This is a genomic window from Nitrospira defluvii (assembly GCF_905220995.1).
GTDB lineage: Bacteria > Nitrospirota > Nitrospiria > Nitrospirales > Nitrospiraceae > Nitrospira_A > Nitrospira_A defluvii_C.
In genome coordinates this window covers 339,674-397,344 of sequence record NZ_CAJNBJ010000001.1, presented here as the reverse complement: position 1 = coordinate 397,344, position 57,671 = coordinate 339,674, and the positions used below count along the sequence as shown (strand labels likewise).

Genomic DNA, 57,671 nt, shown 5'->3' with positions numbered 1-57,671 from the left:
GCTGGTGCGTATCTTCAACCAGGGACTCGTGACCCCGGTGGTTCCGACTTTGGCGACGCTGGCGGAGAGCGGGAGGTGGCTTGAGTTTGCCCGGCTGTGCCGCGTGCGGTTGCTGTGGATGGGAGGGGCCGGCGCGATGGCCACCGTCCTGTTGATAGGCATGGCGACGCTGGGCCGCAGCCTCGGTGAGGGTCTGTCCTCCCTGGGGGTGACCGCGGAGATGTGGGGGACCATCCAGATGATTCTGCTGGCCGGTGCTGGTCTGTTGTTGTTCGGGGGGCTGACTCATGTGCTGGTCAATGCGTTTTATGCCCAAGGTGACACCAGCGTTCCGGCCAAGGTGGAAATCGGGACGAGTCTCGCCGGTCTCGCGTTGAAGGGGATCGGCTTCCTGATGGGCGGGTTGCTCGGCATTGCGGTCGCCACCACGGTGCAGTATGCGCTCTCCAGCCTGTTGCTCGGACTACTGTTCTCCCGTCGCATGGCGGCGCGTCTGCGTGAGACCGCACCCGGCTCCGTGCCGACCCTCATGGCCGTCGGGACACCGGAGCATTCGTCATAGAGAGATCGCCAACTCGGCGCCCATGTGTGTGATGCGTGACCGGCTATATGGAGCATCGCGACTTCCAGAACGGCGAAGCCTTATGTGTCCCGGACAGGCAAGCACGTTCCCGGCGGAACATCTGGCTGGGAGCAGTCGTGGTGTTGCTGGCGTGTTGCCTGGTCGCGCTTGTGCTGGAGGGCGTCTTCCGCCTGTTGCCGGTCAACGAGGGGTTGCGTGGGCTCTCGGTGGACGAACAGAATCCTGTGTTTCGATTTACACCCCACCGCGAGTCGGTGTATTCGCGCGGCTGGAACTTTTCGATCGTCAACCGTGTTCGCACCAACAATTATGGGTTCATCAACGATCATGACTATGACCCGGCGCTCACCACGCCGTTGCTGGCCGTCATCGGGGATAGTTTCGTGGAAGCCGTGATGGTGCCCTTCGCACAGACGGGCGTCGCGCGACTCGCTCACGCGGTCGGGGCCGCGGGCCGGGTGTACGGGTTTGGTACGTCCGGGTCGTCGCTCAGCCAGTATCTGGCCTATGCCCGTTACGTGCGGGACACTTTTCACCCCGCTGGATTGACGGTGGTGATCGTCGGGAATGATTTCGATGAAAGCCTGCGCAAATATAAAAATGAGCCGGGGTTGCATTACTTCGCGGAGTCGCCGGCGGGGGATCTCACCCTGACCCGCCTCGACCGCCCTGTGCCTTGGTGGCGTGACTGGGTCGGCGGCTCGTCCCTGGCGATGTACCTCTACGTGAACCTGGAAATTCGAGACGTGTGGAAACGGTTTGCCTATCGGCCCGGGCAGTCGGCCATCAGCCGCCCACGGTTTGTCGGCAATACCGCGGCGGAGGCGACGTCGGAACGTGTGGCGGATTCGGACCGGGTGATCGAGGCGTTCCTCCGGCAGCTGCCCGAGATGGCGGGATTGCCGGCTTCTCGTATCGCGCTGGTGGTGGACGCGCCCAGGCCTGAACTCTACGACGCCTCTGCGCTGAAGGCCGTGTCAGGCTCCTACTTTTCCATCATGCGCGCGCACCTCATGGACCGGGCGCGCGTGGGGGGGTTCGAGGTGCTTGATATGCAACCGGCGTTTATCGCGGACTACGCGCAGCGTCGCCTTCGTTTCGAGTATCCGGACGACAACCACTGGAACGGCACCGGGCACGAGGTGTTCGCCGGGCTGCTCCAACGGTCGAAGGTGTATCGCGACACCTTCGGGTTCGTTCAACCGTGAGGGGGAGAAGCCAGCCATGATGGTCGAGGTCATGCGCAGGGTTGAGCCCGGTTCGGATCCGGCGAGCGCTGTCACGAACGGCAGTCTCCGGGTGTTGTATGTCTTTCCTGGACCGGCCGAAGGCTCAGCGATGATTTTTGCGCGCAAGCAGGTGGAGGCTATGCGCGGGCTGGGGGTGGTTCCTGAGACCTTCGCGTTGGAGTCACGCACGGACCTGGCCTGTGTGAGCCGCGAGTCGAAGCGATTGCGCCGGTGCATCGCCTCGTTTTGTCCGGACCTGATCCATGCGCAATACGGGACCGTGACCGCCTGTCTCGCCGGTTTGATGACGATGGTCCCGCTGGTCATTACCTTTCGCGGCAGTGATCTGAATCCCGCGCCCAGCGACCCGTGGCTGCGTTCCGCCGTCCGGCGCGGGCTCTCCCAGTATGCGGCGCGCAAAGCGGCACGGATGATTTGTGTGAGTCAGGAGTTGAAACGGCGTCTGTGGTGGCGGCGTGATCGCGCGCTGGTGCTGCCATCCGGAGTCGATACCGACGTGTTTGTCCCTCGCCCCCAACCGCAAGCGAGGGCCGAACTTGGCTGGGGCGCAACTGAACGGATTGTGCTCTTCAATGCGGGACTGTCACCGGCGGTGAAACGCCTCGACCTGGCCCAGGCGGCGGTGAGAAAGGCCGAACAGTTGTGCGGGCCGATTCGTCTGCAGTTGCTGGATGGGCTGGTGCCCCAGGCGATGGTGGCGACTATGATGAATGGGGCCGATTGTTTGCTGCTGACCAGCGACTGGGAAGGGTCGCCGACCATCGTGCAGGAAGCAATGGCCTGTAATCTGCCGGTGCTGTCGGTGGAGGTCGGAGATGTGCGGGAACGGCTGGCCGCGGTGACGCCCTCCGGGATCGTGGGCCGGGACCCGACACAGATCGCGCGGGCCTTGGCGGAATTGCTCGCGAGGCCGGCGAGGTCCAACGGTCGAGACTCCATCGCGGTTGTGGCTCAGGACCACATCGCCCGGCAGACTCTCGCGGTCTACCATGAGGCGCTCGGGAGGCGCGACGGATGCTGATACTTGGCATCAACGAGGGCTTCGAGGCGTCGGTTGTTCTCTGCCGGGACGGCAAGATCCTGTTTGCCGTGCAGGAGGAACGCCTGACCCGTGAGAAGGGCGCCATCGGCTTTCCATCCCAAGCGGTCCTCCACTGCGTCAAACACTTCGGCTTGAACGCCCGGAACCTGAACCATGTTTGTCTGAGCAATCTGCGGAGCCCGAAGGCTGAGACTCGCGACGAATTGTTGCGTGAATATGCCCGGCGCGGCCGGTCGGGACGAGAGTTGCTGCGGGAGGCGGACCTGTCCGGATCGCTCGCTCGATTGGCAGGCATGTTTCCGGGTTCGGTGGAGAATCGGATACGGGAGTGGCAAGCGGCGCGGCGTGGCGAGGTGAACAACCGGACGGTGGCGGAGCAGTTGGCGCGTTGTGGCCTCGACGGGGTTCCTGTCAGCCGCTTTCATCACCATTCGAACCATGCCGCGTCCGCCTACTACGGCCTGCGTCAGAATGGGCATGAACCGCATTTGGTGTTTACGTTGGACGGCGGGGGCGACGATGCCTGTGCCCATGTGTATCTCGCCGAGAACGGGGCGCTTCGGCTGTTGGCCGCCACGCCGACCGGCCATTCGCTGGGGAATATCTATGCGGCTGTGACGCATATGCTGGGCATGCGGCCGCACGAGCATGAATACAAGGTGATGGGGTTGGCGCCCTATGCGGACCCGGAGCAGGCGGACCTGCAGGCGAAGGTGTTTGCACGGTACCTCGATCTCGATCCGGCTGATCCATTGCGGTTTCGTCGAGCCATCCCAGAGCGCACGAGCGCGATGTTGCCCAGACTCTTGCGGGATTTTCGCGTGGTTCGGTTCGATCTGGTGGCCGCAGGATTGCAGCGGTTCACGGAAGAACTGGTCTTGCGCTGGATTGCCGGCGCCGTGGAGAACACCGGTGTGCGGAAGGTGCTTGCGGCGGGAGGAGTCTTCATGAACGTGAAGGCCAATCAACGCATCGCCTCGTTGCCTGGCCTCGAATACTTCGACGTGTTTCCTTCCTGCGGCGACGAGACGCTGCCGTTCGGGGCGGTCTGGCAATGTCACGTTCGCCAGGGTGGCGCGCTCACCGATATTCGGTTCGACGGTCTGTATCTTGGGCCGGAGGCGGGGACGGACCTGTCCGAAGCTCGCGCTCGCTACGGCGAGGTCGTGGAATTTCATGAACTTGATGATCCGGAACTCCGCACGGCGGAGCTGCTCGCGCAGGGTCACATTGTGGCTCGTTGCTCAGGGCGCATGGAGTTCGGGGCGAGGGCGTTGGGGAACCGGTCTATCCTGGCGGACCCCAGCAACCAGTCCGTGGTCCAGACGATCAATCGGCTGATCAAGCAGCGCGATTTCTGGATGCCGTTCGCGCCGGCGGTCCTGGGTGAACGGGCCTGCGAGTATGTCCATGTGCCTGCTTCGTTGCCGCAGCCGCGGATCAGCCCGCACATGATGCATGCGTTTCACACCACCGAACGACGGGCTGAGTTGGCCGCCGCCGTTCATCCTGCCGACCAGACGGCGCGGGTGCAGATGGTGTGGAAGGAGCTCAACCCCTCCTTCCATCGGCTCATCGAAGCCTTTGGACGGCTGACCGGCCGATGGGTGCTGCTCAATACCTCCTTCAATTTGCACGGGTCTCCCATCGTGGGCGGGGCTTGTGATGCGATCGAGGTGTTGCTCAAGTCTGGATTGGACGATCTGGTTGTCGATCGATGGTTGATCCGGAAGCGCGGGAGCCGGGAAACCGGCGTCCACGCGTCAGCGCCATCTAGTGGCGGGCTGCAGGATCAGCGTCAGGACTGACAGGGAATCGACAGATGGATTTTTACCTCCTACTGGCTCTCACCACTGCCTGTATCGCCGGGCTCGCCGCCCTGCTGTACCAGCGCTCGGGTAGCCTGTCGTTTCCGTTGGGCGTCTTGTTTTTGTATTTCTGGTCGATGCATGGCGGGTGGTCGATCGTGGCCGATGGATTGGGTGCGGATAGTCAGATGCAGCACCACTATCTCTATCGCAAAGTGTTTCCGGTGGAACTCAATGGCGCCTATCAGGAGACCCTGTTCTACTATGCCTTGTTCGTGATCGTGATCGAACTCACGGCGCTTGCCGGGCTCGTCGAAGCCCGTTCCCGTCCCGACCCACTCCGTCCGGCCTTGTGGATCTCCCATGTCAGCCTGCTCGTGATGTCCGTCTTGGCCGGGGTGGCGAGTTTCTTGATCGTGAAGGACCAGCTTGCAACCGCCATGTTGTTGGGCAAGTCCGGTTATGCCGCGACGCGAGGGGGACTGGGCGAAATGGTGCCGCTCTTCACGTTGCATCAGGTCCTCAATCGAGTCGCGCTGTTTTCCCTCGCCCTCGGGGGTGCGGTCTGGTTCACCGGCCGGCATGGCCGCTGGCTGGCGGGCGAGCCCACCATCGCCGTCGGGATTGGGTATGGGCTGGTGCTGGCGGCAGTATTCGGCTATGTCACGGTGCTGGGGAACAAGAATGAACTGTTCTCAGGGCTGATTCTCGGGGGGCTGTTTTACCTGGCCAATGCGCGCAGCGTGCGGTGGGGGCTTGTGGCAGCCGGGGCCGGGGGCATGTTCCTGTGCATCGCGCTCGTGGACTTCTTGCGGGCCTTTCCTCTACCGGATCTTTGGGAAGGCATCGATTGGTGGGAAGCGGCCCAGTGGGTTCCGGAAATCCGGGCGAGCAACGAAGCGTTCGGCGCCCATCTGTCCTTGTACGGGGTCTTGTATTTCCATTCGCCGTTGACCTACGGTTCCAGCCTGACCTCGCTGCTGGCCTCGGTGGTGCCGCGCATCCTCTGGCCGGAGCGGCCGGGCGACATCTATTCGCACTATGCGGCTTCGGTCGGCATCATCGAAGGGGTCGGCGAGCAGGGATTCAGTATCCATCACGCAACCGGCTGGTATCTCAACTTCGGCTTACTTGGTTTGGTGCTGGGAGCGATGGTCTGGGGATGGATCTGGAGTCGTTGTTACAACGCCTACCTGTCTGCCGACGCGAACCGGGATCGCTGGTCTCGGTGGCAGTATGTGTTGGCGGTCCTGGCGCCCTGTGGGTTCGTGGCCTACATTCCGCCGCTCGTTCGAGCAGGCTTGGAGGGATATAAAGGATTGGTGATCGACGCGTTGCTGGTCCCGACCATCGTGATCACGCTGGCGTCCTATGCCGCCGGTTTGTGGACTCGCCTGGCGATGCGGGCATCCCGACCGGTCGAGGGTCTACCGGCCCGTACGGAGTAACGCGAGATGCAGGCACAGCAGCCGTTACCGTTTATTACCGTGCTCGTCCCCTGTCGCAATGAGCGGGCGTTCATTGCACGATGTCTGGACTCGATTGTGCACAACGGCTATCCGTCCGATCGGCTCTTCGTGCTGGTCGTGGATGGCATGAGTGGCGACGGCACGCGCGCGGTGCTTGAGGTCTATGCACGCGACCATGAGTCTGTCCGCGTGATCGACAACCAGGGCCGGACGACCCCGAAGGCGCTCAATTTGGGGTTACGGGAAGCGCGGGGGCCAATCGTGTTCAGAGTGGACGCCCATGCCTGTCTGGCGCCTGGGTATCTCCGGCGTTGTGTGGATGCGCTACAGGAGTACGGGGCCGATGTGGTCTGCGGGGTGATGCACACCGTCCCGGCGACGGAGGGCCCGATGGGAAGGGCCATTGCTGCCGCGCTCGGCCATCCATTCGGAGTCGGGAATTCGTACTTTCGCATCCATGTCTCGCGCCCGACCTGGGTGGATACCGTGTTCTGCGGTTGTTACCGGCGCGAGGCGTTTGATCGTGTACCGGCATCGGACGAGCCGGCCGTTCATGAGACCGCAGGCGGAGGTGATGTACCCTTGGATACTAGGGGTCCGTTTAATGCGGCGCTTGTTCGCGGACAGGATATGGATTTCAGTGTCAGGCTGCGCAAGGCCGGAGGCCGCATGCTCCTGCTGCCCGATATCAGCACCAACTACTATGCCCGTTCGACCATCCGATCCTTCTGGAGCCAGAACTGGAGCAACGGGGAGTGGGCGATCCTGCCTTTTGCCTATAGTTCGGGCACGTCGATTTCGTTGCGCCATTTAATCCCCTTGGGTTTCGTGCTGTCGGTGGTGGTGACGGCGGCGGCAGGTCTCGTGATGCCGTCGTTCTTGTGGGGGAGTGTCGGAATCGCCGGCCTCTACGGCGTGGTGAACCTGCTTGCGTCACTGCATGCCGCGTGGCGCGAACGGTCGGCGGCGATCGGGTTCCTGCTGCCATTGGTCTTTGTTACGCTGCATGTGGGGTATGGGCTTGGGTCCCTGTGGGGCCTGGTGCGACTGGTCGGCTTGCCGCAATTCTGGCGCAGGGTGGGATGGACCGGAAGCCGTCGCGCGGCTGCCGTGGTCTCCGGAGAGCGGGTGTAAGTGATGAAACGTCTGTGTGATGTGCTGGTGGCTTCGGTGTTGCTGCTGCTGTTGAGTCCCCTCCTGCTCGTGATTGCGCTGGTGATTACGTGGAGCGACGGCGGCCCGGTGTTTTATCGAGCCCCTCGGGTGGGGTTGAGGGGACAGTCGTTTCGCATGTTGAAGTTCCGCACCATGGTGCAGCACGCGGACCGGCTCGGCGGACCGTCGACGCCGGACGGAGATCCGAGGGTGACCCCGATCGGTCGCTGGTTGAGAAAACACAAGCTGGATGAATTGCCGCAGTTGTTCAACGTGTGCGGCGGGACGATGAGTCTGGTCGGGCCGAGGCCGGAGGTGCAGCATTATGTCGACTTGTATTCGGAGGAGGAGCGCGTCATTCTGACGGTTCGCCCAGGGTTGACGGACTGGGCTAGCTTATGGAATATCGATGAGGGGGCGTTACTCAAGGGAAGCCCCGATCCCGAGAAAGTCTATTTAGAAACCATCCGGCCGGTGAAGCTCCGGCTCCAACTGGCCTATGTGCGGCAGAGGAGCTTCGGCACCGATCTCCGCATTCTCCTCCATACCGCGATCGCGCTGGCACGAGGCAAGGGGGCCCGTCCGCTTCCGCTGATTGTTGAAAAGGGCGTGTGACGTGCAAGGAACGGGAGCGTCAAACGAGGTGATGACTATCGAGCAGTCGCTCTGGCGGATGATGGTATTGATCCGCGCCGTCGAGAATCGCATCGGCGAGTTGGTCTTGGCGGGAGAGATCAAGACCCCCTGCCACCTCTCGATCGGACAGGAGGCCATTCCGGCCGGTGTGTGCGCCGCGTTGCAGCCGGACGATAGTCTGTGGGGCGGACACCGCTCGCATGGGCACTATCTCGCAAAGGGGGGAGATCTGCGCGCCATGATGGCGGAGATTTTCGGCAAGGCCACGGGTTGTGCGCGCGGGCGCGGGGGCTCCATGCATCTGGTCGATACGGCGCAGGGCATTTTCGGCACGGTCCCCTTGGTGGCGGCGACCATTCCGTTGGCCGTAGGCGCCGCCCTCTCCGCGAAACTCCGGGGCACGGGGCAGATCGCCGTGGCGTTTTTTGGCGACGGGGCCACCGACGAGGGGCACTTTCATGAGTCGCTCACCCTGGCGGCCTTGTACCGACTTCCCGTCTTGTTCGTGTGTGAAAACAATCTGTACTCTACGCACTTGACGCTGAAAGAGCGACGGGTCAAGGACAATATCGTGGAGAGCGCGGATTTGCACGGGCTGTCGGGTGAACGGGTGGACGGGAACGATGTCATGGCCGTACAGAGCTCGGCGCAACAGGCTGTGCAACGTGCACGGGCGGGCAATGGGCCGACACTCTTGGAATGCCGGACCTATCGATGGCGGGGCCACGTCGGACCGGCAGCCGATCTTGAGGTCGGCGAGGACCGGCGGCGTGAACTGGATGAATGGCGGCAGCGGGATCCGATCGCACGATGCCGGGAACGGCTCCGCGCACAGGGGCTGTCCTCGGAGCGGTTCGAGTCGCTTGAGGCCGCTGTGCGGGACGAGGTTGAGGAGGCCGTGACTTTTGCTCGCCAGTCCCCTGCCCCGGATGACAGCGAATTACTCCACCATGTCTACGTGTCCCGGCGAGGAGTCTAAGAAGATGCGCAGGTTGAGCTACGCCAGGGCGATTCGGGAGGCCCATGCCCAATTGCTTGCCCAGGATCCGCGCGTCTTCCTGATCGGACAGGGCGTTCGAAATCCCTGGTATGCGGGCACGAGCCTGCAGGATCTCGATAAGGAATTCGGCCGTGAGCGGGTGATCGACTCTCCGGTTTCCGAGAACGCGACGACCGGCGCGGCCATCGGCGCGGCGATCACGGGCATGCGCCCCATTGTGTTTCATCCGCGCATGGACTTCATGCTGCTGGCGGCGGACCCGATCATGAATCAGGCGGCAAACTGGTCCTATTTGTTTGCGGGGCAGGTGTCCGTGCCGGTGGTGATTCGGGCGGTGATCAACCGGGGAGGAGAACAGGGCGCGCAACATTCTCAAGCCGTGCAGGCGCTCTTTGCGCATGTGCCGGGACTGAAGGTCGTCATGCCCGCTACTCCCTATGACGCGAAAGGGCTCCTCGTCGCGGCCGTCCGGGACGGAAATCCCGTGCTCTACATCGACGACCGTTGGTTATATGAGTCGGAGGGTGAGGTGCCGGAGGCATTGTACGAAGTCCCGATCGGGTCGGCCGCGGTCCGTCGGAGCGGGAAGGATGTCACCCTGGCAGCCACGTCCTATATGGCGGCCCAGGCCGGTCGGGCAGCCGAGCGGCTGGCGCAGCGAGGGATCGATGTGGAAGTGATCGACCTGCGTTCGATCAAACCCTGGGATCGCAACCTGGTGTATTCGTCCGTCGGCAAAACCGGCCGCCTGGTCATTGCCGATGCCGCCTGGGTGAGCGGCGGGATTGCTGCTGAAATCGCCGCCTCGGTGGCGGGAGACATCTTTCACGCCTTGAAAGCTCCGATTGCTCGAGTCTGTCTGCCGGATGCGCCGGCGCCCACCTCCGCGGTGCTGGAGCAGGCCTATTACGTCGGCGCAGACGAGATGGTCTCCGCAGTGGAAAAGGTCTTGCTGTAAAGGTCTTGCCGCGCATGTCGTATCAGGTTCCCTTCATCGACCCCCGCAGTCACTACGCCAAGCTCAAGCCGGAGATCGATCGGGCGATCATTGATTGCCTGACCAACGGTGATCTGGTCAACCGGCACCAGTTGAAGGATTTCGAACAGCATCTGGCCGAGTTCGTCGGCGTGAAATATGCTGTCGGCGTCAACAGCGGCTACCATGCGCTCCTGTTCGCACTGCTCGGCGCCGGAGTCGGGCCGGGCCATGAAGTGATCACGGTGGCCCACACGTTCGTCGCGACGGTGTCGGCCATCGTCCATTGCGGCGCACAGCCGGTGCTGATCGACGTGGCCCCGGACTTCAACATGGATGTCGACCTGATTGAGCGCGCCATCACGCCGAAGACAAAAGCGCTGCTTCCTGTGCACCTGAACGGACGGGTCTGTGAGATGGACCGTATCCTGGCGCTGGCCGACAAGCACGGGCTGGCGGTGATCGAGGATGCGGCCCAGGCGTTGGGGGCCACGTTCGACGGCAAGTGCGCCGGGAGCCAGGGGCGGGCCGGCTGTTTCAGTTTCTATCCCTTCAAGGTGCTCGGCGGATTCGGGGACGGGGGAGCCATTACGACGAACGATGCGGCGCTGGCCCGCATGGCGACACTCCTTCGCTATAACGGCGAGGACCGTGCCACCGGCGAATATCACTACCATGGGCAGACCGCGTTGTTGGACAACGTCCAGGCGGCGGTGTTGGACGTGAAGCTCCGCCACTTGCCCGATTGGATCGCCCACCGGCGTCGCATCGCTGCTGCCTACCATCGGGGCCTGTCCGGAATCACACAGCTGCGCATTCCTCAATTCGACGAGACCCGGCGCAAGGACATCTTTCAGAACTACGTCATCCGCACCAGGGTGCGTGAGCAATTGCGCGCCTATCTGAAGGAGCAGGGGATCGAGACCTTGGTTCACTGGCAGAAGCCCATGTGGGAGCATAAAGGTCTGGGGCTGGCGGCCCCGGACGTTCCGGAAACCCTCTCCATCTGCCGGGAAGTGGTGTCGTTGCCGATGAGCGCCGAAACCACCGAGGCGCAGGTCGATCTCGTCGTGGCCGCGCTCCGGACGTTTTTCTCCATGCAGCCGTGACTTTTCCCGATTACAGTCCCGTGACCGAAACGTGCGGCGAGTGGGTAACGCCTGAGGCGTTGTCCATGGTCTATACGCGGTACCGGTTTGCGTTGGACTTCTGTCGCGGTCGGCGAGTGTTCGAAGTCGCTTGCGGCCCCGGCGTCGGACTCGGGTATCTGGGGCGGCAAGCCGAGGCGATTGTCGGGGGGGATCTGACCGAACCTTTGCTGCGCCAGGCGCACCGCGCTGTGCAGGGCGCGACGCCGTTGGTGCGACTCCAAGCCGAAGCCTTGCCGTTGTGCGCAGCATCCCGTGACGTGATCGTCTGTTACGAGGCACTCTATTTTTTTGCAGACGTCGAAACGTTTTTGAGGGAGTGCCGGCGGGTGCTGGCTCCGCAGGGGCGGCTGGTCCTCTGCACGGTCAACCCTGAGTGGCCGGAGTTCAATCCCAATTCCTATGCCTGCCGATATTACTCCGCCCGGCAGCTGTCGGCCCTGTTGCAACAGTCCGGCTTTGCGTGCGAATTGTTCGGCGCGTTTCCGACTGAGCCTGCCTCCTGGCGTGCCGCCTTGGTGGGCCGGCTCAAACGAGTGGCGGCGGCGTGGCGTCTGATTCCTTCAACCATGACCGGGAAGCGCTGGCTCAAGCGGCTGTTCTTTGGAACCCTCGTTCCGTTTCCCGCGGCGGTGGTTGACGGCATGGCGGTCTATGCGCAGCCTGTCCCGATCGAATCGGACCAGCCGGTCTGTGACTACAAAGTATTGTTTGCAGTTGGCCGATCAGCCTGACGTTCGCAGAGCCGTCTGCCCTGCTCGCAGTCCCTCTCTGAATTGGCCCTGAGGCATCTCCTAGGGCTGGATTCGGCGATTAGAGACGGAGTATGTTCTTGACTGGTCCCATCGGGGGTTTCGAGTCACTCTCTGTCCCGAGACTGTCATGTCGACTCTGGTTTCCACAACCATGACGGCCGTCCATCGGCGTGTCCTCCTCTTCCTCGCCTATCTGGGGCTGGCGGCCTTATCTAATGTCGCGGCCTTTCTGCTTCGTTTCGATCAAGTGGTTCCGGCCGCTCAGTGGGAGTTGTGCCTCACCCTGCTCCCGTTGTTGTTGGCGATCCGGGCGTTGGCCTTCTATCCCTTCCGGCTCTATGACGGCCTCTGGCGCTACACGAGTTTGTGGGATGTCCGTGATCTGGCGCTGAGCATCGCGCTCAGTACCCTGGTATTTGTGGGAGTGGTCAGGCTGGGGTTGGGGATACGGGCCTATCCATCTTCGATTTTTGTCATTGATGCGCTGCTGCTGTTCTGTTTCCAAACCGGGGTGCGCGCGATTCCCCGGCTTCTGCGGGAGCGTGGCTGGATGGGGACGGGCCGCAAGCGGGTGTTGATCGTCGGGGCGGGTGATGCCGGAGCGATGATTGTGCGGGAGATGCGGAACAATCCCTCGTCCGGCTACCGGCCCATCGGGTTCGTGGACGACGATCCCGCAAAAGTCGGACACCGCATTCACGGAGTAAAGGTCTTGGGAAGCCGAGTCCGCCTGCCGGAGATCATCGCCGAGGACGCGCCAGACGTGGTGTTGGTGGCCATGCCGAGTGCGGCACCCGCCACGATTCGGGAAGTGGTCACGGCGCTCGAACCGTTCCATCTGCCGATTCAAACCCTCCCGAACTTGCGAGACCTGTTGCAGTGTCGCGTGGAGGTCGGCCAGATCCGCAACCTCTCCGTTGAAGACCTGCTCGACCGGGTTCCGGTCGATTTGGACCCCGAGCCTCTGCGCGCGCTGGTGCAAGGGGCGCGCGTGTTGGTGACCGGCGCCGGAGGGTCGATCGGCTCGGAGTTATGCCGGCAGGTCGCGCGACTGGCGCCGACGATGTTGGTGATGCTGGATCGATATGAGAACGGCTTGTTCGCCGTCGCGAATGAGCTCATGGCCGCCGGGCATTCGTCGATCGCTCCGGTGATCGGAGACGTCACTGAGGTCGGCCAGATGAACCGGCTGTTTGCCGAATATCGTCCGACGCTGGTATTTCATGCCGCCGCGCATAAACACGTGCCGCTCATGGAGGGCAACCCTTGTGAAGCGGTGTTGAACAATGTCGGCGGCACTCGCATTGTGGCCGAGGCCGCGCATCGCCATGAAGTGGAGCGCTTCATTCTCATTTCGACCGACAAGGCCGTGAATCCCGTCAGTGTGATGGGCGCGAGCAAAGGGGTTGCGGAACTGCTGCTACAACAACTCGGGCGCTCGTCGCGCACCAGGTTTGCGACCGTGCGGTTCGGCAACGTCCTGGGTAGCAACGGCAGTGTCGTGCCGTTGTTTCTTGAGCAGATCAAGGCAGGAGGGCCGGTCACGATCACCGACCCGCAGATGCGCCGCTATTTTATGCTGGTGGCCGAAGCGGTTCATCTGGTGCTCCATGCCGCACGTCTGGCCAAGGGGGGAGAGCTCTTTGTCCTCGAGATGGGTGAGCAAATCAGTGTGGTGGAGATGGCGCGCAACCTCATCCGCCTGGCCGGGTTTGTCCCGGACAAAGACATTGTCCTCGCCTATGTGGGATGCAGACCGGGGGAAAAACTGGTGGAAGAGTTGGTCGCTGCCCATGAACGGGTCGAGAAGACGGCGGTGTCCAAGGTGCTCGCCGTCGTGTCGGACTCGGGACGTGATCTCACTCGCCTGTCCACCCTCGTGGCGCAACTGGAGGAGTCGGCCGCTGAAGGCAATGTCGCCACGGTGCTCGGGCTCCTTCGCACGATTCTTCCGAACTATCATCCGGTTCCGATTCCCGCGACGTTGGACGGTTCTCCAGATGTCGACAGCGGGGTGACGGAGGAGCTGCCTGCCTCCTCAGCCGATATCGTGACAGCGTCGCCCACGGGCTCCCACAGGCGGGCATGATGTGTGTCGGTTGCACCCCCACGATAGCTGGCGACATTGTCTCCCACTCGGGTCCTGTCCATCCCGCTGATATGGTTCGGCCTGCCCTGTGAGTGTTCCGCGCCTTTTATGCTCGCTGACGCTGGGCCTCCTCCTGTGGCTGATCTCGGGGGGCATCGCCCTGGCGTCCAGCAATCTTCCACTACACCATTGGGGATATGATGCCATCGAACGGTTGATCGCCCTGGAGGTGATCGACCGGGCCTTGGTCGGCGCGAAACCCTTCACCCGCATGCAGGCGGCGCAGTGTGTGGCGCGAGCCATTGAACGGGTGCGGGCCGATGAGGTGGCACTCGACGGCCGTGAGGTGATCGCGGAGCCTCTGTTGGAGCGACTGCTCGCGGAATTTCGTCCGGAGTTGATCCGTCTCGGCACCATCAGGGCCCGCCCGCAGGACAAATCCGGTTCGGTGCGGTTCGGCGCGCGTGTGACCTCTGAGGTGGACGCGTCGTCCGTCGGCGGCGGGCAAACCATCCGGTTCCGCGAGAATCGGGGCGGAGAATATTTCGTCAACGGCGTGCAGAACCAAACCGATGTGCGCGCCTGGGCGGAGCTCAACGAATGGGCCGCGGTGATGGTCCAGCCGAAATTCATCAGCAATCGCCATTTGCTGGGGCTGGGGGCCACCAACAACAGCGACAATTTTTACTTGCGCGAGTTCAGCCTCAAACTGAGCTACGCCAATATCGCGCTGGAGGCCGGGCGGGGGACGCAGTGGTGGGGTCCCGGGTATCACGGGTCGTTGTTGCTGACGGACCATGCCTTCCCCATGGATATGATCAAGCTGGGCACGGAGCGGCCCTTTCAATTGCCGGGATCGCTCAGCGGGCTCGGGGACTGGAAGGTCAATGCGTTTCTCGCGCAGTTGGAACGGAATCGTGATGTGTCGCGCGCCCGAGTGTTCGGATTGCGCATCAGCTACCTTCCGGCCTCCTGGCTGGAGTTCGGATTGACGCGCTTGACCCAATTCGGGGGGCGCGGACGGGATCAATCCTTCCCGGAGACGATCGTGGACACCTACATCCATCCGGCCAATCAGGGCGCCGACAAGGACGTCAACGAACAGGGTATGGCCGATTTCCGGCTCAGGCTGCCCTCGGTTCCGTACCTGATTCCCTTTCCTGCCGGCCTGCAGCTGTACGGAGAGATCGGGACAGAAGATAAATGGTCTCAACTTCCCATTCCCAGCCGGGCCGCGTTCCTGGGGGGGATCTACATTCCGCAGGTGTTTGCGGGCGATACCCTGGACCTCCGCATCGAATACGCCGACACGGATTATGGGCGGCGACGCCATCCGGAGTTGGGACAGGTCTGGTACAACAACGGCACCTATACCAGCGGCATGCGTTACCGGGGTTTACCGCTCGGGCATCACATGGGCACCGACGCCGTTGATTTCTTCATCCGCACGACCCGGTATCTGACGGACACCCTGCAGCTCGGCGCGAATTTTAACATCCAGGAGCGGGACCGGGGGCAGCCGGTCCACGAAAAAAAACGCGAGGCGGCGATCGACCTGACCTGGTGGTATGCCAAGGACGTGCAGGTCATGGCCGGGTATACCTTTCAGCGATTGAAGAATCCCGGCCAGGTCACGGCGATTACGCCATTTGACGAAACGTTCGCCGGCGGCATTCAGGCCCAGAACCATTTGTTCTGGACTTCTCTAGCCGTGCAGTTTTAGGCTACCTGGTTGATTCCTGAGCCAGACCGGTTCAGGCGACGGTGCTGCGCCCGTTCGGGCGAGGCTTCCATCGTTTCCGGTTCGGACCCTATGCAGGAGGTGCGAGCAATCATGGGTGTGAGTCGATACTCTTCTCATCGTGCCCCGGGCTCCCTGCGGTCGAATCTCTGTGCTCGCACCCTGATCTGGATGTTGGTGGCGTCCTTCGTGCTGCCGCCCTCTCTGCTCGCCCAGAATCTTCAGTCACAACCGGCGGTGCCGGGCGGCCTGCAGCAACAACCGGGGCCCGGTGTGCCCGGTGGATTATTTAATCCCGGCGGGTTTGCCGTTCCCGGGACAGGCGGGCAACTGGGCCAGGCGATCGTCACCAATCCCACGGCGTTGCAGCCGATCGTGCCCAATCAGGTGCCCTGTCCGATCCCTCTTTCCTCCGACCTTACGTCCAAGGGAACCGTGCCCAATCTGAACGACTATTGGCCTGTCGAGCCGAGCAGTTTGCTGCCCAGTTCGATTGAGCAACGGATGAAGCAGGAACAGGAAGAACGGGATCGCCGACAGGAGAAGTTACAGGCGGAGAAGGAAAAGTCGAGTATCGAGTATCAGGTGCAGGTGGAGCGCGAGAAAAAAGGTGTTGCCCAGTTGCCCTTTGGCCAGGGAGCGGTTCCGGGGCTCCAACCGTCGCTCGGCCAGCAGTCTCCACAGCCGGGGACTCAGCCCGCCGGGCAACCGGGAGCGGGGCGGCCGTTACCGGAAAAGAAGGCCTTCACGGCGGAATTGCTGCGGCAACAGGACTTCAACGTTGAAGAGGCCTTCGCCGAATTTTCCGTGTTGCACGGCGTGAAGAGCCGCGTACGGCAGTTCGGCTACGAGTTCTTCGAGGCCCAGGCCAGCACCTTTTCCCCGGTGCAGGATGTGCCGGTGGGACCGGACTATGTCGTCGGCCCGCAGGATTCCCTCGCGGTGCACATTTGGAATGTGCCGGACCCCAGTTTCAACCGCAGTTTTATCGTGCCGGTCGAACGGGATGGCATGATCGTGATTCCGCAAGTGGGGGCGATTTCCGTCGGCGGCCAGCCGTTTTCCCAGGTGGAACAGACGGTGCGGGCGAGGCTGGGCAGTCTCCTGAAACGGTTCGAACTGCATGTGTCCATGGCGCGAATCCGTACGATCAAGGTGTTCGTCGTGGGCGAGGTCATCCGTCCCGGCGCATATGAGATCAGCGCGCTGGCCACCGCTTCGAACGCGCTCTACGCCGCCTGCGGGCCGGCCCGTTCCGGCTCGTTACGTCAGGTGAAGGTGATGCGCGAGGGGAAAACGGTTGCCGATCTCGATCTCTACGACTTCCTGTTGCGCGGCGACCGGCGGTTCGATCAGCGCCTCCAGTCCGGCGATGTGGTCCTTGTCCCGCCGCTTGGTCCGGTGGTGGCGATCAGCGGGTCGATCAAGCGGCCGGCCATTTACGAAGTCAAACCCGGTGTGCGGTTGACGGAGCTGTTGACGCTTGCAGGGGGGCTCACGCCATTGTCGGACCGGCAACGCTGCCATCTCTTCCGATTGGATCCGGAGCGTGGGCGGATCATGATCGATGTGGATCTGGTCGGCGCCCTTGCTTCTCAGGGACATGAGAAGAGCCGTCCCGGTGTCGCAGGTGGGGATCCGCTGCTGCTGGACGGGGACTACGTGCGGATCGGCATCCTCCCCACGCAGATCACCAATGTGGTGAGTCTCGTCGGGGCGGTGAAAAGCCCCGGGCCCTACGAATATCGCCCGGGTATGAAGGTCAAGGATCTGCTGGTTCACGATCAGTTGACGATGGATGCCTACGCGGATCGCGCGGAGATCGTCAGGACCGATCCGGTCACCTATCAAACCAGGGTCATTCAATTCAGTCCTCGGGCGCTGCTCGACGGCAATGACGCCGAGAATCATGTGCTTCAACGGCTGGATCAGGTGGTGGTGGCCAGTCAACATCGTCCGCCCAAACTGGTGTTGGTCGAGGGAGAGCTGCAGCGGCCGGGATATTTCACAATTGAAACGGGCGAACGGTTGAGCTCGGTGTTGAAGCGGGCGGGCGGGGTCACGGCAAATGCCTTTCCTGCCGGCCTGGTGTTGACGCGCGAATCCGTCAAGCTCCGGCAACAGGCTGAGCTGGAGCGGTTCGTCGCCTCGGAGCGGCAACGATTGACGGCACAGGCGGCGGGGGGAGCGGCCGGGGCAACCGGACTCAGCACCACCGCCGTATTGTCCGCAGGAGGGGGGCTGGCCGAGCAACAGGTGTTGTCCCTGCGGCTCCAGCAATTGGAGGCCATCACGTCACGATTGGAATTGGGACGGGTGGTGATCCGGATGGAGTCGATTGAGCATCTGGAAGGCACAGAGGACGATATCATCCTGGAGGCGCGCGACCGGATTTTGATGCCGACGCCGTCGCAGACGGTCAGCATCATCGGCTCGGTGAAGAACCCCAGCACGGTGGTGTATCGGCCGGGCTTTGGCTTGGACGATTATCTGCGTCAGGCCGGGGGCGTGACCGAGGATGCCAACAAGAAAGAAATGTATGTGATGCGGGCGAATGGGACCACCGACTCCGCCTATCTCGCCGTGAAGGACCTACGTTCCGGGGACACCATCGTGGTGCCTCAGAAGATCGAGGCCAGGACACCGCAGCTGGCCTTGTGGCAGACGGTGGCCAGTATCATCGGCAGCGTGGCCCTCACGGCGGCGGGGATAGCGGTGGTCGGTCGGTAAGGCGGGACGTGATGGAATCATGAGTCGAGTACTGGAGGCACATCAGGCCGTCATGACGCCGTCGCGAGGGAATGGTTCCGGTGTGCCTGCACAGGCCCAGATCGGCTCGCTGGATTTCTGGGCCGTGCTGTCGCGCCGTCGAGGCCTGGTGTCAGCGATCGTCCTCGTCTCCCTCCTCGGAACGTATGCGGTCAGCATGCTTCTCCTTCCTAAAAGTTATGAGTCGACGGCGACCCTGTTGCCGCAATTGGACTCCAAAGAAGGCGGGGGATTGGCCGCCCTGCTCACGGCCACAGGGGCCGGGGGGATGGCGCAGAATCTGGGCGCAACCCTGCCGAACATGCCGACGACTCCCACCGATGTGTTTGTGGCGATCTTAAAATCACGGGTCATGGCGGATGAGGTGATCGCCAAGTTCGGCCTGATGGCCCTATATGGTGAGCGGACGATGCATGACACCCGCGCGGAGTTGGCGGAGCGGGTGCGTATCGCCGTGTCGAAGGAGAAAGTCATCAAGGTGACGGTGGAGGATACCAACCCTCAGCGGGCCGCCGACATCGCGGCCCATTTTGTGGCCGGTCTCGACCGGTTGAATCGCACCTTGAATGTGAGTAAAGCCGGACAGAATCGTGCCTTCTTGGAACGCCGTCTCAATGAGACGATGGACACAATGGCAAAGGCGGAGGAGGCGCTTCGTGATTTTCAGGCGAAGAATAAGGCGGTGGCCGTGGAGGCGCAGTCCAAGGCCATGATCGAAGCCGCCGCGCTGATACAGGGTCAAATCACGGCGCAAGAAGTGCAGTTGCAGGTGATGGAAGGCTATCTCTCGCCCGACAATCCCGATCTCTCCCGTATTCGTTCCAGCATCGAGGAGTTGCGAAAGCAGTTGGGATTGATGGAATCCGGCAAGGGGGGCAAGGGCGCACCGGCGGGAGGTCGACTCCATCCCGCCATGGTGACGGTGCCGGACCTGGCCTTGCAGTATGGGCGACTGCTCCGGGAGTTGAAGGTGCAGGAAACGCTGTACGCGCTGCTCACCTCACAGTATGAGCAGGCGAAGATCACCGAAGCCCGTGATACGCCTACCGTGCAGGTGTTGGACCCCCCGGTTCCGGCAGATAAACAGATCAAGCCCCGCCCGGTGTTCTATGCGGCCGTAGCCGGCGTGACAGGCCTCTGTCTCGCGATCGTCCTTGCCTATGTGTTGGAGTTGCGTGCCCGGAAGACCGGCGGCCTGCCGCACTGATCTTGTCAAATTGACGATTTTTCAATCGCAATGGTAGAATCCGCGCGATTTCTCTGCTAGAAGGCCGGAAGTCTCAGTCGGTATTCACATTCACATTTACCAGAATAGGAGAACGGGATGGCTGTTCCAGTCTCCCAGATGTATACAGTGACCAAGTACGTGTTGACCCAGAAACTCCGGGGGGTCAAACGGTATCCGCTCGTGCTCATGCTCGAGCCCCTGTTTCGCTGCAATCTCGCCTGCGCGGGGTGCGGCAAGATTCAATATCCGGATCATGTGCTGGATAAGCGGTTGACCCCGGCGCAATGCTGGGCTGCAGCCGATGAGTGCGACGCTCCGATCATCAGTATCCCGGGCGGCGAACCCCTGATCCATCCGGAAATGCCTGAGATCGTGCGCGGCCTCGTGGAGCGCAAGAAGTACGTGTATCTCTGCACGAACGCGATCTTGATGGAGCGGAAACTCGACGACTATCCGCCGTCGAAGTTTCTCACCTTCAGCGTCCATATGGACGGCTTGCGCGACGAGCATGATTTGGCGGTCTGCCGCGACGGGGTCTACGATGTGGCGGTCAAGGCGATCAAGGCGGCGCTCAAGCGCGGTCATCGGGTTACGACCAATACGACGCTGTTCGACGACGCCAACCCGGAACGCGTCCGGAAGTTCTTCGACGAAATGATGGGGCTCGGCGTCGAAGGTATGATGATCTCGCCGGGCTACAGTTATCAAAAGGCCCCGGATCAACAGCATTTTCTGAAGCGCAGCCGAACGACCGAACTGTTCTCGAAGATCCTGAGCAATCGGAAGCGCGACTGGCAGTTTAATCAGTCCCCGCTGTTCCTGGAGTTCCTCATGGGGCGGCGCCAATACCAATGCACCCCCTGGGGTAACCCCACCTATAACGTCTTCGGGTGGCAACGGCCTTGTTATTTGCTCCAAGAAGGGTACGCCTCAAGCTTTCGAGAGCTGATGGAGAAGACCGATTGGGATGCCTATGGCACCGGACGGAATGAAAAGTGCGCAGACTGCATGGTGCACTGCGGGTATGAGGCGTCAGCGGTGGAGGATACCTTCGGTTCCTTATCCGGATTTGCGAAAACCGTCAAGATCACCTTGTTGCCCAACGCGCGATAGCCGGGCGGTTGATCCCGAGTACTCCACGGTGATGTGGTTCGGCCGCTTGGCCGGCCGAACGCATCACCCATCATCACATGCCATAGGACGAGCGGAACAGACCATGACTGACGCGAAATACCATGCGCCGGAAGGCGGAAGTTTGGAAGGGCGGATCTTTCGGCCTGCGACCCCGGCCGAGTTGAGCGAGGCGATTGAGCTGGCCTTCGACTACCGTGGGGATATCACCGTTGAGTTGAAGTCGGGCGATCGGGTTCTCGGTTATCTCTTCAATCGCACGGCGACGGGTGACCAGCCGACGATTGAACTGTTTCCTGCAACCAGCAGCGGGACGATGACTATTCCGTATTCAGAGATCGCGGCGATCGCCTTTACCGGGGAAGACACGGCGACCGGAAAATCCTGGGAGGCGTGGATCGCCAAGAAAGATTCGGAGCGACGTCAAGAAGTGGACCGCGCCGCTGCCGAGGCCAAGGCGCGAGGGCATTTGTAGTCGCCGACTCTGGGTGTGTGCAGGGGTAGGTCTGGTCACGAGTCACAGGGTGATTCCTGCTCCAATGGCTTCCCGTTTTGTCCGTCCTGCGTGATCAGTTTTGCTCGCTTCTTCCATCGTTTCTCCATCCGTTTGACTCCATCCATTTGTTGACAAAGAGGGGGGGCTGTGCTAGAAGAGTCGGCCTCAAAATTGGCCGCGAGTCCGTGTCGAAGAGGCCTCTCGGAGCATAGCGTTTCTTGTGATGTGGGTGAGGCCAAGAACGAGTCCGACACGGATTTTTCAGATGCAAGAACGGAAGAGAATCGGAAGTCACTCCGTTCGGCATGCCTGTTGGGGATTGATCGGCGCGCTGCTCGTTCCTTCGGTGTTGTTTGCGAGCCATGCAGCCGACCACCGGTTTACGGTCGAGGGGTTTGTCTGCGGCAAAGATGGCCGCCCCAGTACCAAGGTCGAGGTGCTGGTTAAGGACACCCGAATCACGGTGGGTCAGACCGTGGAGACCGATGGTGACGGGTACTATAAAGTCACCCTGCATCTTCATAATGACAATGTCGGCGACCCGCTGCTCGTTGAGGCAGGCGGGGAGCAGAAAAATCTGAAGATCGAGTTCGATCCGAACGATCTGGAGACCGAACGGAAGCTTCGGGTTGATTTCGGTAGTGGGTGTGAGCGCGATCTCGGTCCTCCGCAGTGGTTGTTGTACGGGCTGGGGGTTGCGGCTGTTGCTATTGTGGGATGGATTGGGCTAAAGATCTCCCGCAAGCGGATGCGTGAAGAGCAACGGCGAAGGAAGGGGCAGGGCAAGCGGCAGAAATAGGGCACGGTCCGTGGGGCATTGTTCCTCGCCGGATCGAATAGCAGGAAGTAGGCGGGGAAGTCCAAACGTGACCTCGTTGTATTGTGAGTCTTGACGCTTTTGCTGAGGCTGCTATGTGCGCCTCAGGGAAGCGTCTTTTTTTTCTGTCGATGGTAATGGGTGTCCGCGCTTGAAGGGGTGGGGACATGAAGAAAGGAGCGGGGGTTCTTTTATGAAACAAGCAGGCATGAAGAGGTTGGCTCTGATGGTCGGCATTCTCGGGTTCGGTTTTGGCGTGGTCGGATGCGGCGGTGGGGGTGAGGGTGGTGGTGAAGGTCCGATCGTTCCGCCGCCTCCTGCTCCCGCGGAATATGCCGATAAGCACATGCCTGCCGGCTGGTGGACGGATCCGAAGATCCTCGAGGAAGGCAAGGAATTGTACATCGGCGGCAAGAATCCCGATGTGAATTGCGCGAGCTGCCATGGCAAGGATGGTAAGCCGGTGAAGGCTGGCGCGCGAGACTTCCGTGTCGGCGACCGTATGAAGATGTATTCGGACTCTGTCTGGTTCTGGCGTATTTCCGAAGGCGTGCCCAACACGAAGATGAAGCCGTGGAAGAGCAAGTTGTCCGAGGAAGATCGGTGGAAGATCCTGGCGTTCGAACGGTCCTTCGGCTTGGCCGGCAAGGGTTGGGATGTCAATAAGAAGGAGTGGGTGCCTGCGGATCAGGTGAAGTAACTCGCGCCTGGCGTGCGGTTCGAGTCAGGGGTCAATCGGTTGGAATGAGGAGGAGCGGCGAGACATCATGAAAATCTGGCAGCGCTGTTTGTTGGTTATGTTCGCGCTAGTGGCGGTATTGGGAGGGGTGGCATACGCCCAGGCTCCCAGTGCGCCCCCTGTGGAATTCCCGTATACGGGGAATCGCACGGCGGTATGGATCGTCGCTCAACTCCACATTCTCTTTGCGGGATTCATCCTGGGTGCCCCGATTTTCGTGGTCATCTCGGAATGGCTGGGGTACCGCAAGCAGGATCCTCGCTACGACCGGCTGGCGAAGGAAGTCACGAAGGTGACGGTCATCCTGTACAGCATGACCGCGTTGACCGGAGGCCTCTTCATTTTCGTGTTGCTCGCGACCTACCCGCAGTTCACGACGTGGCTCATCAATCACTTCTTCTTGATCTTCGCGGTCGTGTACCCGCTGTTGTTCATCGGCGAAACGATCGTGCTGTACATGTATTTCTACACCTGGGATGCGTGGAAAGGTGAAAAGAAGGCGCGCCACATTGCTCTCGGCGTGCTGCTCAACCTCATCGGGTCGATCACCCTGTTTGTGATCGACGCTCCCACCTCCTTTATGAATACCCCGGTGCGGGCCGAGGGTATCTCCCCGGCCGAATTTCTGGCGACCGCCTCTCTGTGGGATAAGGTCTTCAATTACAGCTGGATGCCGCTGAACCTGCACCGCCTTGTCGGCAACGTGACGTTCGGAGGTTTCGTGGCCGGGCTCATCGCTGCCTATATGTTCATGGGCGCGAAGAAGGAAGAGGATCGGGCCTACTACGACTGGATGGGGTTTGTCGGCAATATGATCGGGGTCGGGGCGTTGTTGTTCTTGCCGTTCATGGGCTACTTGCTCGCTTACGAATTGTGCGACTATGACGCGTCCATCTGTCCCTACATGATGGCCGACCAGTTGTCGATGTTCTTCGAGATGCAGGGGGCGATGATCGGTCTGATCTTTCTGGCCAGTAACTATTATATCTGGCTCAGTATGAAACGTATCGAAGGTGTGGAACGCGTTCGTATGACCGTGGTCGCTCCGATGGTGATGGTTCTCCTGCCCATCGTTATGACTAAAGTCTTGACCGATTATCCGGTGCCGGATCCCACATCGCTGGCGTTCCTGTTGCCGCTCTTGCTTGCGCCGGCGGTCCTTGGGCGCTTCATCCCGCTGACGGTCTCCTCAAGCACGGTCATCAAGATCGGCTTCTTGATGGTGGTCGTGGGTAATGCGATCTGGATGACGCCACATGGTTTCGTGCCGACGGGCGCGAAGTTGGTTGCTGAATTGGAGCTGCCGTCAGATTGGAACTTCCTCGCGCTGATGCCGGCGAAGAATTCTGCCGCGTTCACACTGGTCTTCGTCACGGTGGTGAACTACGTCATTTATAACCGAGCTGTGTCGCAAGGGACGATCGTGTGGGGCAAGATCGATTTTGCCTCTCAATTCGTGCTGGTCTTCCTGGCGTTTAGCGCAATCTGGACGATGGGTCTGATGGGCGCCGTGCGGTCACTCTTGCGGAAGTACTTCCATACGTACAACCTGTTGCCGGATTTCACGGCGGAATCCTTCACGCCGACTCTTTCGTATTCGGCCTGGTGGATCACCGGCATTACCATCGTCTTTTATGCAGTGGTTAGCTTCGCGATCATCGTGACCTTGCGCCCATCCGATTCAAAGGGCCATGCGCATGAGGGGAGCCCGGTTCCGGCAGGGGCCAAGTAGGGCGGTCACCATACTGGAAGGGCGCTAAACGAGGGCATTCATGGGAAACATCATTAAAAAGCTGGTAGTGGGAGTCGTCGTCGGCGGAATCCTGTTCGGCGCCACCAATGCGCTGGGCTTTCCGTTCGTCTTTCAGGCGCTGTTTTTTGGTTATGCCATGCTCGGCGCCGTAGTCTTTATGATTCTCGATTTCCCGACGCTGAAACCATTTGGCGGCGTGAAGGCGGTCGGGGCGTTACTTGTATTTTACGCCATTCTCTCTGTGGTCTATATCGCCGGTGCTTCCATGTGGCCGCAATATGATCCCGAGGACGAGAAGGGCAAGATCGAAAAAATCCTCAAGCCAAAGCGAGAGCATTATGAGGCCGGCAAGGTCGAAGTGCTGATGCAGCGCGCCAAGGCGCTCGATGAAAAGGCGAAAGAGCTGACTGCTCGGCTGCAAGCCTTGGGTGCCGCGACGGCTCCGGCCGATCAGAAGGCGGGAGGAGAGAGTGCGCCAACTGCGACCACCGCAGCGGCGAGCGGGGACGTTGCAAAGCTCGGCGAGGAGCAGTGGCAGCTGCAGGAGTGTTACAACTGCCACAAGTTGAATGGTGAAGGCGGAAAGAAGCGGGGTCCTGAGCTCGATAACATCGGTAACCTGTTGTCCGCTGCGGAAATTGCTCGGAAGATTCTCGATCCAAAGAGTTACAAGGCGGAAGGCTTTGAGCAGGAGTACGAGAAGGGCAAAATGCCTGACAAGTACAAGGATCTTATGGAGCCGAAAGACGTTGATGCCTTGGCGACGTGGTTGGCTGGATATAAGAATGCTTCGGTCAACACTCCGAAGCCGATCAAGATGAAGTGAGTATGATGCAGCCGAAACTCAAATCAAAAGTTCGATGTACGGACGGTGAAGTCGGGGAAGTCCGCCGGGTCATCATGGACCCGCTGTCCCACGACATCAGCCATATCGTCGTTGGTGGCGGTCCCGGGGATGTTCCGGAGCGGCAAGTGCCTATGGGGCAGGTCCAGGCGGTGACGGAAGATGCCGTATCGCTTCGTCTTGGCATGGGAGAGTACGCGACGCTCCCGGCTTTTAAGCGCGACGAATATGTGACGACCCACGAGGTAGAAATCGCTCACCTTGAGGAGCGCATTCATGTCACGCCAGGAGAGGTGCTGGTTCCCTTCCCTGAGCTGGAGAAAAGCGTCAAGCGCCGAACCTTCTTTGCGAACTTCACTCATGCGATCGGCTTTTTGATTGGTTTCCCTCTTGCCTTCCCCGTGCTGCGCTACCTGATGAAGCCCATGTATTCCCCGTTCGACAACGAATGGCTCAAGATCGGGAACTCAGGGAAGATTAAGCAGGACGACGTCGGCGTGCAGTTCAAGTATAAGCGCAAGATCAAAGAAGCGTATATGCCGGAGCAGGAGATCGACAAGAACGTGTGGGTCCTGAAGGCGACTCCGAAGGTCCTTGAGGCGATCTACCAAGGCAAGGACATGGAGTTTCGGGATTCTTTCGGCAAGCACATCTGGACCAACAAGAAAGACGTGCCCTATATCGCGTTTTCAGGCAAATGCCCACACTTGGGCTGCGGATTTAAGTGGCGAACGCACAAAACCCTTGGCCAGGTCTTCCTCTGTCCTTGTCACCTGAGCATTTATGATGCGGCAGGGAAAGTCCTCGATGGCCCGGCGCCGCGGCCACTCGACCCGCTTCCGATTAAGGTTACGGCAACCGGTGACATCACCATTATCGATATGGAATTCAAGGCGGGCACCAAGGCCCAGGTTCGGATTGTCTAATGGATACGACTACGCAGCCGACGACCACGCAGCCCTCAGCCATTGAAAAAGTCTTTGCCTTTGTCGACGAGCGCGTCGGGCTAAAGACGTTACAAGCCAAAATGCTCAACGAGCCCGTCCCTGGCGGGTCACGATGGGCCTATGTCTTTGGCTCTGTTTTGCTCTTCATCTTCATTATGCAGGCGGTGACCGGCATTTTGTTGATGTTTTATTACGTTCCGACCGCTGATCACGCCTACGCCAGCACGCAGTACATCATCCACACTGTGGATTATGGCTGGTTCCTCCTGAGTTACCACTTCTGGGGCTCAACGGCGATGGTGGTATGCGTGTTTGCGCATATGTCCCAAGTCTTCCTCTGGGGTGCGTACAAAAAGCCTCGCGAACTCATCTGGTTGGTTGGTCTGGCCCTTTTCGGCATCGTCATGGGCTTCGGGTTCACTGGATATCTGCTTCCCTGGGACCAGCGGGCCTATTGGGCCACGACCGTCGGCGTCGAAATCATGGACAAGACGCCGCTCCTTGGCGATTTCATGGCTCGTTTCCTGAAGGGCGGAGCCACACCGGGGCAGATGACCTTGAGCCGCTTCTTTGTCATCCACGTCATGGTGTTGCCGGCCGCACTGATGGGATTGGCCGGTCTGCACCTCTTCTTGTTCCGCAAAGCTGGTCCCGCGGGCCCGTTCCGCGGAAGCGTGGAAGAAATCAAGGCCAAAACCGATTACTTCTTTCCGCGGCAGATTTGGAAAGACATTGTCGGCATGGTCGCGGTCTTCTTGTGCATCTGCAGCCTGGCATTCTGGGAACCCATTGTGCTGTTGGAAGAAGCCACGCCGGATCCAGGGGATTATCATCCAGAGCCGGAATGGTACTTCCTGTTTCTTTTCCAGTTGCTGCGGCTGAAGGTGTTCGCAGGCGAGTTTGGTCAATTCCTTGGCGCAATTGCGTTGCCCGGTGTCTTTATGGCACTCCTGGCGGCCTTGCCGTTCATTGACCGCGACCCTGAACGAAACATTTTCAAGCGGCCGATCGCCTTGATCAGCTGGATCGTGGTCATGGCAAGCATTCTGATTTTTACCGTGGCGGCAATCATCAACCGCGAATTTTTGGAATAGGCGGAGGGTCTTGGGCACATGACTGGTCGAGAGACGATGTCGTCATTTAAATTGGGGCTGAGTATTCTCTGGCCAGCCTGCTGGACCGCGTTGCCGATCAAGATGGCATTCGCCATGTTATTCATGGCGATGGGTACGATCCATCTGGAAACTAAGCTTGGGATCACCTTCCTGATGCTTCTGATGAGTCCGGTGAGCGTCTTCGCGTTCTTTCTGATTACGCTTTTCACGGGATTTCATTTCGGCGAAGGCACCGGCCTCCCCCTCTTGTTCCTCGTTTCCATTCCGATTGACATGTGGGCACTTGGCCTGGTGGCGCGCACCGTGTTCCTTGAACGCCTGAGACTGGAACCACCCGATTCTCTCGGAGTCGGTTTGTGGGTGCGTTTTGCCTTCGCCGGGGCGCTCTATCTGCCGCTTCTGTGGGTGATCGAGGGAGGGGCAACAGATGTGGCTCGGTCCATCACCAAATCGATCCTCGACATGGATATGCTCAAGGGCATGCCCGTCGCGGAGCGAATCGGGCTGGAGTTTACCGCGTGGGGCAGCGTGTCCCTGCTGGTCTTGCTCGCGCTCACGTATGTTGGTCTCACCATTCTGGGTAAACTCGTTGAGGGCCGGACGGCCAGCGCGCAACCGGCATCCGACACCTACCAAGAACTGATCTGGCGTTGGGACATGTTTCGAGTTCCCACCGACCAAAGTCTCATGCTGACGGCATTCACGGGGGCCGGCGCCGTCATGAGCGTGCTGTTCTGGATGGTGTTGCCCGTGTCCACGCCCCATCCGCATGAATGTTGTAAACCTCCCGCCGTAACCGTGGCGCCCCCGTTTGATCCTCAGAAATCCCTGGCCAAAGGTGAAAAAACCTTCAAGGACGCAGAAGTCAAGATCGCCGCGCTGGAGCAGAAGACTGCTGAAGACGAGAAGGAAAAGCAGAAGGGCGGAAAAGAAAAAGCCGGTGTCAAAGATGGAGCGACGAAAAACGAGGCGAAAGCTCCGCAACCAGCAGCCGGAAAACCGGCGGGAAGCAAGTGACATCATGGCGAACGACGAGGTGATAACAATGATGAACCAAGGGCGGACTATCGAAAATCAAGTGCGCCACATCGGGGGGCGTGTTGCGTTGCTGGCCGGATGCGCTGCAGTGCTCAGCTGGCTGGGGTTGCCGGACCTGGCTCTGGCCCAAGATGCGGCTGCTCAAGCGCCCACCGCCTATCGGGACATCCCCTACGTCGGAAGTCGCAATCTGGTGTGGATTATTGCGCAGTTGCATCTTCTGCTCGCCGGATTCGTGCTGGGTGTCCCGATCTTCGCGTGGTTGTGCGAAGTGGTCGGCTGGAAATCCGGCGATAAACGCTACGATAAGTTGGCCAAAGAGTTTACGAAGCTACTCACGTCGTCCTACGCCACCACCGCCTTGTTCGGTGGGATCCTCCTGTTCCTCTTGATCGGCTTCTATCCGAAGTTGATGGCGTATTTAACGGACATCTTCTTCCCGTCGTTCCTCGTCTATTGCGGCCTGTTTCTCGTGGAAACCGCGACCCTGTACCTCTACTGGTACGGTTGGGATGCCATGTCCGAAGGCAACGGAAAGAAATTCCATATCTTCTTGGGCTTTCTCCTCAATGTGTTCGCATTCTTCATCATGATCGTTCCTAATTCCTGGGCGACATTCCAGGCGAGCCCGGTCGTCATCGCCGAAGGCACGGACTTCGAACGCGCCTGGGCCGCGACCTGGAATCCCACCTGGTGGCCGGTGAACATTCACCGGATCATCGCGAACGTGGTGCTGGGCGGTTATATCTGCGGCGCCTACGCAGGTATTCGGTACCTATCGGCCAAGAGTACGGAAGAACGCAACCACTATGATTGGATGGGCTACGTCGGTAACTTCATTGGGGTCTTCGGTTTGTTGCCGCTGCCCTTCGCCGGTTATTGGCTGATGCGGGAAATCTACCAGTACAACCAACAGATGGGCATCACGCTCATGGGTGGATTTCTCTCCTGGTTGTTCATCCTGCAAGCGATGTTGATCGGTGTCCTCTTCCTTGGTTCTAACTACTATTTCTGGATGGGTATTACCCATCGAATACCAGGGTCTGAGGGCCAGTATCGCAAGCCGATTATGGCCATGTTGATCATCCTTCTGATGTGCCTCGCCGTGTGGATGACGCCGCATTCCCTGGTCGCCAGTTTGGAAGAGGCTCAAAAGATGGGCGGTACACACCATCCGCTCCTGGGTGTGTTCGGGGTTATGTCGGCCAAGATGACGGTATCGAACCTGATGGTGCTCGTGACATTCATGAGCTTCATCATGTACTGGCGTGCCGGAAAAGAGGACACCGCGGGATGGGCGAAAGTGGCGAAGTCCGTGATGGGCGCCGTACTGGTCCTTGCCGGACTTGCCGTCATCGTGCTTGGTGTCTGGGGCTACTTCGTTCCCGCGATTATTCGCATCAACTACTTCTCGACATCCCAGGTGGGCATCGTGATTTTCGTTATGTTGACCATCACTCCGTTAACGGCATTATTGCTGAAGAGCGCCAAGACGACGACGGAGATGGTCTGGGGACGCATGCCTCCTCGCGCCGGCTATTCACTGGTCTTGAATGCGGTTATGGTCATCCTGCTGATGACCCTGATGGGTTATGCCCGTTCATCGTCCCGCGTCCACTGGCATGTGTATGGCGTGATGCGTGACTCTTCTCAGTATGCGTTCTCACCCGCGCTGGGATACGCCGCTGCCTTGATGGCCCTCTGTACGTTCCTGTTCTGTATGTTGGTGGCTTTCATTTTCTGGGTCGCCACCATGGGTGACAAGGCCAAGGCTGCTGCGAGTGCCAAGAGTTCGGCCGAACCGGGAGGGATCCCGGCGATGGCGGGCGGGTCGCCCTCATTGGATGGCCCTGGCACCGAGACATCTGAGGCATCGCGACAGGTTTGAGCGCATCGACGATCTTCTTCTGAGACACAGAAGAAGCCGTGATCATTATCCTTTGTTGAGGACTTATGAGCGAAGTAGTCAAACTGCAGCTAATCGGTCTCTGCGTGGTCGGGCTCGGAACCGTCATCCTCTTGTTTATCAAGGGACAATTTCTCCGAGTCATCGGGTTTGTCGCGATCGTGTTGGGACTATTTGCCTTGGTGGCGTTGGCGGTGCCGCAGATGGCATCGTTGCCCCCGGCGGAAGAGAGCATCAACATCGCCGACATTAAAACTCCGACGGACATGGCCACTATCGGACAGAAGATTTTTTTCAGTAAGGGGCAATGCGCGCTCTGCCACTCCATCGGTCCGAGCGAATCCGCCCGCTGTCCAGACCTTAAGGGCATTGGCGCCAAACTCTCCCGGGAGTTCATCTTCGAGAGCCTGACAGAACCGCAAGCCTATCTCTATTTGGACTATCGCCATGAGGGCGTTCCCAAGGAGTATCCTGCCAGGATGCCGTACATCAATAAGAACCCGATTGGCTTGTCAAAGAACGAAATTCTCTCGGTCATTGCGTTCCTGCAGCAAATGAGCGGTGAGCCGATCAGCGTGAGTCCTTCGGAACTAGACATTCCTCGTGCTACCCCGGCACCGGTGAAGGCTGCGGATGCCGGCACCGTGGCGGTGGCCCAGGCACGATAAGTTATTGTCGGTGAAGTAGAGGAGGAAGGTATGGGAGGCGTACTTATCAGACCCATCATTCTGACGGTCTGTATCTATCTGTTCTTGAAATTTATCGTTCCGATTTTGCCGCATAGCGCGCCGCTGCCTTCTAGCTTGATTTTTCTCTACCTGATGCTGGTGATGTCAGGTTCGGTGCTCTTTGCCACCTTGAGCGGCGAATCGAAAGATGCCTTTTTTCAGCCCATCTTGCGCTTCTTGACCGGAGAAAGCGGCGGCGCACTCAGTAGCGCGCGCTATCTCGTGCTGGCCCTGTTTCCCATTCTCGTCGGATGGCAGACTTACGGGAGTACGGCTTCCAGCGACGCGCCTCCCGGTGAAAATCGCACGATTCACCCTGCTCCTCCTGGCGAGTACACCGGGCTCTCGAACCCGGTACCGAAGACGCCAGAGAATATTATGTATGGCAAAGGCTTGTATGCCTCGCGTTGCGCGCCCTGCCACGGCAACTTTGATGGCAAGGGGTTCGCGGCTGCGGGCTTTACGCCACCGCCCGCCAACTTTAAGGACCCGACGACCATTGCCATGCTGCAGGAAAGCTATCTCTTCTGGCGCATCAAGAAGGGAGGCGTCGGCCTTCCTGTGGAAGGGATGCCATGGAAAACGGCGATGCCGCGATGGGAACTGGAAATGTCCGATGAGGACATCTGGAAAGTCATTATGGGCGAATATGACGGAGCCGGACAGAAACCGAGAACCTGGGATGAGTCCGAGTAATTTCTCCGATCAGAGATTGCCGAGCAATTTTAAGGGGAACGTATGGCACGAGTGAGGAGCGTAGGAAAGAGATGGTGGGTTGGAGCCGTCGGCCTTCTAGGGCTGTGCGTGGCGGCTGAAGTGCAGCCCGCCTATAGTCAGCAAAGCGTCGCGGTGCGCGCGGGACTTGTGAAGGGACCCCTCCCGGCCGACGATCCCACGGCCGCGGCATGGGCGACTGCCTCCGTGTCTGAATTCCCCATGTCTCCCCAAGTCCACTGGCCGGTTCGGATCACGGAGGTGACCGCGAAAAGTGTCAAGGTCCGTGGCCTCCACGATGGCACCACCGTCGCCATTATGCTGGAATATTCGGATCCCTCTGAAGATCCCGATGATGCGGCCGCCTTGGAGTTTATGGTCGGTGATACCAAGGCGCACTTCGCTCACGGTCAGCCCATGGCGCAGGTCGAGGGCGGCCCGGTCAATATCTGGTACTGGAAAAATAAAGACGGTAAAGGCTCGGACCTGGGCGCGAAAGGCTTCGGCACGCTCAAGCCTCACAGTCATCAGGACGTCAAGGCCAAGGGGGTCTATCAGGCCGGCGTGTGGAAGGTCGTGTTTTCGCGGCCCTTGAGCACGGAGCATGTTGCTGAAGACACCCAATTCAAGCCCGGGGAATTTGGCAGCATCGCCTTCGCTGTCTGGGACGGCAAAAAGATGGAGAGCGGCCAGCCGAAAGAAAAGGGCTCTGAAAAAGCGATTTCCTCCTGGTGGTATTTCCGTGCCGATGCACCACCGGACTATTCGGCGTACATGTACGCATTACTCGCGGTGGGTCTCGCGCTGGGATTCGAGATGGCTCTCGTGAGACGTTTAAAGAAAGGGTCGTGAGCATGAGGGCGTGGCGAAGAATACGCGTCTTTGGAGCGGTCGTCGGGGTAGTGGGACTCTCGGGCCTCATCGGTGCCGGTTGTTCGATGATGCAGAGTGAACAGGCCGCCAAGGGCAAGAAGCTCTATGCGCACTACTGCATGCACTGTCACGGCGAAACCGGGAAGCAGAACGAGGGCTTTAATTGGTCCTCCATGTCCGACCCGAAGCCGAAAGACCTCTCCAATAAGTCGGAAATGGGTACGTTCAAAGATGAGGATATCTTTAATACGATCTCTCGCGACATGAAGGATACAAGCCCGAACGGCGACAAGATCGGCGACGATGAGTTTGCCGTGCCGACCATGCCGACCTTCAAGTACACCCTGTCTGAGGAAGAGATTTGGGGTATCGTCGGGTACGTGCGCTCCTTGCATGGCAAAAAGTTGGAATTCAACGTCGAAGGCCGTAAGAAAGAACTCCAAGAAGCCAAGCAGTCCGCCGAGCAAAAATATAAAGAGGCGGAACGTGTGGAGCAGGAAGCCGAAAAGAAAGCCAACGACGAGGCCGAAAAGAAGGGCGTGGAAGTCGACGACAACGCCTATGCCAAGGAAGTTCAGGCTATGGGCCAGGCCAAGAAGGAACTCGATCAGGCAACCGCTGCCCTCGCGAACTTCACCACGAGACCAGGTAAGGGCGTCAACATCGCGCGTCCTGATCTCAACATGAAGCCGGATGCGGCCGCGAAAATGACGGAGATCGGGAAGCAGCTCTACGTGACCAAGTACGGTTGCAATGGGTGCCATAAGATCGGCGAAGAGGGTGGAAGGGTTGGCCCCGCGCTGGATCGGGCGGGTTATCGACTGAATCCGACCTGGGTGTATCGGTGGCTGCGAAATCCGCAGGCGATGAAGCCCGACACCCGTATGCCCGCGCTGGGGCTCAATGATGCCGATGCAAAGGCGGTGGCCCTGTACTTGAAGACGCTTCGTGCGCCGAAGCCGGATAAGCCGTTGGGCAAGGTCAGCGAAGAATAGTCACGGTGTTGTGCCGGGCGTGCCGATCCATAGCGCGATGAGGATAGCCGCTCCGACATACACGTGCTGATAGAACATTCCGAAGGCTGCGTGCGGCGCGATGGGGAACCGTAAGCGCCGCACCTGCCCGAGGAAGATCCCTCCGAGTAGCGCGAGCATCAGATAGTATCCCATTCCAAGGCCGGACAGATATCCGGCCGCCAGCAGACATCCCATCATTCCAGTCAAGAAGAGCCCGACGGCCAGTGGAACTCTTGGGCCAAAGAGCAGTGCGGACGATTTTACGCCGATGCGTTGGTCATCCTCACGGTCTTGCAGCGCATAAATCGTGTCGTAGGCAATCGCCCAGCAGGTTGTTGCGCCCAGAAGCCACCAGGCTTGCGGATCAATGGTGGCGCGCGAGGCTGCCCAGGCCATGATCGCGCCCCAACCGAACGCGACGCCCAAGACTGCCTGAGGCATGTGGATCCAGCGTTTGCAAAACGGATAGATCGATGCCAGAAACAGGGCGATCGGACTGAGGCAGATGGTCAACCAGTTGAGTGTGGAGACCAGACCTGCCGCGATCAGCGCCAGCCCGAGCGCGACCACCAAGGCATGCCCGAGGGTCAACCTGCCGGCCGCCAGCGGCCGGTGACTCGTGCGCGCCACATGTTTGTCGAAATCGCGATCGGCCACGTCATTGATCACCACGCCGAGACTGCGCATCACGAACGAGCCGAGGGCGAAGACGCACACCAACCAGAGAGGCGGGCGACCCTGATTGGCCAGGATCAGCGCCCACAGGCTCGGCCACATCAACAGCCAGGTGCCTGATTGGTTGCGCAGGCGGATCAGGTCGGCCACAGCGGTCCAAGACCATGAGGGCGGCGAACAGCTGGTCGATGCGTTGCTCGGAACCACGCGCTGGACCATAGCGGAGCAGGGTGTGCCTGTCAACGCGATCGGTCGTGATTGGTCGTGGGCGTAGCCCACTGCGGCCCCGGTTGTTATGTCTTCAAGAGATTGGGTATAACCAACCTATTGTGCAGCGATTTATGCGTGCTTGGCTTGGACTTCGTTTTCCGTGGTGTTCCCGGTGTCCTCTCATGGCGCTCGTGGCCGCGCTTCTCTTCTCATCTGGATGCCAATACTTCAGCCCGCGGAGCAACGTTCCCACCCACTACAATCTTCCCTTAACGGTCTACGTGCGCCTTGACCCCAGCATCCGAGCCGGAGCCGTCGATTACCGTGATGCCTGCGGACAAACTGTGTCGCTGCCCATTCACGACACGTTGGAGGCAGAACTCAAGCGGCGTATGGCACAGGTGTTCGAGCGAGTGACGATCGAGCCTGGTCCCGCTGCTGACGCTAGTGACGGAGTGATCGATGTGGCGCTGGGATTGCGTCAAGTTGAGCTCTTTATACCCCGGAAAGGCAACAAGACCTATCCTGCCTCCGTCACCCTTGGACTCGACTTTGCCTACACGGATCGGCAAGGGGCGGTGCTCCATGCCAAGAAACTGCAGAGCGTGATCACCGGCGAAGTCGAGGTGCGTGCGGAGACCTGCAACATCAGTGGATTGGAACAGGTGGCTCAGCAAACGATTGCCCGAGTGGTCGAAGGCATGGCCGAACAGCTCGGAACCGCGACAAAAATTCGCGAACAGGCTCAATGGCGAAACAGTCGTCCTGCTGGACCCATCCCTACCGCCGGGCAGCCGGCTCTGCCGGTCTCCCCGTTGCAGAACCCAGCTCCCATGCCACCCACGGCAACCGCCGTAACCGAAGCTACTCAACCGGCTGCTGCTGTTGCTCCGTCGAAACCAACCCACCTCTCGTTTCGGACGATTTTGCGCGATCATAATCAGAATCAGGTCCTGGAACAGAACGAAACGTTCAGCGTGGAGTTTGAAGTCAAGAACGAGGGAGAGGCGGCGGCCGAAGGGGTTGCCGTGGATCTGAAAGGCCATGCCGCGATCGTCAGTGGTGTCACGACTCCGGTCCCATTGGGCCTGCTCCAGCCAGGCGAAATCCGGCGGGTGACGGTGGACGGCAAGGTCGGAACCGTATCCGATGCGGAGCAGGCTGAATTGATTTGCGCCTTACAGGCTGCTCCCAACGTCTCACTCCCCGCGCCCAAGAAATTCTTTGTCGCCATCAGGCCGGATGCCGGAGGGAACGTCGAAGTTCTCTCAGTGGATGTCGACCAGCTGCCGAGCAAGAACGGCAAAGCCGTGCAGCCACAGGCCGTAGGGATTGCCATTGGGGTCGGGACGTTTCGTGATCGGGCGGTGCCGCCCATGATGTTGGCCGCGCATGACGCCGAGGTCATGGGCGGATACTTTAAGTCGGTGTTGGGACTGCCGCCGCAGAAGGTGAAGGTGGCGTTGGATGCGAAGGGATTGAAGGATGACTGGATCGAGATCTTCGAACAGTGGCTTCCGAAGCATGCCGGGCCGAGCACCACGGCCTACGTGTATGTGGCCGGTCGGGCCGTCGTGGACTCTGAAACCGGAGCCGTCGCGATGTTGCCCTATGATGCGACGGTATCCGGCCAAACTCGCACGTTCTCACTCGCCAGGTTGCAGCGGGCGCTCGCGAACGCGCCGGTCAAGCAAGCGGTCGTGATGCTGGAGCTCTCCCTGGAGCCGTCCGCCGGTTCCGATCCCGGTCGAATTGTGCCGCCGCGCTGGCTCCCTCACGACGCGGGAGGTGAGCAGGATCGAGTCATGTTGATGGTCGGGAATGCCGCCGTGCAGGAAGCGCAAGCCTATCAGCCTGGGCAACACGGACTCTTCACCTATTTCCTGCTGAAAGGGATGCGAGGGGCAGCCGATTTGGACAAGAACGGCACGGTGCTGACCGGAGAATTGTGCGCCTATGTGCATGGACAAGTCGGGGCCATTGCACACACGCAATCCGGCGCGATCCAGGAGACGCTCTGTCTCCCGGCGGCAGGGGACCGTTCGCCGTTGCGGGGCATCGTGGTGTCACGTCCACAGTGACCGAGTGGTGTGGACTCCGGGGACGGGCGGGTTTGTTCACGCCCTACTCAACTGCTTGTCGCGGCGGAGGCTCCCTCCCGATCGAAGGAGAATTCTGCAAAGATCGCATCTCTGCATTGACAGGTGTTTCACGTCCTGAGTAAGATCGCGTTTCTGATTTGCGAAGTCTGCCACTCCCCGTAAGCCGGCGTAGCTCAGTTGGCAGAGCAGCGGTTTCGTAAACCGCAGGTCGGTGGTTCGATTCCACTCGCCGGCTCCATTTATCAAGCACTTACATTGCCACCGTTGGCGCAAATGGTCGCTGTGCTAAATTTGTGCTAAACGTCTTTCCCCGGTCCAAAATCTCCACCCCATCCCGCAGACTTTCCGGATAGTGATGCGCATACCGTTGGGTCATGCTCGGAGATTTGTGCCCGAGCAGCCGTTGAACTTTGTACAAGTCCACCCCGGCTTGGACCAGTCGCGTAGCAAAGGTGTGGCGCAGATCGTGGAAATGAAGATCCTCAATCTGTGCCGCCTTCAAGGCCGCCGTAAAACCTCGTCGAAGGTTACTGCCATCCAACTCGGTACTGGCTTTGCTGCAGAACACAACCCGAGTCTCAATTCCCCGTTGCCCACGGCCCTGCTCATATTTGTGAGAGAGCAGTTCCAACACGGTTTGGTTGACCGGAATCGTCCGCCGTTCCCCGTTCTTGGATTTAAAGACCGTCACGGTTCGTCGGGTGAAGTCCACGCCTGCCCATGTGAGGGCAAGAATTTCTCCCCGTCGCATGCCGGTATTGATGGCGAAGGTGACGACTTCTCGAATCCATGCAGGCGCAGCCATGAGCAGCCGCGCTTCCTCCTGTTCGGTAAGCCAGCGGTCCCGGGAGTTTTGCTCTTTCTCCATCGAGACACGGCAGACCGGATTGTCCTTTGCCCATTCCCATTCGCGGCAGGCAAGATTGAAGGCCTTTTTCAGCATGGCCAGTTCTCGGTTAATGGTGGCCGGCATGACTCCATCGGCATAGCGCTTGGCTTTGAAGGCCACGATGGTCTTCGGCGTAATCTGGGATAGTTTTGGATTGCCGAAGAAGGCTTTCACATTCGTGACCATGTTCACATAGCGCCGGTAGTGGGCCCGCCGGCTGGCATGCTCTTTCAGATACCGGTCCATTAACTGGGAAAAGGTGTAGGGATCTTCTTTCGGTTTTTCGAAATATTTCCCCTCGACAATCTGCACTCGGATTTTGCTCAGGATGGCTTCCGCCAGCTTTTTGTCTGAGGTTTCGGTCGATCGCCGCACTTGCCGCCCTTCATACGTAAATGACATCCACCAAATATTGTTTCGTTTAACGAGCCCCATGCTGCTCCTCCTTCGTGCGTGGGCTCGGTGTGATGGTTTCCCCGTGGCGAGTATAGACTTCGGATTTGGCCGCTTCAATGAGCTGGTTCAGGTCGCGGGTAGCGTCATGAGTCGGCAGTGGGAAGGGCTTGCTGGGATTGGCTTCAAAGCCCTTCAGCCACGCTTGGATGGCCTCAGGTTCAAAGCGGACGAGGCCGTGTATGCGACGGCAAGGAATCTTATTTCGGGAGACCCAGAGGTAGAGTGTGGACGGCTTAATATTGAGCCAAGCCGAAAGCTCTTTGACGGTAAGCATGTGCAGATACACCGGGGGAGTCTCCCGACACCCCCAGTCCCCCTAACATGGGCTGCCCGCGTGACCGCCGGCAGACCGGTGAAACCGATTGGGTGGTTGTTTGAGCAAATTGCGGTGTCGGTCTTTCCACCGAGCAATGCCCCTGACAATTTCGTTCAGTAGCCATTCTTCCCCTCCAGGGGTGGCACAAATGACCGCCAACATCGGCGTCAGGGTGTCACTCACCCATCGTTTTACGTTCTGCAGGGTCTGCACCTGCTGCTCCTGGGCTAATCGCCCCTTCTGAAATCCCTCCGTCAAGAGGGCGTACCACTCCAACACGGGAGCCCGGTATCGTTCTTCATCCTCGGCATCCTTCGAGATATGCCGGAAATCCACATACGAGCGAAGCAAGCCGATGACCAACTCCTTCCAATCGGCTTCGTCTAACGTTGCCAATGCTCGGGCACATTGTTCGGCCCGATCTTTCTTGAGTTCTAGCTCCCACCGAGTTCCGTAGTCCTGATAGTTCTCCTGGCCCTTGCTCAGGAGTTCGAGTCGTTTGTCATAAATGCGCAGCAAGGTCTGACTCTGCGGACTGCCGAAATACATGGTCTCCCCGGTCGTCGCTCCGGTCCCATGCGTCAAGTTGGAGACGATATGCCGGACCTGAGCAGCCCTTGTGACGCATTGGCCTGCAGAGACCGCTTCTCGGATGGTCGAGACAGGCACCGTTCCCGCTCGATCATCCAATGCACAGTCGATGCGCGTCACATGTCCTTGCTGCTTATGCACCCATTTGAGCAGGGTGCGGATTTGATCCAGTGTCAGGGCGGACGCCAGGCCGCCCGACAGATCCACATGGATTTCATTCGGGCGCCGAGGCGCATTGGTGCCCAGTTTGCCAACCCCGCGCAGGCCATCGGCCCGCAACCAGGACAAGGGATAGCCTCGGAAACCCCCTTTAGCCTTACTCCAGTTTCCACCCAATACCCGCATGGTCTCTTGAGGATTGCTGGCCAGGACCGTAAACGCCAGCCAATCAATCGTGAGGGTGAAGCCAGAATCCATGGACCCTATCGAACTCCTGTAATGAGCGCTGTGGGTAGCGCCCCCGTGTTACCAAGACGGGGGCCATTCCGCTCCGCCCCGCAGCCTGCCGGCATGCGGCGCGGACCGGCTTTGCCACCGATCCACGAACAAACGTGTTGCTTCCAACAGGGCTCCAATCGTGGTCCCCTAGCTTTTTTATGAACATGCTCGCCACGTTTCTGACAATATGCGAACGTCATAACTAAGTAAAGTACCCACAAGAGGCCAGTAGTGGCCAGGAGGGGACAGCAGCGGAAAAATTATCGGTGTCTCTCGCCAGGAAGGGAAGTAGGCAATTATGTGCTTATGTGCGCTTTAGTGCGCTACAGGAGACATACCTTTTGCCCACAGACTTTTATGGCAAAATCTCAGAAAATGCCTGGGCCCCACAGGCGCATTGAGTTGCATTTTTAGTTTCCGGCGCCTTGGTCAGACAAGAGTGGCATTCGGTTGACGAGGCAGGAGCTGCGACGGCGGCTTCAGTTGGGGCAAACCTATGAGATGCTGAAGCGGTTCAGCGTGCCGTGAGATGTGGGCGGACCACGCTGATAATTTCAATCACCGTCCGCGCATCAACGATGATTTGTGGATGAAATTGCATTGCATCACTATCAGTATGGGAATGCATGAAAAACGGACAGATGATGCCGATTGTTTCTTGTTCCTCTACTAACGTCACTGCACGCTCAAAGCTGCCTTCTACCTCCATTGCCACCTTGATGCGCGTTTCGAATTCTTTGTACTGGAATTGGTGTTCTGCCGTGTAGAGCAACGGTGGAATGTAAGGTGGTATGCGATGTGCCAAGGCATCGCGATAGTTTTTGGCATATTCCTTGTGCCAGCTGGATATATTATTCGAGTCAAGATAAGTACGAACTTTTTCGGGTAAATGCGGTTTTATCTCTTTGCGAAACATTCCTGCCCGATGTCGTGGAATCTGTAGATTGTTCTCCTCCACGTAAGCCAATGCAAGATTATCTGGTATGCCATGGGAATTTATAAGGAAGGCATGAAGATTTATTTCCAAATCGCTACGCTCTTCTTCACTAAACAGGCGGGTTCTATTAGCTGGGAACAAAGTGAAGATGTTTTCCATGCATCTCCGAATGGTGGTTAACCGCCTACAAACTCCTTCGTTGACATACTCACGACCCTTTTCGGTTTTCAACAGTGGGGATAACTCTCGAGCGAGACTGATCCATAATACTTGTAGTTCTCCAAGTACTTTACTGTATTCACGTTCAATTTCGGTTACCGCTTTGGATGAGTATTTCATTGCCAGCCATAGTATTTAGCAATTGAATTAGCCAGGAGAGTTCCCGCAGCTTGAATTGCAATATCCCAACCCCCATTCGCCGCTTTTTGGACCATTTTCCCAATCCAAGCTGACACTCGTGGCCCGAACTTATCCTTCTCTTTTGGCTCGGAGTCTGATGTGATCGCTGCTTGAAGCTCCTTAACGTCTTCCTCTCTGATTCCATTCTCCCGTAAAACTTTTTCTAAAGATGTGAAGTCTTTCGTTGTTACGTTGAGAGTTATGGTGGAATCTTGAGCCGTACCTACGACATTGGCTGAACCATATATAGTCATGTGAAAAATTTGGCTTACCTTTGTGGAATCAATTACTCCGGGCGAAAGTTTAGGATTGTCCCCTGCATCAGGAGCTAGCTTCCAGACCTTTAGGGTGAAATCAAGGATGCGGTTGCGCACAGCATTTAGTAACTCAATAAGTCGCCCCGTGCTTACCTCTCCCCAACTCTGCACACAATGTTGATCTTGGTACACTTTATCTCCAAGGAAAAAAGCGAGGTCTCCTGTGCTTACCTGAACCACACCACCAGTGTTCTTGCTTAGGGTTTCCTCAATACCGGCTACGCTCTGTCTACATCTGAAGTTTTGGTAGGAATCTCTGACTGTTTCTGGAATCAGAGATATTGGTATTGGGGCATTTTGTATCCCGGAACCGAAAGGTCCAAAAAAATGCCCTTTGAGCTGAACGGGCCAAATTCGGTAGTCGGGAACCACCACTTCGTCTGGATACCCATTTGACTCCCACAGAAGCCAATCTTCCAGTGGCTGACTGCCTAGGCGGGCTGCCAATAGCTTACACATTCGAAGCAACGTGCCAAGATCACTTTTCGAGTCAACCGCGGCTGCCTGGATATCCTCAAGAAGGGACATAATAACTCCCTGTTTGGTTGAAGGAGAGGCAAGAAACGCAGTGTATCTGATGCCTGCTGGCTTGAAAAGATACATTTGGAGTGAGGGCAGATGACTAAAAGTTCTGATTATAGTTTGGAAGTGTCCATTGGGCGAAGGTCTTTAGGGCAAGTCTACGTCTGTATTCGTTCCCAAGGTCCTGTCGGCCTTATTTTGACTCAGGAGATAGATGCAGCATGCGAGACTGTCGCCAATTAGCATTGAGGTGTCGAAGTCCACATGCCAGTTTGTCTGCGTGAAATATGTTAGGCAGATCGAGCGTGCAGTTGAGTCAAAGGTAATTGCTCCCGTTTCTGCATCTCCAGTCTTTGCCGCTGTCGCGGCTTTGACACTGTTGGATCTAATCAAAGATGGTGATCCTCGCCTCAGATCGACTGCCCTAGTGTTGTTGATAACGTATTCGTGTCTGAGCCCGGAAAAGCATTCGACCGTCGCGTATGATTTAAATCATACGTTTAGGTGAAATCATGGCGGCACAGTTGCAGGGGCGGAGCATTTTTCTGGAATACAGTGGCAGGGAATACTTCAGCCCGAATCTTAAAGGTATCAAGTGGGTTCACCGACCATGTCATGTATTAGCCTAGGATTAAATACTTTCATTCAATCCCGCCATCTTGCAATTTTAAAATGCGTAGTTCACAATTTCCCAATGGTTTTGCTTCCTGCCATATCTTCCGATCACTTATCATTTAAAGGCGGCCATATGCCAAAATTTGGCATGGTTCTATCACTGCTATTGCTTTTTACTTTCGCGAATGATCCTAACAATGCCTCAGGCGATGATTTTGGCGTAGATCAGGTGATAAAGGCATTGAAGGAAGATATACGCACTGCTCAGGCTACTGAAACTGGGAAGCCAAGATTGCAAATAGACCGCGTCGATCTTGAATTAAGTATAGCAACTGAATCTGGCGGAGAAGCTGGACTTAAAGTATCCGTTCTGGGTGGACTAGGTGTAAATATGGGGGCGGGGGCCGCTCAGGTCAACGGTCAGACCATAAAACTCACATTGACGCCCATTGGAGATTTGGAGATAGGTGCAAAGAAAGATCATGGCCTTGCCGCTGCAATTGGAAGTGTCAAGAACGCTCTACGGAATGCCATAAACGATCCGCCGCCGTTGAAGCTGGATGGATTTGTATATGAAACAGAATTCGGGATCGAGAAAACTGCACAGGGCGGGATCAGTTTTTTTATCATTGATATCGCAGGGGGTAAGTACAAGCAATCTACGATTCATCGTTTGAAGATTCATCTCTCACTCGCCGGTTAACTATATTTGTATAGTAGGTAGTATGGCAAAGATGGTCCACCGTCACTGCTTCCTTATTCTGACGCTCTGCCTCCTCTCTGAGCTGTTATCAATTTCATTTGCCATTTCAGGTGCCGACGACGAGCTTAAGAATAAGGTTGTAGAAATATTGAGCAACGGGGAGCCAGTTGGCGCCGGCCTATTGATTACGGATAAGGGACATATTCTCACGGCTAGACACAACATTAAGAACGCTCCATATACTGTGCAGATAAAGCGCTATAACAAATCTCTACCAGAGACGGCCTCGGTATTAAGCATGAGCGAGCATTTTGATCTCGCACTGATTGCGATCCTTCCTGAGAGCCTTCTTGTTCCGATGAAAATCGGAGATTCGAGTAAGGTTTCTGCAGGCGAAGCCCTTAAGCTGATCGGGAGCCCTGCCAAGAATGGAGTCACACGTTCATTTAATGTTGATGTTTTGCCGGTAAAGGCTGTGGACAATAATGGTTTGATATGGCTAAACGGTGATCTTTATCCTGGGAATAGCGGAGGGCCAGCCGTGAACTCTTTGGGAGAAGTCATCGGGATTGTGTTGAGGCGGTCAGAGGTAGTATCCGAGAGTTTCGTATTGCCAATTTCATACGCTCAGCATTTTTTACTTTCTTGTGGGATTTGGGTCGAGCAGGGAAGAGTCGCATTGTACGGTTCTGAGCTATCTCAAATTAAGAAACAGTTGTTGACGTATCAGGCAATGTACGCCTTCATGACCACGGACCTAAAGTGGGACGCCAGCATATTCTTACAGCCGACTATTCTGCCAACAGCGCAGCCAAAGGGAGAATCGGGTGGGGGAAAAAGGGAAATCAAAATATCGTATGAGAAACGATTTGAAGGCCAGCAAGTTCCTGACAAGGCCATGATTAAGATCTTCCCTTTACTTGCTGACAGTTTTGATAGAGACAAAGCAGAACAGCAGGGTTTGTTTATGGGTAGGGTAGTGGAGTTTGATAGTTCAGGGGTAGCAGTAATTTCAGAAGTCGAAAGTTCGCTTGATGCAACGCTCAGGGAATATAATCGCAAAACCCAGAGCAAGCTACAACACGCTGAAATATTGAGCCTCCAGATTGAGATTGTTCCTGAGCGTAATGATCAGCAATACTCTAAAACTGTCCTAAATCGAAAATATTGTCCTAGCGTCAAATGTTAGGACAATATTTTGTCTAAATTGGGGAATTAGGAATCCAAGCATGCGAATATGCGCCGCACTGGTGATGTTAGCAATGATGGGCGGCTGTCACTCACCGAATTTTAGGACAACTAGTACGGGCACCACAATTATATCTGGCGACCCTCTCGAGCTCGAAAGCCTGTTTGGGAAAGCCCAAGTGGTGAATGTGGCCGATGACCTTGATTCTTTTAGGTTCAATTCTTCAGGCGAAAGGATCTACTACACCTCGATAAAAAGTCAGAATTTCGGTGTGATACATACCAAGGGGCACGAGGTCGAAGCGATTCATCTCGGCTGCAGCCCCAGCAACTTTGTCGTTGATAACAAGGACCAAGAAGCATACGTGATGTGTTCCAGTCGGGATAGCGATGGACTACTATTGAAGATATCATTGCCAATGAAGAAAGTTACGGGAACTCTTACCCTTAACAAGGGATTCATTTCTTTTTCTCTTGTGTTAACTTCTGATGCAAAGAGGCTCTACGTTACTGATGCTAATAGTTTGTTTTTGTATATGCTGGATGCGAAGGATCTGAAGATCTATCAAAAAATTGCGCTACAAGAGCCAGCCGGATGGCGAAGCGTGCTTTCACCAGACGAAACGAGATTATACGTATTGCATCCTTTTGCACGAACTATTAGCGTTATGAGCACCAGGGATAACTCTCGGCTAGACCTCATCAGAAATATAGGGACTTTTCCAACTGCCTTAGTCGCATCCAAAGACGGGAACAAACTATACGTCGGTGACAACGAAGCCGCGATAGTGACGATATTTGACACCACTACCTTTCAAACATCCTCCTTCAAGGTCGAGGATAAGACGGGCTGGTTCTCGCAACATCTAAAGCCTCCTGATGATATGGTGGTTGTGCCGGATCTGGCGATGACCACCGATCAGAAGCTGTTTATGTGGCATCCCAACAACACTTCACATTTGGCCATGGTTGATCTCCGGGGGATGTCAGTAATTCACTTGCATCTGCCAAGTAATATGCGAATAGCCGGAATGGCCTTGGACAACTCTGGTCGCCACATGGCCCTTAGCGCAATGGATAAAAGGTTACTGCTTTTTACAAAGCATAGTGGCGCGTCCATGCTTGAGAATTAGGTGTTGAAAGAAGGTGGCATTCGAGATACGGCGATAGTGTTCGGCGTGGATGTGCTAAATTTGTGCTAAAAATTTTCAAAACCCACCTATACCCCTCGAATCCATCGAATCAGTGGAAAGCGTCCAAGTACCTGTTTTCGCAGTTAAAACGGGGAAACCATTTGATACACCGAGCGTTTCAAAAACTGTCCTGGCCTGTTTCGTAAACCGCAGGTCGGTGGTTCGATTCCACTCGCCGGCTCCACGTCTCCTCTATTCTGGACTGAAAGTAAGCCGGCGCGAGCGGGCTCATATGGTGTTCCTGCGCAAACCCCAGGCCCTCTCTTGTTAGGCCTGGCTGTCCTCGATTCTTGGCCTGCAGCAGTTCTTCTCCCAGTATGCCATTGAGTGCTTTCTTGACAGCCTAGGCGTATCAGCATAGCTTTTGATGTAGTTGACTGGCCGGCGAGGAAAGCGTGGTGGATAATCGTATCGTTGTCGATTCCAAAATCTGCGGCGGAAGGCCCACCATTCGAGGCACCCGCATTATGGTGAAAAACATTCTCGGCATGGTGGCCGGTGGCTATACCATGGCTGGCATCATTGAGGCGTACCCCGAATTGACCAACAACGATGTCACTGCCGCGCTTGAGTATGCCAGCCAGGTGATTGACGAAGCGAAAGTCATTCCGCGTGCCTGACCGCCTGACCATCCTTCTCGACCAAAATGTTCCCCAAGCCGTCGTTTCTTGGCTGAAGCTGTTGAAGCCGACGTGGACTGTCTTCCACACCGGTGATGTGGGATTGTCCGGGAAGGCTGGTGAAGAGGTCTTCGCCTGAGCGCAGCAGCAGACCGCTGTCGTTGTGACCTTCGATGAAGACTTTGCCGATGGCCGTTCCTTTCCGGTGCAGCGCCACCATAGCATTGTGCGTCTTCGGGTTTGGCCGACCACGATCGAAGAAACCAAACAGGCTTTGGGACGATTGCTCAGTGAGGTTGCCGAAGCTGAACTCACCGCGTCTCTCATCATCGTAGACCGCTCTCGAATCCGCGTCAGGACTCGCCCCAAATAAGTTGCACGCCCCGCAACAAGCGAGGCGTGCAGTGTAACCAAACAGGTGTGGGGAACGACCATGCTTGGGTAACGCTTCATAGTGCCCCGGACATGAAGATGACTTCGTTGGATTATGGGAAAAATTACAGCAACATTGAAGCCATTCGCGGGATCCTGCGAAGCCTCGGCGCAGAAATTCGTGATAGCCCCAGAATACCGCCCTCTTCCGCCACTGACTAGCGACCCAATTCGCGACATCTTTTCACTCAACGCTTGCTGAGATGAGACGGGCATGGAAAGATCGAGCACAAGCGCCTAGGTGTTCGTGCGGTAAAAGATGCGGTTCACGCGGAGGGACGCAATGGCCATAACCATGAAATCGTTCGGCTGGGTGCTTGCGCTCAGTGTGGTTGTCCTCTGCTCAGCCTCCTTTGCTGCCCCAAGTGGGACGGGCGCAGTTCCATCCGCAGACAAGAGGACGCCACGGGCACTGGCCCGTGAGGCCTATTATCAAATCGAAGCCAACGTGTTCAGTCGAGCACAGCTGCAGGATGCCTATACCAAGATTAACCTGGCGGCAGATCAGAACCGCAATGAGGCGTTTATTTATGTCGCGGTCTCGCTGGGAACCCTGGTCGGTGGATATACCATTGGCGACTGGTATGATCTCACCACGTTTGGTGGAACAGTGGTGCAGGACGCATTAGGCCATGCGCGGCAGGCAGTGAGCTTGGATCCGGATCTTGGCGCAGCGCATGCGCAGCTGGCACGGGTCTTAATAGTCAAAAAAGAGTTTCTCGAGGCCGCCGAACACATTGCGAAAGCCAAAGCGCTTGACCAAGATAGCTTCTACCCGTGGTATTTCGAGGGCATCTGGCATGAGAAGCAAGGTCACGTGCCCGAGGCGACTCACGCCTTTGATCGCGCGCAACAGGCGGCAACACTTCCACACCATTCGATGTTGGTTCTAGTGCATCGGGCAAGTGTGGCGAAAATCGGAGGCGACGCTGCGTTGCAGGAACAGCTGCTGAAAAAGGGCATCGCCTTGAATCCGGACAGCGCCTACGCGTATGGCGACTATGCTGCGTTTCTGATGTGCAAAGGCCGCTATCGAGAAGCCATCGTACAGTGGGAAAAGGCCATTCACATTGCTCCCTTCCCACGCGCGGTGTCGCAACTTGAGAAGGCCAAACAATACCTTGCAGAAGAGCGAACGAAAACAGCTCAGGCGAAACCGAAGACGGGCTGTGCCTGAGGATGGATGCAACCAAGTTGATCAATCTTTTGCTTGGTACGCTCCTGCTCCTGAGTGAGTTTAGTGACAGATGTGTTGCTCAGCCGTTGCTCTGATGATGCAGAAGAAGGCACGGACGTGATCAACGGATCGCCGGTCTTGACCAGCTTGCTGGCGAGAGACATTCGCACCGGCAGCGGGGACTACGGCATCAGTCCGTTCAGCAACCACCTCGGTGAAATCACGCTGGCTGAGCGGGCATGGGTCGTGGCGGATTTGCAGGGCTACGCAGGTGCAAGACAACCGGTCGCGACCTATGTGTAGGATGTCGTCTTCTGATGGACGGCGACGAACGAGAAGGGTGGACTACTGAGCCGCAACGGTGAGGTTGCGAGTAGAGTCACCAGCAGCAACAACACCGCCAGAAGCACAAGGCCCGCTCCCAGTGCCCGGGCGTCAGAAATTTCTTCGTCGCGTGTGCCCACCGCCAGAAGAAAGACCCGCGCAAGACTTCCTAGTGAGTCCCCAATCATCACAGCCACCTCACGAACAAATGATCCAACCTTCGTGAGCCAAAGTCACTGTTTCTAACGCCTCGAATCGACCCTAGCTCGTTGGAGTGTTCCCCTATTCCCGCCCAACGATACGAATGAGCGTTTGTTCGCCTCAAGTGATGATGCGAATAGCTAGCAGCATGATGCGAATAGGCGTATATTCGCATCATGCAGTGAGGTGAATGTGTATATCTGGGAACTACCCGAATGGCCACACTTCCGTTGGAATGCTGAGCACTTGCTCAACCCGCTCGGCCAGGCCCACCTGAAGCAAGGTCGGCCCCTTGGAAAAATGATGCAATTGGGCTTCGAGCTGCGGCTTGAGGCTGAACTTCTGGCTCTCACGGAAGAGGCCGTCAAAAGTGCAGAAATAGAAGGCGAACGATTGGATCCGTCGAGTGTCCGCTCCTCGGTGGCACGCCGGCTTGGTGTTCCTGGGGCCGCCCTTGGTCCAGAAGACCGACGCACTGAGGGCATGGTTGCGATGATGCTCGATGCGACGAGCCAACTGGATACCCCTCTCACCCGGGAGCGACTGTATGGGTGGCAGGCTGCGTTGTTTCCAACTGGCTATTCCGGTGTGCGCAAGATAAAGACCGGGGGGTGGCGGGAGGATGCCGATGGCCCCATGCAAGTACGCTCAGGTCCGGTCGGACGTGAGAAGGTTCACTTTCAAGCGCCCCCAGCTGAGCGAGTGGATGCTGAGATAGAGATGTTTCTCGCATGGCTGAATGAACCCCTCACTATCGACGGCATCCTCCATGCAACAATCGCACACCTCTGGTTTGTCACCATCCATCCATTCGACGATGGGAACGGCAGGATTGCGCGAGCGCTAGCAGAACGGAGTCTTGCACGCTCGGAACAATCCCCCCAGCGATTCTATGGCCTGGCGGGACAGATTCATCGCGAGCGCCCCGAGTATTATGCCTCGCTCGAAGTCACTCAGAAAGGTGATCTCGACATCACGCCGCGTATGCTGTGGTTTGTTGAATGCGTGTCCAAGGCGATCGATGCTGCCGAGACGGGATTCGCGGATGTGCTACGTAAGGCAGGGTTCTGGCAACGCCATACCGGTCTCGCCCTCAATGAACGCCAACGGAAAGTGTTGAATCGATTTCTAGACGGGTTTGAGGGCAAGCTGACAGCGAGAAAATGGGCAGCGTTTGCGAAATGTTCGATGCCCACTGCCCAACGTGACATCAAGGAACTGATTGATCGAGGGGTGCTCATTCGCAATGAGGGTGGCAGTAAGAACACAAGTTATAGCCTCACGCCAGTCCCAGAATAAGGGGGCTAGTTGGATGTCTGCGTTGATGTAGAAAGTGCCAGAACAACGCAAGCGTGTGCTCATGTGGGAAAAAATGGCCTGTTCACCTTGGTGCGGAAACCAGACTTAATGTGAGACTTGCGAGGTTGGGTGGGGCCACAGTTAGACCGTTACTTATGCTAAGTCAAAGAGGTCTTCAAATAAATTGGGGAAACCATTTGATACAACGAGCGTTTCAAAAATTGTCCTGGCCTGTTTGTAAACCGCAGGTTGGTGGTCCGATTCCACTCGCCGGCTCCACAAATATCCCCGACGCATCAACGGCGCGGTTCCCCTTCGTAGATGGTCAACCCTCGTCCAGTGCCCGATCCAAGTTGAAGGCAGCACTGATCAGGGCGAGATGAGTGAAGGCTTGCGGGAAATTTCCCAAGGCCTCGCCGTTGGTTCCCGTTTCTTCTGCGTAAAGACCGAGGTGGTTGGCGTATCCCAACATCCGTTCGAACAATAGTTGCGCTTCGTCCAGTTTCGGTCGGTCCGTGCGTCCCATCCGCGTCAACGCTTCCACGAGCCAGAAGCTGCACATGTTGAACGTGCCTTCCGTACCATCCAACCCGTCGGCTCCGGTGGCGGCGTCATACCGGTGCACCAGCCCGTCGGATACCAGGCCGCCTTCGTCCGGCGGCCGGTTGATTGCGTTCAACATGCGGCGCATTCTCGGATCCGACGGGGAGAGAAAATGGACCAACGGCATGATCAGGTTGGACGCATCTAACGAGTCGCTTCCGTATGATTGCACAAAGGTGCCGCGTGACTCGTCCCAGCCCTTGGTCATGATCTCTTCGTATACTCGGTCGCGCATGCTCAGCCACTTCAGGTGATCGGCCGGGAACGAGCGCTTTTGGGCCAGCCGTAACCCGCGGTCGAAGGCGACCCAGCACATGAGTTTTGAATAGACGAAATGCCGGCGGCCGCCGCGCACCTCCCAAATGCCCTCGTCTTCACGGGTCCAGTTCTCGCACAACCAATCGAGTGAGTTCCGAACGCGCAACCAGTGGTGGTAGGAGATCGGATTGACGTGCTTGTTGTAGAGGTAGACGGAGTCCAACAGTTCTCCGTAGATGTCCAACTGCAAATGCGCATAGGCGCCGTTGCCGATTCTCACGGGCCGTGACCCCCTGTACCCGTCCAAATGGTCGAGCGTGTATTCGGACAGATCGGTGCGCCCGTCGATGCCGTAGACGATCTGCAGCGGGCCCGGCTCGGGCCGATCGTTTCTGGCGCGCGCATCCAACCACTCCATGAATGCCGTGGCCTCTCGCGTGAAGCCGATGCGAATGAGCCCATAGAGCGTAAAGGCTGAATCCCGGATCCAGGTATAGCGATAATCCCAGTTGCGCACGCCGCCGATTTCTTCCGGGAGGCTGCACGTCGGCGAAGCGACGATGGCTCCGGTGGGTTCGAACGTCATGAGTTTGAGTGCAAGTGCAGAGCGGGAGACCATTTCCCTCCACCGTCCTGTATAGCGGCTGTGGGAGATCCAGTCCTGCCAAAACTGCACGGTGGTTTCGAAGACGCGTTGTGCATGATCATCGGGTAGCGTGGCCCCGCAGCACCCGCCCGCTTCGATTTCCCGAAGCACGCACACCGCATGCTCCCCGCGTCCGAGAGTGAATTCGGCGAACACGCCTTGCTCAGCCTGTTTCAACGGCAGGGTGGTCGCAAGTCCCAAGGTGAGCGCGGGGGTTGAAAAAACGGCGCCGGTGGAGTTCAGATGAGTCTGGTGTGTGGTGCGTGCATAATCGAACGCTGGATCACAGTGAAGCCGAAACGTCATACGACCGCGCACGACCTTGACGCGTCTGATCAATTGATGGAAGAGATCCGGCCCGGTTCCGCCGACCGGCATGAAGTCCTCGATTTCGCCCACGCCTTGGCTCGACAGAAATCGCGTGATTAAGACATTGGTGTCGGGCCAGTAGAACTGTTTGGTCGTGACCTCGTTGCCGAGCGGAGCAATGCTGAAACGGCCGCCCTTCTTGTCGTCGAGGATCGCGGCAAACACGCTTGGGGAATCGAAATGCGGAAAACACAACCAATCGATGGAGCCGTGGCGCCCCACCAATGCCGTCGTACGCATGTTACCGATGATGCCGTAATTCTCGATGGGGTGGTAGGCCATGGAGTGTCCGTGGCATGTGGTGGCACTAGAGTCTTGTGCGACCATACCAGAAAGAGACCGGGGTGAGCCAGGTCTTCGATGGCGTGATGCGGGTGAGTCTGTGAGAAGAACGGAATGTGCGGGGCAATGTGCCCGGGAGAGTATTGCGGCAGAATCCTCGGTCGGTGCATTACACGGCGGCGCCGCTCGCCACAGAGCGCCGTGGGTGAAGGATCATCCGGATGCCGCCCTTGGGGCGCAGCGTGACCATGAGTTCCGGTTCGACTTGCGCCTGGGCCAGCTGGGGATCGTAACGCCGGCCGATCAGCGCAAGGAGCAACGGGCCCTCCACCGTAGCGAAGTGTGTGCCGACGCAGGCTCGGGGCCCGGCACCGAAGGGGAGATAGGCATATCGAGCCTCGGGTTGGCCCTCTTTCAACCATCGTTCCGGTCGAAACCGGTCGGGGTCCGGCCAAAAGGCCGGATGCCGGTGCAGGTTGTAGACGCCGATGAGGATGATCGCGCCGGCCGGCAGGGCGAGTCCGTGAACCGTGACGGGTGTTGTGGTCTTGCGCTGAATGGCGACGGCGGGCGGATAGAGCCGAAGTGCTTCATCGAAGACGGCACGGGTATAGGGGAGTTGCGCAAGATCGCCGGCGTTCGGCGTTCGTCCTCGCAGCACTCGGTCTATTTCCTCATGGAAGCGGGCCTTCGCTTCCGGATGGGTGGCGAGGAGATACCAGGTCCAGGCCAGTGCGTTTGCGGTCGTTTCGTGCCCCGCAGCGAAGATGGTCAGGGCTTCGTCGCGCAGTTCTTGGTCGCTCAGGCCGGTACCCGTCTCCTCGTCACGAGCCTGAAGCAGGAGATCAAGCAGGTCGTCGTGGCGCACCCTGCTCCGGCGCCGTTCGGTGAGCAGCTCATAGATCAACCCGTCAAGAAATTGCATCGCGGCGCGGAATTCCCGATTGTGCGCAGTCGGCACCCAGAGGGGGAGGCGCAGCGGATTATGAAACGAATCGAACGCGAATCTCAGGCTCACGCGCAACGACTGGTTGATCCGATCGATATGGTGCGCCATGCTGGTGGTGAACATTGTTTGTGAGATGACTTCCAGAGCCAGCTGCATCATCTCGGCGGCGATGTCGACCGCTTGCCCCTCCTGCCTCGCCCAGTCGGCGAGGCGTTGTTCGCCCACCTGGACCATTCGGTCGGCCATCGCCGCCATGCGGGAACGGTGAAAAATCGGCTGGATGATGCGCCGGTGCCGTTTCCAGACCTCCCCCGAGCTGGTCACCAATCCACTGCCGAGGACCAGCGCCAGGCCAGAAGGTCGCCGGGGGTCGTAGACCTTCACGAACCGGTCGGACTGATGGACCAAAATCTCTTCGGCGAGATCGGGGTGACTGAGCAGGTGGATGAGCTTGGGGCCGAGCCGAAAGCGGAGTGCATCGCCGTATTGACGCCACCACTGCGCCATCGTCTCCAATGGACTGGTCTTGAATGCCTGCAGATGACCGAGCACACGCGTGCCGCCGGGAACCTTCGCCAGCGTAAACGATTGAACCTCATCCGACATGCGCGGACCCTACCACACCAGGGGAGTGCCAGCAATTCAGGCAGGGCCGTTGTGCCTCGGTCCACCAGGCTCGGTTTCCCGCTTCTGTCGAGCCAGCGGAGCCGGCTGCCGTCTTGTTGGCGCACGGCGCCTGTGATACTCTGCGCCAACATCGTTTGGTTTGGAGTGTTTGCGCAAATCGTCACCCGCGCCTATGAACGTCACCCCTACCTCGCGTCCATCATCACGCCTGGGATTGCAAGTGCTCGTGCTCTTGCTGGCCTGGGTCGTCGTGGCCGGTCTCTCGTGGGCCGAGCTGATTGGATTGCAGGCCGAATCAGGTGGGGTCGTACCGGCCGACTCCCAGTGGGCGACCGAGCCCGACTTAGACGAGTTGCGGGATGATGCGACGACCAAGGCTCTCACTGAAGCAACACGTCCCGCGAGCCTGGCGATTCACGCTTCCGCGAGGAAGTCCTCCGTTCCGTTTTCTCCGGGCGACACACCGCTGCCGACCAGCGACCTGCTGTCCACACTCTCTGTCTATCGACTGTAATCCGCCGAACGCGGTTTTGATGGGTGGTCCGTCGACGCCGTCCTCATCCGGGGCCGGTTGCTGGTTGCCCCGTCTTGCGTGCGCTGCCCGGACGAGGGCGAGGGGAAGCACAGGGAGAAGCTGGATATGATTGAACGGCTGGTGGGCTTTGCCTTGGCGCAGCGATTCATGGTCTGTCTTGCCGGACTCGCCCTGCTGTTCGGCGGCCTCTATGCGTTCCACATTTTAGACGTGGTCGCTTATCCCGATCCTTCGCCGCCGATGATCGAGGTCATCACGCAATATCCCGGTTGGTCCGGCGAGCAAATGGAGCGGGCCATTACGTTGCCCATCGAGATCGCGTTGCAGGGCATGCCGGGGCTGGCGGAAATCCGCTCCCTCTCGATCTTCGGGTTGAGCGACATCAAAGTCTACTTCGAGTTCGGTACCGACTATTTCCGCGATCGACAGGAAATTCTCAATCGGCTGCAACTCACGGTGTTGCCGCAGAACGTGCAGCCGACCATCTCGCCCTGGTCCGCCATTGCCGAAATCTTCCGCTACGAACTGACCGGTGAACACGTGTCGCTGACGGATTTGAAGACGACACAGGACTGGCAGATCCGGCGCGAGTTCAAACGGGTCCCCGGCGTGATCGATGTGAGTACCTACGGCGGTACGACCAAGGAATATCATGTCGAGCTCGACCCCGGTCAGCTGATGAGCTACAACGTCACCCTCGACCAGGTCATGGAGGGCCTTGCCAAGAGCAACACCGACGTCGGCGGCAACTATCTGACGATGGGGGAGCAGAGCTTCAACATCCGGGGCATGGGGCTGATCAAAAAACTCGACGATATTTCGAATACGGTCGTGACGCAGAAGGAAGGCACGCCGGTGTTCATTCGCAACCTCGGCAAGACCAGTATCGGATCACGGGTGCGGCTGGGCAAGGTGGGCATCGACGATCGGGATGATGTGGTCGAAGGCGTCGTCTTACTGCAGCGTGGGGCCAAGGCCCTGTCCGTGTTGGACAAGGTGCATGAGAAGGTGCAGGAACTCAACACCCGCAAGTTGCCGAAGGGGGTCCAAATCAAGACCTTCTATGACCGCACGGTGTTGATTCATACCACCATCGAAACGGTCATCGATATTTTGATCGCGGGCGTCGTGCTGGTGTCGATCATCCTCTATGTGTTCCTGGGCCACTTCCGCACGGCGATGATCGTCGCGTTGACGGTACCGGTCGCGCTCTTGTTCACGTTCGGCATGATGGTGCTCGGCGGGCAGTCTGCGAATCTGATTTCGTTGGGCGCGGTGGATTTCGGCATCATCGTCGACTCCACCCTCATCATGGTCGAAAGCATTTTTTACCATCTCGCACATAAGTCTTCACAGGGCGTGACGGTGCCCATGCATGTGATGCGGGCGGCGCGCGAGGTCGGCCGTCCGATCTTTTTCGCCACCACGATCATCGTCATCGCGTTTCTGCCGTTGTTCACCATGACCGGGGTGCCGGGGAAGGTCTTCGCGCCCATGTCGCTGACCTACGGGTTTGCGTTGAGCGGGGCATTGCTCATGGCGTTCACCCTGGCGCCGGCCCTGTGCTCGCTGCTGCTGACCGGCACCATCAAGGAACGGGACACGGCGGTCGTGGAGTTTCTCAGCCGGCGGTACATGGCCTTGTTGGATTGGGGCCTGCGCCGTGAATGGCTGGTGGTCGGGATTGCGGTGGCGGTCCTCGTGGTGGCGATGGCGGCAGTGCCGTTCATCGGCGGCGAATTCATGCCTGCGCTGGAAGAAGGCAACATCTGGATGCGCACCACCTTGCCGGTGGATATTTCCTTCGAGCAGGCGGCTCGCCTGGTGACGGACATTCGCGGCGTGTTCAGACAATTTCCGGAAGTCATCAGCGCGGCGTCGCAATTGGGGCGACCCGACGACGGCACCGATCCCACCAGTTTCTTCAACGCGGAGTTTCTCGTAACGTTGAAACCCTTCAAGGAATGGCGGGCTGAGGTGCCGACGAAGAAGGCGCTGATCGATCAGATCGAGCAACGGTTAGGCGTGATTCCCGGGGTGACATTCAATTTCTCCCAGGCGATTCAGGACAACGTCCAAGAGGCGATGTCGGGCGTGAAGGGAGAGAACGCCGTGAAACTCTACGGCAGTGATCTGCAGACATTGGAACAGCTCGCAAAACAGATCGAGACGGTGATGAAGGGTGTGCAGGGCGTCAAGGACTTGGGCGTGCTGCACTTGCTGGGCCAACCCAATCTGGTGATCGAAGTCAATCGTGAGGAATGCGCGCGCTATGGGTTGAAGGTCGATGACGTCAACGATGTGGTGCAAGCCGCTATCGGGGGGCAAGCCGTGACCAGGATCTACGAGGGCGAACGATGGTTCGACCTCGTCGTTCGCTTTTTGCCCGAGTTCCGGAAGGACATCGAGTCGATCGGCAATATCGTCGTCAGTACGCCGGACGGCGCGCGCATTCCGCTCAAGCAATTGGCCTCCATCACGGAGCAGACCGGCGCGTTCATCGTGTACCGCGAGAATAACGAACGGTATATCCCGATCAAGTTCAGCGTCCGCGGCCGTGACTTGGAAGGGACCGTGCGGGACGCGCAGGAACGTATCGAGCAGCAGATCCAGTTACCGGCCGGCTACCGGATCGAGTGGCACGGGGAATTCGATCAGTTGCAGGAAGAAAAAGCCCGTCTCGCCAGGATCGTGCCGATCACGCTGGGATTGATTTTGATTCTGGTCTATTTGGTATTGAACAATTTTCGGGACGCGTTGCTCGTGCTGGCGGCGGTGCCCTTTTCGCTCGTCGGCGGGGTGCTGGCGCTGTTGGTCACGGGTACGCATTTCAGCATTTCGGCGGCGGTCGGATTCATCTCGCTGTTCGGCGTTGCCGTGCAAGGCGCGTTGATTCTCATCAGTCGCATGCAGGATCTGTTACGTGAGGGATGGGACGTTCGCGAAGCGATTATGAAAAGCGCGGAGGTGCGGATGCGTCCGGTCCTCATGACGTCGCTGGCTGCGGCCATCGGACTGTTGCCCGCCGCCGTTGCGAACGGGATCGGCGCACAGTCGCAGCAGCCGCTCGCGCGGGTGGTGGTGGGCGGCATGTTGACCTCGGCCGCCTTAATTCTGTTCGTGTTGCCCGTGTTGTATCAACTGCTGCATCGCTATCGGCGGCGTCCGGCCTCTTCTGAGGCGGCTGTCGCCGGGGGGCACATGGGGCAGAATGGTGGCCGGGCCGATACCCTGTCGGCGGGAACGACGTTACCCGGGTAGCGGCTCGTGCGTGATGGAGACGGTCGCGCCAGGGGGGAAGGCTGAGCCGAGCGTGATGTTGCGGATCTGGCCCTTGAGCGTGACCTGCATGGCGTGCCCATCCCATTTCCAGGCGATCGAGCCACCGGGAAGCAGGAGATTCGAGACAGAGAGCGTCTGCGAGAGCCAGTGCGGCGGAATGCCCGCGCCGATCACGACAGGTGAACCTACGGTCTCGGTATCGAGATACGCCAGCATGTCTTGTTGCAACAGCAGCAGCAAGGCCGCCGTCTCATAGTCCGGCGACACCGTCGTCCGGTCATGCCAACCCCGTGCGTACTGCCAGCCGTCGGCGACGTCGTTGGTCGCAGCCCGCGAGGTCGCCCAGGTATACAACCCGGGAGAGGCTTGGTTTCCCCACACATGGGACAGGGTGTCCCACACCTCTTCCGGCCGGCCTTGTCGCAGGAGACGGTGTGCCCTGGTCAACGCACCCGCAATCGTCAGGTTGTCCGGAGCGGGTCTGTACGCGGTCATCGGTTGTGCCAACGGGTTTTGACGTGAGGCGGGGACCGTGAAGGAGGCCTGTCGTATTGGTGACTCGTCGGGATGAGCCGGGCCGTTCCCGTTCCGTCGTTGCCAGGTCTCCAGCAGGGTTCTGGCCTGGTCGTTCCATGCGGCTGCCTGGCGATGTTTACCGAGCCGTTCCGCAAATTCCGCTGCCGCGAGCAGACCACGGTAGCTGACGGCATTGACATAAAGCGAAGGCCATTGATTCCCGATGCGGCCGAC

At 58.3% G+C, this 57,671-nt stretch carries 51 protein-coding genes and 1 tRNA gene (2 of these 52 running past the window's edge); 41 read left to right on the top strand and 11 right to left on the bottom strand.

Going from position 1 to position 57,671, the window contains the following annotated elements:
• The 29 genes from KJA79_RS01930 to KJA79_RS01790 all read left to right on the top strand — a co-directional run.
• Nucleotides 1-562, top strand: partial view of a lipid II flippase MurJ gene (locus KJA79_RS01930; protein WP_213040311.1) — the end only. The gene continues 800 nt to the left of window position 1, outside the view; 562 of the gene's 1,362 nt are visible here — the last part of the coding sequence; its start codon lies beyond the left edge, outside the window; its stop codon occupies nucleotides 560-562.
• A gap of 35 nt (nucleotides 563-597) precedes the next feature.
• A complete protein-coding gene (locus KJA79_RS01925; RefSeq protein ID WP_213040310.1) occupies nucleotides 598-1,791 on the top strand; it encodes a hypothetical protein in 1,194 nt (397 codons plus the stop codon).
• A gap of 16 nt (nucleotides 1,792-1,807) precedes the next feature.
• On the top strand, nucleotides 1,808-2,854 hold the full coding sequence (locus KJA79_RS01920) for a glycosyltransferase (RefSeq protein WP_213040309.1): 1,047 nt from the start codon (nucleotides 1,808-1,810) through the stop codon (nucleotides 2,852-2,854).
• Nucleotides 2,848-4,683, top strand: a complete 1,836-nt coding sequence (locus tag KJA79_RS01915; RefSeq protein WP_213040308.1) for a carbamoyltransferase C-terminal domain-containing protein — start codon at nucleotides 2,848-2,850, stop codon at nucleotides 4,681-4,683. The genes KJA79_RS01920 and KJA79_RS01915 overlap by 7 nt, the downstream gene beginning before the upstream one ends.
• Before the next feature lie 14 nt (nucleotides 4,684-4,697).
• Nucleotides 4,698-6,131 carry a hypothetical protein gene (locus tag KJA79_RS01910; RefSeq protein ID WP_213040307.1) on the top strand — a complete coding sequence of 478 codons (1,434 nt, stop codon included), beginning with the start codon at nucleotides 4,698-4,700 and terminating at the stop codon, nucleotides 6,129-6,131.
• A 6-nt stretch (nucleotides 6,132-6,137) separates the two neighbouring features.
• Nucleotides 6,138-7,286, top strand: a complete 1,149-nt coding sequence (locus KJA79_RS01905; protein WP_213040306.1) for a glycosyltransferase family 2 protein — start codon at nucleotides 6,138-6,140, stop codon at nucleotides 7,284-7,286.
• 3 nt (nucleotides 7,287-7,289) lie between these two features.
• Nucleotides 7,290-7,922 (top strand): sugar transferase, encoded by a 633-nt coding sequence (locus KJA79_RS01900; RefSeq protein ID WP_246507366.1) that lies wholly within the window; start codon nucleotides 7,290-7,292, stop codon nucleotides 7,920-7,922.
• Nucleotides 7,923-7,953: 31 nt separating this feature from the next.
• A complete protein-coding gene (locus KJA79_RS01895; RefSeq protein WP_213040304.1) occupies nucleotides 7,954-8,922 on the top strand; it encodes a thiamine pyrophosphate-dependent dehydrogenase E1 component subunit alpha in 969 nt (322 codons plus the stop codon).
• Nucleotides 8,923-8,926: 4 nt separating this feature from the next.
• On the top strand, nucleotides 8,927-9,901 hold the full coding sequence (locus KJA79_RS01890; protein WP_213040303.1) for an alpha-ketoacid dehydrogenase subunit beta: 975 nt from the start codon (nucleotides 8,927-8,929) through the stop codon (nucleotides 9,899-9,901).
• 14 nt (nucleotides 9,902-9,915) lie between these two features.
• A complete protein-coding gene (locus KJA79_RS01885; RefSeq protein WP_213040302.1) occupies nucleotides 9,916-11,028 on the top strand; it encodes a DegT/DnrJ/EryC1/StrS family aminotransferase in 1,113 nt (370 codons plus the stop codon).
• Complete coding sequence (locus KJA79_RS01880; RefSeq protein WP_213040301.1) at nucleotides 11,025-11,801, top strand: class I SAM-dependent methyltransferase; 777 nt, start codon at nucleotides 11,025-11,027, stop codon at nucleotides 11,799-11,801. The genes KJA79_RS01885 and KJA79_RS01880 overlap by 4 nt, the downstream gene beginning before the upstream one ends.
• 148 nt (nucleotides 11,802-11,949) lie before the next feature.
• Nucleotides 11,950-13,911: a polysaccharide biosynthesis protein gene (locus tag KJA79_RS01875; protein WP_213040300.1), complete on the top strand. Its 1,962-nt coding sequence runs from the start codon at nucleotides 11,950-11,952 to the stop codon at nucleotides 13,909-13,911.
• A gap of 88 nt (nucleotides 13,912-13,999) precedes the next feature.
• The gene (locus tag KJA79_RS01870) at nucleotides 14,000-15,634 is read left to right on the top strand and encodes a capsule assembly Wzi family protein (RefSeq protein ID WP_213040299.1); all 1,635 of its coding nucleotides are present in this window, start codon (nucleotides 14,000-14,002) and stop codon (nucleotides 15,632-15,634) included.
• Nucleotides 15,635-15,745: 111 nt separating this feature from the next.
• On the top strand, nucleotides 15,746-18,382 hold the full coding sequence (locus KJA79_RS01865) for an SLBB domain-containing protein (RefSeq protein ID WP_213040298.1): 2,637 nt from the start codon (nucleotides 15,746-15,748) through the stop codon (nucleotides 18,380-18,382).
• A 19-nt stretch (nucleotides 18,383-18,401) separates the two neighbouring features.
• Nucleotides 18,402-19,628, top strand: coding sequence for a GumC family protein (locus tag KJA79_RS01860; protein ID WP_213040297.1), 1,227 nt, complete (start codon nucleotides 18,402-18,404; stop codon nucleotides 19,626-19,628).
• A gap of 117 nt (nucleotides 19,629-19,745) precedes the next feature.
• Nucleotides 19,746-20,762 carry an adenosyl-hopene transferase HpnH gene (hpnH, locus tag KJA79_RS01855; RefSeq protein ID WP_213040296.1) on the top strand — a complete coding sequence of 339 codons (1,017 nt, stop codon included), beginning with the start codon at nucleotides 19,746-19,748 and terminating at the stop codon, nucleotides 20,760-20,762.
• A gap of 103 nt (nucleotides 20,763-20,865) precedes the next feature.
• A complete protein-coding gene (locus tag KJA79_RS01850; RefSeq protein ID WP_213040295.1) occupies nucleotides 20,866-21,255 on the top strand; it encodes a hypothetical protein in 390 nt (129 codons plus the stop codon).
• A gap of 286 nt (nucleotides 21,256-21,541) precedes the next feature.
• Nucleotides 21,542-22,075 (top strand): hypothetical protein, encoded by a 534-nt coding sequence (locus KJA79_RS01845; RefSeq protein ID WP_213040294.1) that lies wholly within the window; start codon nucleotides 21,542-21,544, stop codon nucleotides 22,073-22,075.
• 211 nt (nucleotides 22,076-22,286) lie between these two features.
• Nucleotides 22,287-22,793, top strand: a complete 507-nt coding sequence (locus tag KJA79_RS01840; RefSeq protein ID WP_213040293.1) for a c-type cytochrome — start codon at nucleotides 22,287-22,289, stop codon at nucleotides 22,791-22,793.
• A 67-nt stretch (nucleotides 22,794-22,860) separates the two neighbouring features.
• Nucleotides 22,861-24,564: a cytochrome ubiquinol oxidase subunit I gene (locus tag KJA79_RS01835; RefSeq protein WP_213040292.1), complete on the top strand. Its 1,704-nt coding sequence runs from the start codon at nucleotides 22,861-22,863 to the stop codon at nucleotides 24,562-24,564.
• A gap of 67 nt (nucleotides 24,565-24,631) precedes the next feature.
• Nucleotides 24,632-25,411 (top strand): c-type cytochrome, encoded by a 780-nt coding sequence (locus tag KJA79_RS01830; RefSeq protein WP_213040291.1) that lies wholly within the window; start codon nucleotides 24,632-24,634, stop codon nucleotides 25,409-25,411.
• A 2-nt stretch (nucleotides 25,412-25,413) separates the two neighbouring features.
• The gene (locus tag KJA79_RS01825; RefSeq protein WP_213040290.1) at nucleotides 25,414-26,355 is read left to right on the top strand and encodes a QcrA and Rieske domain-containing protein; all 942 of its coding nucleotides are present in this window, start codon (nucleotides 25,414-25,416) and stop codon (nucleotides 26,353-26,355) included.
• Complete coding sequence (locus KJA79_RS01820) at nucleotides 26,355-27,470, top strand: cytochrome b (protein WP_213040289.1); 1,116 nt, start codon at nucleotides 26,355-26,357, stop codon at nucleotides 27,468-27,470. The genes KJA79_RS01825 and KJA79_RS01820 overlap by 1 nt, the downstream gene beginning before the upstream one ends.
• 36 nt (nucleotides 27,471-27,506) lie before the next feature.
• Nucleotides 27,507-28,508 carry a hypothetical protein gene (locus KJA79_RS01815; protein ID WP_213040288.1) on the top strand — a complete coding sequence of 334 codons (1,002 nt, stop codon included), beginning with the start codon at nucleotides 27,507-27,509 and terminating at the stop codon, nucleotides 28,506-28,508.
• A gap of 28 nt (nucleotides 28,509-28,536) precedes the next feature.
• Nucleotides 28,537-30,417 carry a cytochrome ubiquinol oxidase subunit I gene (locus KJA79_RS01810; RefSeq protein ID WP_213040287.1) on the top strand — a complete coding sequence of 627 codons (1,881 nt, stop codon included), beginning with the start codon at nucleotides 28,537-28,539 and terminating at the stop codon, nucleotides 30,415-30,417.
• Nucleotides 30,418-30,482: 65 nt separating this feature from the next.
• On the top strand, nucleotides 30,483-31,103 hold the full coding sequence (locus tag KJA79_RS01805; RefSeq protein ID WP_213040286.1) for a c-type cytochrome: 621 nt from the start codon (nucleotides 30,483-30,485) through the stop codon (nucleotides 31,101-31,103).
• Nucleotides 31,104-31,133: 30 nt separating this feature from the next.
• Nucleotides 31,134-31,859, top strand: a complete 726-nt coding sequence (locus KJA79_RS01800; RefSeq protein WP_213040285.1) for a c-type cytochrome — start codon at nucleotides 31,134-31,136, stop codon at nucleotides 31,857-31,859.
• Nucleotides 31,860-32,138: 279 nt separating this feature from the next.
• Entirely contained in the window at nucleotides 32,139-32,729 is a 591-nt protein-coding gene (locus KJA79_RS01795; protein ID WP_246507364.1) for an ethylbenzene dehydrogenase-related protein, read from the top strand.
• Nucleotides 32,730-32,731: 2 nt separating this feature from the next.
• Nucleotides 32,732-33,745 carry a c-type cytochrome gene (locus tag KJA79_RS01790; protein ID WP_213040283.1) on the top strand — a complete coding sequence of 338 codons (1,014 nt, stop codon included), beginning with the start codon at nucleotides 32,732-32,734 and terminating at the stop codon, nucleotides 33,743-33,745.
• On the opposite strand, the gene ubiA is transcribed toward KJA79_RS01790, so the two are convergent.
• Nucleotides 33,746-34,591, bottom strand: a complete 846-nt coding sequence (gene ubiA, locus KJA79_RS01785; protein WP_213040282.1) for a 4-hydroxybenzoate octaprenyltransferase — start codon at nucleotides 34,589-34,591, stop codon at nucleotides 33,746-33,748. It lies immediately after the preceding gene.
• A gap of 242 nt (nucleotides 34,592-34,833) precedes the next feature.
• Here ubiA and KJA79_RS01780 point away from each other — a divergent pair, with 242 nt between their 5' ends.
• Entirely contained in the window at nucleotides 34,834-36,732 is a 1,899-nt protein-coding gene (locus KJA79_RS01780) for a hypothetical protein (protein WP_213040281.1), read from the top strand.
• A 183-nt stretch (nucleotides 36,733-36,915) separates the two neighbouring features.
• Nucleotides 36,916-36,991 (top strand) — tRNA-Thr (locus KJA79_RS01775).
• A 12-nt stretch (nucleotides 36,992-37,003) separates the two neighbouring features.
• Here the strand turns inward: KJA79_RS01775 and KJA79_RS01770 are convergent.
• The 5 genes from KJA79_RS01770 to KJA79_RS01750 all read right to left on the bottom strand — a co-directional run bounded on the left by KJA79_RS01770 (nucleotide 37,004) and on the right by KJA79_RS01750 (nucleotide 41,624).
• Entirely contained in the window at nucleotides 37,004-38,077 is a 1,074-nt protein-coding gene (locus KJA79_RS01770) for a tyrosine-type recombinase/integrase (RefSeq protein ID WP_213040280.1), read from the bottom strand.
• On the bottom strand, nucleotides 38,064-38,372 hold the full coding sequence (locus tag KJA79_RS01765; protein ID WP_213040279.1) for a helix-turn-helix domain-containing protein: 309 nt from the start codon (nucleotides 38,370-38,372) through the stop codon (nucleotides 38,064-38,066). The genes KJA79_RS01770 and KJA79_RS01765 overlap by 14 nt, the downstream gene beginning before the upstream one ends.
• Before the next feature lie 42 nt (nucleotides 38,373-38,414).
• Nucleotides 38,415-39,422 (bottom strand): replication initiation factor domain-containing protein, encoded by a 1,008-nt coding sequence (locus KJA79_RS01760; RefSeq protein WP_213040278.1) that lies wholly within the window; start codon nucleotides 39,420-39,422, stop codon nucleotides 38,415-38,417.
• Nucleotides 39,423-39,957: 535 nt separating this feature from the next.
• On the bottom strand, nucleotides 39,958-40,539 hold the full coding sequence (locus KJA79_RS01755) for a hypothetical protein (RefSeq protein ID WP_213040277.1): 582 nt from the start codon (nucleotides 40,537-40,539) through the stop codon (nucleotides 39,958-39,960).
• 176 nt (nucleotides 40,540-40,715) lie between these two features.
• Entirely contained in the window at nucleotides 40,716-41,624 is a 909-nt protein-coding gene (locus KJA79_RS01750; protein WP_213040276.1) for an AbiTii domain-containing protein, read from the bottom strand.
• Nucleotides 41,625-42,366: 742 nt separating this feature from the next.
• Between KJA79_RS01750 and KJA79_RS01745 the strand changes: the two genes are divergently transcribed.
• The 4 genes from KJA79_RS01745 to KJA79_RS01730 all read left to right on the top strand — a co-directional run bounded on the left by KJA79_RS01745 (nucleotide 42,367) and on the right by KJA79_RS01730 (nucleotide 45,937).
• Nucleotides 42,367-42,936: a trypco2 family protein gene (locus KJA79_RS01745; RefSeq protein WP_213040275.1), complete on the top strand. Its 570-nt coding sequence runs from the start codon at nucleotides 42,367-42,369 to the stop codon at nucleotides 42,934-42,936.
• Between the two features lie 22 nt (nucleotides 42,937-42,958).
• Nucleotides 42,959-44,125: a S1 family peptidase gene (locus KJA79_RS01740; protein ID WP_213040274.1), complete on the top strand. Its 1,167-nt coding sequence runs from the start codon at nucleotides 42,959-42,961 to the stop codon at nucleotides 44,123-44,125.
• A gap of 40 nt (nucleotides 44,126-44,165) precedes the next feature.
• A complete protein-coding gene (locus KJA79_RS01735; protein WP_213040273.1) occupies nucleotides 44,166-45,257 on the top strand; it encodes a YncE family protein in 1,092 nt (363 codons plus the stop codon).
• Between the two features lie 458 nt (nucleotides 45,258-45,715).
• Nucleotides 45,716-45,937, top strand: coding sequence for a DUF433 domain-containing protein (locus KJA79_RS01730; protein WP_213040272.1), 222 nt, complete (start codon nucleotides 45,716-45,718; stop codon nucleotides 45,935-45,937).
• On the opposite strand, the gene KJA79_RS01725 is transcribed toward KJA79_RS01730, so the two are convergent.
• Nucleotides 45,921-46,157, bottom strand: coding sequence for a hypothetical protein (locus KJA79_RS01725; RefSeq protein ID WP_213040271.1), 237 nt, complete (start codon nucleotides 46,155-46,157; stop codon nucleotides 45,921-45,923). The genes KJA79_RS01730 and KJA79_RS01725 overlap by 17 nt on opposite strands.
• Between KJA79_RS01725 and KJA79_RS23245 the strand changes: the two genes are divergently transcribed.
• The 3 genes from KJA79_RS23245 to KJA79_RS01715 all read left to right on the top strand — a co-directional run bounded on the left by KJA79_RS23245 (nucleotide 46,101) and on the right by KJA79_RS01715 (nucleotide 47,849).
• Nucleotides 46,101-46,310, top strand: a complete 210-nt coding sequence (locus tag KJA79_RS23245) for a hypothetical protein (protein WP_425518090.1) — start codon at nucleotides 46,101-46,103, stop codon at nucleotides 46,308-46,310. The two genes, KJA79_RS01725 and KJA79_RS23245, sit on opposite strands and share 57 nt — an antisense overlap.
• A gap of 342 nt (nucleotides 46,311-46,652) precedes the next feature.
• Complete coding sequence (locus tag KJA79_RS01720; RefSeq protein WP_213040270.1) at nucleotides 46,653-47,546, top strand: tetratricopeptide repeat protein; 894 nt, start codon at nucleotides 46,653-46,655, stop codon at nucleotides 47,544-47,546.
• A 54-nt stretch (nucleotides 47,547-47,600) separates the two neighbouring features.
• Nucleotides 47,601-47,849 (top strand): hypothetical protein, encoded by a 249-nt coding sequence (locus tag KJA79_RS01715; RefSeq protein ID WP_213040269.1) that lies wholly within the window; start codon nucleotides 47,601-47,603, stop codon nucleotides 47,847-47,849.
• Here KJA79_RS01715 and KJA79_RS01710 read toward each other — a convergent pair.
• On the bottom strand, nucleotides 47,840-48,058 hold the full coding sequence (locus KJA79_RS01710; protein WP_213040268.1) for a hypothetical protein: 219 nt from the start codon (nucleotides 48,056-48,058) through the stop codon (nucleotides 47,840-47,842). The two genes, KJA79_RS01715 and KJA79_RS01710, sit on opposite strands and share 10 nt — an antisense overlap.
• A 205-nt stretch (nucleotides 48,059-48,263) precedes the next feature.
• Here KJA79_RS01710 and KJA79_RS01705 point away from each other — a divergent pair, with 205 nt between their 5' ends.
• Complete coding sequence (locus KJA79_RS01705) at nucleotides 48,264-49,370, top strand: Fic family protein (RefSeq protein WP_213041345.1); 1,107 nt, start codon at nucleotides 48,264-48,266, stop codon at nucleotides 49,368-49,370.
• Nucleotides 49,371-49,695: 325 nt separating this feature from the next.
• On the opposite strand, the gene KJA79_RS01700 is transcribed toward KJA79_RS01705, so the two are convergent.
• Both KJA79_RS01700 and KJA79_RS01695 read right to left on the bottom strand, forming a co-directional pair.
• Nucleotides 49,696-51,528, bottom strand: a complete 1,833-nt coding sequence (locus KJA79_RS01700) for a glycoside hydrolase family 15 protein (RefSeq protein WP_213040267.1) — start codon at nucleotides 51,526-51,528, stop codon at nucleotides 49,696-49,698.
• Nucleotides 51,529-51,697: 169 nt separating this feature from the next.
• Complete coding sequence (locus KJA79_RS01695) at nucleotides 51,698-53,083, bottom strand: cytochrome P450 (protein ID WP_213040266.1); 1,386 nt, start codon at nucleotides 53,081-53,083, stop codon at nucleotides 51,698-51,700.
• Nucleotides 53,084-53,276: 193 nt separating this feature from the next.
• Between KJA79_RS01695 and KJA79_RS01690 the strand changes: the two genes are divergently transcribed.
• A complete protein-coding gene (locus tag KJA79_RS01690) occupies nucleotides 53,277-53,618 on the top strand; it encodes a hypothetical protein (protein ID WP_213040265.1) in 342 nt (113 codons plus the stop codon).
• A gap of 126 nt (nucleotides 53,619-53,744) precedes the next feature.
• A complete protein-coding gene (locus KJA79_RS01685; protein WP_213040264.1) occupies nucleotides 53,745-56,900 on the top strand; it encodes an efflux RND transporter permease subunit in 3,156 nt (1,051 codons plus the stop codon).
• On the opposite strand, the gene KJA79_RS01680 is transcribed toward KJA79_RS01685, so the two are convergent.
• Nucleotides 56,889-57,671, bottom strand: partial view of a glucosidase family protein gene (locus tag KJA79_RS01680; protein ID WP_246507360.1) — the 3' portion only. It continues 2,496 nt past the right edge of the window; only the last 783 of its 3,279 coding nucleotides appear in the window; its start codon lies off the right edge, out of view; the stop codon is at nucleotides 56,889-56,891. The genes KJA79_RS01685 and KJA79_RS01680 overlap by 12 nt on opposite strands.

What these genes read in the sequence shown, in the direction of transcription:
- KJA79_RS01920 (WP_213040309.1), top strand. Translation starts at nt 1,808, where the DNA reads ATGATGGTCGAGGTCATGCGCAGGGTTGAGCCCGGTTCGGATCCGGCG.
- KJA79_RS01915 (WP_213040308.1), top strand. Translation starts at nt 2,848, where the DNA reads ATGCTGATACTTGGCATCAACGAGGGCTTCGAGGCGTCGGTTGTTCTC.
- KJA79_RS01910 (WP_213040307.1), top strand. Translation starts at nt 4,698, where the DNA reads ATGGATTTTTACCTCCTACTGGCTCTCACCACTGCCTGTATCGCCGGG.
- KJA79_RS01905 (WP_213040306.1), top strand. Translation starts at nt 6,138, where the DNA reads ATGCAGGCACAGCAGCCGTTACCGTTTATTACCGTGCTCGTCCCCTGT.
- KJA79_RS01900 (WP_246507366.1), top strand. Translation starts at nt 7,290, where the DNA reads ATGAAACGTCTGTGTGATGTGCTGGTGGCTTCGGTGTTGCTGCTGCTG.
- KJA79_RS01895 (WP_213040304.1), top strand. Translation starts at nt 7,954, where the DNA reads ATGACTATCGAGCAGTCGCTCTGGCGGATGATGGTATTGATCCGCGCC.
- KJA79_RS01890 (WP_213040303.1), top strand. Translation starts at nt 8,927, where the DNA reads ATGCGCAGGTTGAGCTACGCCAGGGCGATTCGGGAGGCCCATGCCCAA.
- KJA79_RS01885 (WP_213040302.1), top strand. Translation starts at nt 9,916, where the DNA reads ATGTCGTATCAGGTTCCCTTCATCGACCCCCGCAGTCACTACGCCAAG.
- KJA79_RS01875 (WP_213040300.1), top strand. Translation starts at nt 11,950, where the DNA reads ATGTCGACTCTGGTTTCCACAACCATGACGGCCGTCCATCGGCGTGTC.
- KJA79_RS01865 (WP_213040298.1), top strand. Translation starts at nt 15,746, where the DNA reads ATGGGTGTGAGTCGATACTCTTCTCATCGTGCCCCGGGCTCCCTGCGG.
- KJA79_RS01860 (WP_213040297.1), top strand. Translation starts at nt 18,402, where the DNA reads ATGAGTCGAGTACTGGAGGCACATCAGGCCGTCATGACGCCGTCGCGA.
- hpnH (WP_213040296.1), top strand. Translation starts at nt 19,746, where the DNA reads ATGGCTGTTCCAGTCTCCCAGATGTATACAGTGACCAAGTACGTGTTG.
- KJA79_RS01850 (WP_213040295.1), top strand. Translation starts at nt 20,866, where the DNA reads ATGACTGACGCGAAATACCATGCGCCGGAAGGCGGAAGTTTGGAAGGG.
- KJA79_RS01845 (WP_213040294.1), top strand. Translation starts at nt 21,542, where the DNA reads ATGCAAGAACGGAAGAGAATCGGAAGTCACTCCGTTCGGCATGCCTGT.
- KJA79_RS01840 (WP_213040293.1), top strand. Translation starts at nt 22,287, where the DNA reads ATGAAACAAGCAGGCATGAAGAGGTTGGCTCTGATGGTCGGCATTCTC.
- KJA79_RS01835 (WP_213040292.1), top strand. Translation starts at nt 22,861, where the DNA reads ATGAAAATCTGGCAGCGCTGTTTGTTGGTTATGTTCGCGCTAGTGGCG.
- KJA79_RS01825 (WP_213040290.1), top strand. Translation starts at nt 25,414, where the DNA reads ATGATGCAGCCGAAACTCAAATCAAAAGTTCGATGTACGGACGGTGAA.
- KJA79_RS01820 (WP_213040289.1), top strand. Translation starts at nt 26,355, where the DNA reads ATGGATACGACTACGCAGCCGACGACCACGCAGCCCTCAGCCATTGAA.
- KJA79_RS01815 (WP_213040288.1), top strand. Translation starts at nt 27,507, where the DNA reads ATGTCGTCATTTAAATTGGGGCTGAGTATTCTCTGGCCAGCCTGCTGG.
- KJA79_RS01810 (WP_213040287.1), top strand. Translation starts at nt 28,537, where the DNA reads ATGATGAACCAAGGGCGGACTATCGAAAATCAAGTGCGCCACATCGGG.
- KJA79_RS01805 (WP_213040286.1), top strand. Translation starts at nt 30,483, where the DNA reads ATGAGCGAAGTAGTCAAACTGCAGCTAATCGGTCTCTGCGTGGTCGGG.
- KJA79_RS01800 (WP_213040285.1), top strand. Translation starts at nt 31,134, where the DNA reads ATGGGAGGCGTACTTATCAGACCCATCATTCTGACGGTCTGTATCTAT.
- KJA79_RS01790 (WP_213040283.1), top strand. Translation starts at nt 32,732, where the DNA reads ATGAGGGCGTGGCGAAGAATACGCGTCTTTGGAGCGGTCGTCGGGGTA.
- KJA79_RS01780 (WP_213040281.1), top strand. Translation starts at nt 34,834, where the DNA reads ATGGCGCTCGTGGCCGCGCTTCTCTTCTCATCTGGATGCCAATACTTC.
- KJA79_RS01770 (WP_213040280.1), bottom strand. Translation starts at nt 38,077, where the DNA reads ATGGGGCTCGTTAAACGAAACAATATTTGGTGGATGTCATTTACGTAT.
- KJA79_RS01765 (WP_213040279.1), bottom strand. Translation starts at nt 38,372, where the DNA reads ATGCTTACCGTCAAAGAGCTTTCGGCTTGGCTCAATATTAAGCCGTCC.
- KJA79_RS01760 (WP_213040278.1), bottom strand. Translation starts at nt 39,422, where the DNA reads ATGGATTCTGGCTTCACCCTCACGATTGATTGGCTGGCGTTTACGGTC.
- KJA79_RS01755 (WP_213040277.1), bottom strand. Translation starts at nt 40,539, where the DNA reads ATGGAAAACATCTTCACTTTGTTCCCAGCTAATAGAACCCGCCTGTTT.
- KJA79_RS01750 (WP_213040276.1), bottom strand. Translation starts at nt 41,624, where the DNA reads ATGTCCCTTCTTGAGGATATCCAGGCAGCCGCGGTTGACTCGAAAAGT.
- KJA79_RS01745 (WP_213040275.1), top strand. Translation starts at nt 42,367, where the DNA reads ATGCCAAAATTTGGCATGGTTCTATCACTGCTATTGCTTTTTACTTTC.
- KJA79_RS01740 (WP_213040274.1), top strand. Translation starts at nt 42,959, where the DNA reads ATGGCAAAGATGGTCCACCGTCACTGCTTCCTTATTCTGACGCTCTGC.
- KJA79_RS01735 (WP_213040273.1), top strand. Translation starts at nt 44,166, where the DNA reads ATGCGAATATGCGCCGCACTGGTGATGTTAGCAATGATGGGCGGCTGT.
- KJA79_RS01725 (WP_213040271.1), bottom strand. Translation starts at nt 46,157, where the DNA reads ATGGTGGCGCTGCACCGGAAAGGAACGGCCATCGGCAAAGTCTTCATC.
- KJA79_RS01720 (WP_213040270.1), top strand. Translation starts at nt 46,653, where the DNA reads ATGGCCATAACCATGAAATCGTTCGGCTGGGTGCTTGCGCTCAGTGTG.
- KJA79_RS01710 (WP_213040268.1), bottom strand. Translation starts at nt 48,058, where the DNA reads ATGATTGGGGACTCACTAGGAAGTCTTGCGCGGGTCTTTCTTCTGGCG.
- KJA79_RS01700 (WP_213040267.1), bottom strand. Translation starts at nt 51,528, where the DNA reads ATGGCCTACCACCCCATCGAGAATTACGGCATCATCGGTAACATGCGT.
- KJA79_RS01695 (WP_213040266.1), bottom strand. Translation starts at nt 53,083, where the DNA reads ATGTCGGATGAGGTTCAATCGTTTACGCTGGCGAAGGTTCCCGGCGGC.
- KJA79_RS01690 (WP_213040265.1), top strand. Translation starts at nt 53,277, where the DNA reads ATGAACGTCACCCCTACCTCGCGTCCATCATCACGCCTGGGATTGCAA.
- KJA79_RS01685 (WP_213040264.1), top strand. Translation starts at nt 53,745, where the DNA reads ATGATTGAACGGCTGGTGGGCTTTGCCTTGGCGCAGCGATTCATGGTC.